Annotated in this window: 44 protein-coding genes (1 of these 44 running past the window's edge); 20 read left to right on the top strand and 24 right to left on the bottom strand. The window is 65.4% G+C overall.

The window, feature by feature from the left end; genetic code table 11:
* From Q0R16_RS06290 to Q0R16_RS06245, 10 genes are all read right to left on the bottom strand, one after another.
* Positions 1 to 514, bottom strand: the 5' end (the start) of a protein-coding gene (locus Q0R16_RS06290) for a TIGR03087 family PEP-CTERM/XrtA system glycosyltransferase (protein ID WP_295633691.1). 761 nt of this gene lie to the left of the window's left edge; the window shows 514 of its 1275 coding nt (coding positions 1-514); the start codon lies at positions 512 to 514; its stop codon lies off the left edge, out of view.
* Positions 511 to 1575, bottom strand: coding sequence for a FemAB family XrtA/PEP-CTERM system-associated protein (locus Q0R16_RS06285; protein WP_295633688.1), 1065 nt, complete (start codon positions 1573 to 1575; stop codon positions 511 to 513). Before Q0R16_RS06285 ends, Q0R16_RS06290 begins: the two co-directional genes overlap by 4 nt.
* Entirely contained in the window at positions 1572 to 2456 is an 885-nt protein-coding gene (locus Q0R16_RS06280; protein ID WP_295633804.1) for an XrtA system polysaccharide deacetylase, read from the bottom strand. The genes Q0R16_RS06285 and Q0R16_RS06280 overlap by 4 nt, the downstream gene beginning before the upstream one ends.
* A gap of 55 nt (positions 2457 to 2511) precedes the next feature.
* The gene (locus Q0R16_RS06275; protein ID WP_295633685.1) at positions 2512 to 3714 is read right to left on the bottom strand and encodes an AAA family ATPase; all 1203 of its coding nucleotides are present in this window, start codon (positions 3712 to 3714) and stop codon (positions 2512 to 2514) included.
* A gap of 32 nt (positions 3715 to 3746) precedes the next feature.
* Positions 3747 to 5522, bottom strand: a complete 1776-nt coding sequence (locus Q0R16_RS06270; RefSeq protein WP_295633682.1) for a preprotein translocase subunit YajC — start codon at positions 5520 to 5522, stop codon at positions 3747 to 3749.
* Complete coding sequence (locus Q0R16_RS06265) at positions 5519 to 6553, bottom strand: AAA family ATPase (RefSeq protein WP_295633679.1); 1035 nt, start codon at positions 6551 to 6553, stop codon at positions 5519 to 5521. Before Q0R16_RS06265 ends, Q0R16_RS06270 begins: the two co-directional genes overlap by 4 nt.
* Positions 6550 to 8085, bottom strand: a complete 1536-nt coding sequence (locus Q0R16_RS06260) for an XrtA system polysaccharide chain length determinant (protein ID WP_295633676.1) — start codon at positions 8083 to 8085, stop codon at positions 6550 to 6552. Before Q0R16_RS06260 ends, Q0R16_RS06265 begins: the two co-directional genes overlap by 4 nt.
* A gap of 10 nt (positions 8086 to 8095) precedes the next feature.
* Complete coding sequence (locus Q0R16_RS06255; protein WP_295633673.1) at positions 8096 to 8773, bottom strand: XrtA/PEP-CTERM system exopolysaccharide export protein; 678 nt, start codon at positions 8771 to 8773, stop codon at positions 8096 to 8098.
* Between the two features lie 184 nt (positions 8774 to 8957).
* Positions 8958 to 10196, bottom strand: coding sequence for a pyridoxal-dependent decarboxylase, exosortase A system-associated (locus Q0R16_RS06250; protein WP_295633669.1), 1239 nt, complete (start codon positions 10194 to 10196; stop codon positions 8958 to 8960).
* The gene (locus tag Q0R16_RS06245; RefSeq protein ID WP_295633667.1) at positions 10193 to 11722 is read right to left on the bottom strand and encodes an acyl-CoA ligase (AMP-forming), exosortase A system-associated; all 1530 of its coding nucleotides are present in this window, start codon (positions 11720 to 11722) and stop codon (positions 10193 to 10195) included. The genes Q0R16_RS06250 and Q0R16_RS06245 overlap by 4 nt, the downstream gene beginning before the upstream one ends.
* Positions 11723 to 11750: 28 nt before the next feature.
* Between Q0R16_RS06245 and Q0R16_RS06240 the strand changes: the two genes are divergently transcribed.
* From Q0R16_RS06240 to Q0R16_RS06225, 4 genes are read left to right on the top strand one after another with little or no spacing between them, the layout of a single operon-like run.
* A complete protein-coding gene (locus Q0R16_RS06240; RefSeq protein ID WP_295633665.1) occupies positions 11751 to 12770 on the top strand; it encodes a GNAT family N-acetyltransferase in 1020 nt (339 codons plus the stop codon).
* Between the two features lie 38 nt (positions 12771 to 12808).
* Entirely contained in the window at positions 12809 to 13087 is a 279-nt protein-coding gene (locus Q0R16_RS06235; RefSeq protein WP_295633662.1) for an acyl carrier protein, read from the top strand.
* A 19-nt stretch (positions 13088 to 13106) separates the two neighbouring features.
* Positions 13107 to 13775, top strand: a complete 669-nt coding sequence (locus Q0R16_RS06230) for a hypothetical protein (RefSeq protein WP_295633659.1) — start codon at positions 13107 to 13109, stop codon at positions 13773 to 13775.
* Positions 13772 to 14551 (top strand): hydrolase 1, exosortase A system-associated, encoded by a 780-nt coding sequence (locus tag Q0R16_RS06225; RefSeq protein ID WP_295633656.1) that lies wholly within the window; start codon positions 13772 to 13774, stop codon positions 14549 to 14551. Before Q0R16_RS06230 ends, Q0R16_RS06225 begins: the two co-directional genes overlap by 4 nt.
* Here the strand turns inward: Q0R16_RS06225 and trxB are convergent.
* On the bottom strand, positions 14543 to 15511 hold the full coding sequence (trxB, locus tag Q0R16_RS06220; RefSeq protein ID WP_295633653.1) for a thioredoxin-disulfide reductase: 969 nt from the start codon (positions 15509 to 15511) through the stop codon (positions 14543 to 14545). The two genes, Q0R16_RS06225 and trxB, sit on opposite strands and share 9 nt — an antisense overlap.
* 218 nt (positions 15512 to 15729) lie before the next feature.
* On the opposite strand from trxB, the gene Q0R16_RS06215 reads away from it, so the two are divergent.
* Entirely contained in the window at positions 15730 to 16470 is a 741-nt protein-coding gene (locus tag Q0R16_RS06215; RefSeq protein ID WP_295633650.1) for a hypothetical protein, read from the top strand.
* A gap of 10 nt (positions 16471 to 16480) precedes the next feature.
* On the opposite strand, the gene Q0R16_RS06210 is transcribed toward Q0R16_RS06215, so the two are convergent.
* A complete protein-coding gene (locus Q0R16_RS06210) occupies positions 16481 to 17272 on the bottom strand; it encodes a tyrosine-protein phosphatase (protein ID WP_295633647.1) in 792 nt (263 codons plus the stop codon).
* Positions 17269 to 18471, bottom strand: coding sequence for a M20 family metallopeptidase (locus tag Q0R16_RS06205; RefSeq protein WP_295633643.1), 1203 nt, complete (start codon positions 18469 to 18471; stop codon positions 17269 to 17271). The genes Q0R16_RS06210 and Q0R16_RS06205 overlap by 4 nt, the downstream gene beginning before the upstream one ends.
* A 126-nt stretch (positions 18472 to 18597) precedes the next feature.
* Here Q0R16_RS06205 and Q0R16_RS06200 point away from each other — a divergent pair, with 126 nt between their 5' ends.
* Positions 18598 to 19845 carry an acetyl-CoA C-acetyltransferase gene (locus tag Q0R16_RS06200; protein WP_295633639.1) on the top strand — a complete coding sequence of 416 codons (1248 nt, stop codon included), beginning with the start codon at positions 18598 to 18600 and terminating at the stop codon, positions 19843 to 19845.
* Positions 19846 to 20278: 433 nt separating this feature from the next.
* A complete protein-coding gene (locus tag Q0R16_RS06195; RefSeq protein ID WP_295633636.1) occupies positions 20279 to 20623 on the top strand; it encodes a cupredoxin domain-containing protein in 345 nt (114 codons plus the stop codon).
* 18 nt (positions 20624 to 20641) lie between these two features.
* Here Q0R16_RS06195 and Q0R16_RS06190 read toward each other — a convergent pair whose 3' ends face one another.
* Together Q0R16_RS06190 and mtnP are read right to left on the bottom strand one after the other, a co-directional pair.
* Positions 20642 to 22753, bottom strand: a complete 2112-nt coding sequence (locus tag Q0R16_RS06190; RefSeq protein WP_295633633.1) for a TonB-dependent receptor — start codon at positions 22751 to 22753, stop codon at positions 20642 to 20644.
* A 118-nt stretch (positions 22754 to 22871) separates the two neighbouring features.
* Positions 22872 to 23756, bottom strand: coding sequence for an S-methyl-5'-thioadenosine phosphorylase (gene mtnP / locus Q0R16_RS06185; RefSeq protein ID WP_295633630.1), 885 nt, complete (start codon positions 23754 to 23756; stop codon positions 22872 to 22874).
* Positions 23757 to 23797: 41 nt separating this feature from the next.
* On the opposite strand from mtnP, the gene Q0R16_RS06180 reads away from it, so the two are divergent.
* Positions 23798 to 24205, top strand: a complete 408-nt coding sequence (locus Q0R16_RS06180; protein WP_295633628.1) for a DUF2147 domain-containing protein — start codon at positions 23798 to 23800, stop codon at positions 24203 to 24205.
* Here Q0R16_RS06180 and glgX read toward each other — a convergent pair.
* The 5 genes from glgX to Q0R16_RS06155 form a co-directional block, all read right to left on the bottom strand.
* Complete coding sequence (gene glgX, locus Q0R16_RS06175) at positions 24162 to 25979, bottom strand: glycogen debranching protein GlgX (protein WP_295633625.1); 1818 nt, start codon at positions 25977 to 25979, stop codon at positions 24162 to 24164. The genes Q0R16_RS06180 and glgX overlap by 44 nt on opposite strands.
* Complete coding sequence (gene glgA, locus Q0R16_RS06170) at positions 25976 to 27445, bottom strand: glycogen synthase GlgA (protein ID WP_295633622.1); 1470 nt, start codon at positions 27443 to 27445, stop codon at positions 25976 to 25978. Before glgA ends, glgX begins: the two co-directional genes overlap by 4 nt.
* 136 nt (positions 27446 to 27581) lie before the next feature.
* On the bottom strand, positions 27582 to 28838 hold the full coding sequence (gene glgC / locus Q0R16_RS06165) for a glucose-1-phosphate adenylyltransferase (RefSeq protein ID WP_295633619.1): 1257 nt from the start codon (positions 28836 to 28838) through the stop codon (positions 27582 to 27584).
* A 21-nt stretch (positions 28839 to 28859) separates the two neighbouring features.
* Entirely contained in the window at positions 28860 to 31031 is a 2172-nt protein-coding gene (gene glgB / locus Q0R16_RS06160; RefSeq protein WP_295633616.1) for a 1,4-alpha-glucan branching protein GlgB, read from the bottom strand.
* Between the two features lie 10 nt (positions 31032 to 31041).
* Positions 31042 to 33555, bottom strand: coding sequence for a glycogen/starch/alpha-glucan phosphorylase (locus Q0R16_RS06155; RefSeq protein ID WP_295633613.1), 2514 nt, complete (start codon positions 33553 to 33555; stop codon positions 31042 to 31044).
* Positions 33556 to 33850: 295 nt separating this feature from the next.
* Here Q0R16_RS06155 and Q0R16_RS06150 point away from each other — a divergent pair, with 295 nt between their 5' ends.
* From Q0R16_RS06150 to Q0R16_RS06135, 4 genes are all read left to right on the top strand, one after another.
* On the top strand, positions 33851 to 37219 hold the full coding sequence (locus Q0R16_RS06150; protein WP_295633610.1) for a DUF2126 domain-containing protein: 3369 nt from the start codon (positions 33851 to 33853) through the stop codon (positions 37217 to 37219).
* An 89-nt stretch (positions 37220 to 37308) separates the two neighbouring features.
* Positions 37309 to 39801, top strand: a complete 2493-nt coding sequence (locus Q0R16_RS06145) for a circularly permuted type 2 ATP-grasp protein (protein WP_366857222.1) — start codon at positions 37309 to 37311, stop codon at positions 39799 to 39801.
* Positions 39798 to 40724 carry a transglutaminase family protein gene (locus Q0R16_RS06140; RefSeq protein WP_295633606.1) on the top strand — a complete coding sequence of 309 codons (927 nt, stop codon included), beginning with the start codon at positions 39798 to 39800 and terminating at the stop codon, positions 40722 to 40724. Before Q0R16_RS06145 ends, Q0R16_RS06140 begins: the two co-directional genes overlap by 4 nt.
* 36 nt (positions 40725 to 40760) lie before the next feature.
* Entirely contained in the window at positions 40761 to 41885 is a 1125-nt protein-coding gene (locus tag Q0R16_RS06135; RefSeq protein WP_295633604.1) for an acyltransferase, read from the top strand.
* 104 nt (positions 41886 to 41989) lie between these two features.
* Here the strand turns inward: Q0R16_RS06135 and Q0R16_RS06130 are convergent, their stop codons facing one another.
* The gene (locus Q0R16_RS06130) at positions 41990 to 43066 is read right to left on the bottom strand and encodes a DUF5694 domain-containing protein (RefSeq protein ID WP_295633600.1); all 1077 of its coding nucleotides are present in this window, start codon (positions 43064 to 43066) and stop codon (positions 41990 to 41992) included.
* 144 nt (positions 43067 to 43210) lie between these two features.
* Between Q0R16_RS06130 and Q0R16_RS06125 the strand changes: the two genes are divergently transcribed.
* Entirely contained in the window at positions 43211 to 44122 is a 912-nt protein-coding gene (locus Q0R16_RS06125; RefSeq protein ID WP_295633598.1) for an SPFH domain-containing protein, read from the top strand.
* Between the two features lie 109 nt (positions 44123 to 44231).
* Here Q0R16_RS06125 and Q0R16_RS06120 read toward each other — a convergent pair whose 3' ends face one another.
* From Q0R16_RS06120 to Q0R16_RS06110, 3 genes are read right to left on the bottom strand one after another with little or no spacing between them, the layout of a single operon-like run.
* Positions 44232 to 45665 carry an efflux transporter outer membrane subunit gene (locus tag Q0R16_RS06120; RefSeq protein WP_295633595.1) on the bottom strand — a complete coding sequence of 478 codons (1434 nt, stop codon included), beginning with the start codon at positions 45663 to 45665 and terminating at the stop codon, positions 44232 to 44234.
* Positions 45655 to 46854, bottom strand: coding sequence for an efflux RND transporter periplasmic adaptor subunit (locus tag Q0R16_RS06115; RefSeq protein ID WP_295633592.1), 1200 nt, complete (start codon positions 46852 to 46854; stop codon positions 45655 to 45657). The genes Q0R16_RS06120 and Q0R16_RS06115 overlap by 11 nt, the downstream gene beginning before the upstream one ends.
* Positions 46847 to 50023, bottom strand: a complete 3177-nt coding sequence (locus tag Q0R16_RS06110; protein ID WP_295633589.1) for an efflux RND transporter permease subunit — start codon at positions 50021 to 50023, stop codon at positions 46847 to 46849. The genes Q0R16_RS06115 and Q0R16_RS06110 overlap by 8 nt, the downstream gene beginning before the upstream one ends.
* 340 nt (positions 50024 to 50363) lie before the next feature.
* Here Q0R16_RS06110 and Q0R16_RS06105 point away from each other — a divergent pair, with 340 nt between their 5' ends.
* The 7 genes from Q0R16_RS06105 to Q0R16_RS06075 all read left to right on the top strand — a co-directional run bounded on the left by Q0R16_RS06105 (position 50364) and on the right by Q0R16_RS06075 (position 57628).
* Positions 50364 to 51920, top strand: a complete 1557-nt coding sequence (locus Q0R16_RS06105) for a glycerol-3-phosphate dehydrogenase (protein ID WP_295633586.1) — start codon at positions 50364 to 50366, stop codon at positions 51918 to 51920.
* On the top strand, positions 51917 to 53398 hold the full coding sequence (locus tag Q0R16_RS06100; RefSeq protein ID WP_295633583.1) for a glycerol kinase: 1482 nt from the start codon (positions 51917 to 51919) through the stop codon (positions 53396 to 53398). Before Q0R16_RS06105 ends, Q0R16_RS06100 begins: the two co-directional genes overlap by 4 nt.
* A 95-nt stretch (positions 53399 to 53493) precedes the next feature.
* Positions 53494 to 53667, top strand: a complete 174-nt coding sequence (locus Q0R16_RS06095; RefSeq protein WP_295633580.1) for a CsbD family protein — start codon at positions 53494 to 53496, stop codon at positions 53665 to 53667.
* 255 nt (positions 53668 to 53922) lie between these two features.
* Positions 53923 to 55170, top strand: coding sequence for a putative DNA modification/repair radical SAM protein (locus Q0R16_RS06090; RefSeq protein ID WP_295633576.1), 1248 nt, complete (start codon positions 53923 to 53925; stop codon positions 55168 to 55170).
* On the top strand, positions 55167 to 56615 hold the full coding sequence (locus tag Q0R16_RS06085; protein ID WP_295633572.1) for a UdgX family uracil-DNA binding protein: 1449 nt from the start codon (positions 55167 to 55169) through the stop codon (positions 56613 to 56615). Before Q0R16_RS06090 ends, Q0R16_RS06085 begins: the two co-directional genes overlap by 4 nt.
* Positions 56616 to 56678: 63 nt before the next feature.
* Complete coding sequence (locus Q0R16_RS06080; protein WP_295633569.1) at positions 56679 to 57326, top strand: PadR family transcriptional regulator; 648 nt, start codon at positions 56679 to 56681, stop codon at positions 57324 to 57326.
* 14 nt (positions 57327 to 57340) lie between these two features.
* Positions 57341 to 57628: a DUF2218 domain-containing protein gene (locus Q0R16_RS06075; protein ID WP_295633567.1), complete on the top strand. Its 288-nt coding sequence runs from the start codon at positions 57341 to 57343 to the stop codon at positions 57626 to 57628.
* Positions 57629 to 57671 lie beyond the last annotated feature (43 nt).

The raw sequence follows: 57671 nt of genomic DNA, 5'->3' as shown, positions 1-57671 counted from the left end.
GGTACAGCGTCGACAGCGGCGGCGGCTTGACGGCGGCATAAGCCTCGAACTTCGCCGAATCGACATCAACGAAATCCATGACGATGCGGCCCGTAAAGCGGCTGCCCCTGCGCAGCGGCAGGTATTGCGCCATCTGGCCCGAGAACACGACGATCGCAGTAATCGGCCGCGTGGCCAGCACGTGATCGACATAGCGGCGTATGCGCGGGCTGGCGAAAGCCGTGAGACTCACCGGCTTGCCGCTGGCCACCGCTTGCAGAGCTGCCAGCGCAACCGGAGTCCGCCGCTGGACCAGGCAATGGCTGGCCGAAACCGAAGCCAAAGCGCCATCTTGCGCCATATCGTCCGCGGTTTCGCCGAAGCAGGCAACGTGCACCGGCGCAAGTGTGGCGAGATGGAGCAGCAAGTGGTGCGAACGGATCTTGTCACCGCGATCGGGCGGGAACGGCACGCGATGCGCCAGGAACAGAATCTCGCCCGGGCCGGAAGCTGTGCCAGAAGCAGGCACGCTCATGCCAGCCCCCGCGCGATCAGCGGGCCGATCCGGTTGGCGATCGCCAATGGCAACTTCTGCCAGGCCGCGATTTTCGCCTTGTAGCGCGGGCTGAGCGGATTGACGTCGCGCGGCGGAGCGCCCTCGGCAGTCCAGTGCGCATAGTGCAGCGGTTCGGGGGTGAAGCCCCAGTTGCGCTTGAAATGGAACGGCCCGGTCCCGGTTTTGGAGCGGCCGAAGTCGAAGCGCGTGCAGCCCCGCACGCGGGCGTGGCACATCAGCGCGTAATACATTACGTCGTTGGCACGCCAGGTGCGCGCGGCGAAGACCCCGCCGCCCCAGTACGGCAGCACCGTTCCGCGATGGTAAAGCGACAGCACACTCGCCAGCGGCTGGCCATTGCGGCTGACGGTGAGGATATCGGCATGCTCGCCGAGCCGGTCGAGCACCGCATCGAACAGCGCGCGCGGAAACACCGGGGTGCCCAGATTGCGCACCGATTCAGCGTAAACAGCGTAATGCGCCGCACGGTCTGTTTCGCTGCGTCCGGTGGTTACCGCCAGATCGTTGCCCAACCCGCGTCGCACTTCGGCGCGCTGCTTGCGCGGGACGGCGAGCAATTCGGCCTCGTCATTTCCGGCCAGATCGCGGACGAAAGCTGCGTGGCTGTCATGCTTGTGATGCCAACCTTGTCCGTCGGGCAGAGCTCCGCCGCGCAACTCGATCGTGGGGCAGGCAAGGCGCACCGCCAGTTCCTCGGCCGCCTCGAACAGCGCAGCGCCCTCGCCCGGCGTGGCTTCGAGCAGCCCCCCACCAACCGCAAACCCGGTCGAAACCAGCGCGCGGCCGAACAGCGGCGAATGCGCTTCGGTCAGCGGCAATGCCGCGCGGATAACACCGTCGCGTTCGCGCAAGAGCCAGTGCGTGCGGTGGCCGGTAGCCTGTTCGATTGCCTCAAGCCACTCCGCCCCGTGAAAGACCGTGGCGTGAGGGTGCGCTTTCAGAAACCGTTTTATTACAGGCCTATCGCCTGGATCACTCAGACGCGTTGTCAACTTCGTGGATCGGAACGGAGCATTCACGGCGCCCACCGCTGCGCACCGGCGCCAAGTCGTTCAGCCAGCATATCCATGCGCCCCCAAGCGAAATCATCGATCACGCGGGTCAGCTTAGCCTTCATCCCTGAAAGATTGGTGTAGTGCCGGACCCGCGATCGCAACGGAGCCTGGTTTTGCCGGGGCTGGTCGGGATCGATTTCCCAGGGGTGGAAGTAGAATACCGCGGGCTGATGATCGCGCGCATTGACCCGCGCAATCGCCCAGCGCGACAGGCCATAGGGCAGCATCCGGAAAAAGCCGCCACCGCCCGCCGCCATTCGTCGGCCTCTGATTTCTGCCGTGGTTACGGGGATTTCCAGCAGGTCCGCGCCGGCCACGGGCAGGAACGCAAAGCGCGGCGCCTCGCGCCAGCCATAGTGATCGTGAACGATCGGCGCGACGCTGGAGGAATAGGCATAGCCCTGCTCGGCCAGCACCGCATGCGCCCAGGGTGTGCGCGCATCGATCGAGAAACTGGGCGCGCGATAGCCGGTCACGCGCTGGCCCGTTGCGTCCTCCAGAACCTTGCGTGTCCGCGCAAGATCCTCGGCAAAAGCCTTGGCATCCATGCTGAAAACGCGCGCATGGTCCCAACCGTGGCTGGCGATTTCGTGGCCCGCATCGGCAATCCGCCGCATCATCGGGCCATGCCGCCCTGCCACCCAGCCAAGCGTGAAGAACGTCGCGCGGATTTGTGTTTGCGCAAACAAGTCGAGGATCGCGTCGCAATTGGCCTCGACGCGGCTACCCAACCCATCCCATTGCCCGCGATCGATCGTGTTTTCGAACGCGCCTACCTGAAACCATTCCTCAACATCAACAGACATTCCGTTGAGAATATGCGCTAACTCTGCCGCAGCGACCATGCCGCCTCGCGCCATATCCATGGCCGTGATCCCGTTCCTGTAATTCGTGCCGCGATCAGGCGGCGCGGCGGTGGTCGGACGTTTCGAACCATTCGATCAGCATCGTCAGCACATGCCGCAGCGTTTGTTCCTGTTCGGAAATCTGGTCTTCAAGCGTTGCGACGCGGGCATTGGCATCGGCGAGAACCGCCACGTGCTCTGGATCGGTCGTTTTTCCGTTCGCGGCGCGCATGTCGGCCAATTCGATCACCGCTTGCTGCAATTCGGCGATCTGCTCGTCGCGCTGTTTCAGCGCCTGCATCAGGTCCGGCCCCACGGCCTGGGCTGCCGACTCGGAGAACAACTGCGTGACAGATGTGCGACCAGTTGCCGGATCGGCGGAAGCAGGCTCCGCTGCAACCGCTTCCGCCGCCGCAGGCTTGACTGGATGCGCCGCGAGCGGCCGGTCGAGCGCCAGTTCGGCCAGCACCGTCTTCAGCATCGTCGCGTCGATGCGCGAGCGCTGTTCGACCGATCCGAGCAGCAACAGGCGGTTGGCTACCTGGTTGATCCGGCGCGGCACGCCTCCGGTTGCACGGGCGATATCGGAATAGACGCGCTGGTCGAACGCCGGATTGTTGCCGGTCCAACCGACCCGGGCCAGTCGGTGTTCGATGTAAGGCCCGGTTTCCCCCGGCTCCATCGCCGACAAGTGGTGCGTGGCGATCACGCGCTGGCGCAACTGTTCAAGCTCGGCCGAACCATCGAGCAGGTCGCGGAATTCGGGCTGGCCAAGCAGCAGGATCTGCAGCAGCGGGTGTGCGCCGAGTTGCAGGTTCGACAGCATCCGCAGTTCCTCGATCGCGGAAATCGACAGGTTCTGTGCCTCGTCCACCACCAGCAGTACGCGCCGACCGGCGCGGGCTTCGTCCTGGAGATGCAATTCGATCGCGGCTAGCGCCGAGGCCTTGTCCTTGCCCGGCACCGTGAGCCCGAAGGCGTTGGCGGCGACGTGGATCAATTCGCCGGCGTCGAGCTTGCTCGTGACGATCTGGGCCACAGTCAGCCGTTCGGGATCGACGCTGGCGGTCAGGTGCGCGGCCAGAGTGGACTTGCCCGCGCCGATCTCGCCGGTGATCACGATGAAGCCTTCGCCCTGTGCCAGGCCGTAACTGAGGTAGGACAGCGCCTTGCGGTGCGTCACGCTCTCGAAATAAAATGCGGGATCGGGGGCCAGTTGGAAGGGCCGTCCGCTCAGTCCATAGAATTCGTCGTACATAGAATGCCTCCCGGCCGTAAGTTCAAGTGCCGTCAGAAGTTGTAGCGAAGCCCCACCAGCGCCTGGCCGACCCATTCGTCGTCGAGCACCTTGCGGTCGACCCCGTCGACGCCGACTGCAAAGTTGCCGGTCAACCGGTCGGTAATCTGCTTGTTGAGTGCAGCATTGGCGCCGATCACGCGGGTATCGCCGAGCCTGTTCTGGCCACTGGTGAACCAGTCCGCATAGACCTGTGTCGAAAAGCGGGTGCTGCGGTCGATCGGGCCCGAGAACGTGGCGTCGACGAAGTAGTTCTCGTCGGCCGTGCCGTTGGCTGCGCCCAGCACCGTGCCCGGCGCGGCGATGAACTTGCGGCGGCTGTAGCCGGCGCCGACGCCCAACTGATAGCGACCGACGCGGTGGCCATACGTCGCGTTGACCCCGCGCGAGCGGAACGCTGCCGAATTGACCGACGACAGCGCGTTGTTGAGGCAACCGCCAGTCGCAGAACCGATTGCACAGCCGCTGAGCGAGCCGTTGAACGGATTGCGCGTGACCGAAATGTCGGTCGGCAATTGCGACAGCGCATTGGTCAGTTGCCCGCCGAAACCGGTGAGGCCTTCGTAGACCGAAACGTTGAAGGTTTGCCGGGCATCGGGCGCGAAGTTGAAGCTGCCCTGGTAGACCATGCCACCATAGCGGCGGCCGACCGAGGCCGACAGCGAGGTGCGGCGGCTGGGCTTCCAGATCACGCCCACATCCCAGATCAGCCCGCTCGTGTCGTAGGCCAGTTGGCGCGGGGCGCTCTTGTCGGTCTGATAGCGGCCATCGGCGCCGATAACGGGGTTGCCGTTGACATCGCGCACCGCATCGCGCGAGGAAACCTTGACCTTTTCGTAACCCAGCCCGCCCTGGACCTGCAGGTCATAGGACAACGGCACTGCAACCACGGCTTCGGCATGGTAATCCTCGACGCGCTGGTCGAGGTTGGAAATGTCTTCGCGGTTGGCGCCCACGTTGGCACCCAGCCCGACCGGGAGGCCCTCGCCCGCCTTGGTGGCGATCGACAGGTTGGCGGCGTGGCTGATCGAATGGTCGAACACATCGGCGCGGGTCTGGCCGGGGGCGAGCACCGTCGCGCCGGGCGAACCGACCTTGGTGTAGCCGACAAGGTACGACCCGTTGACCGCGGCGCGGCCCACGTGCGTCGACAACGCCGGGCCGGCGTAAAGCGAATAGATCTGGCTGACCGCATCGCCCGAGACTTGCGGATTGAGCGTGGCGTTGCCGCCCGCCTCGACCCGGGTGCGCGCAGCCAGCCCGCCGGCTTCGATCGACAGCGTGTGCGGCACAAGATCATGCCGGACGCGCGCGATGCCCGAAACGGTATCGCTGTCGCCCAGCCGGCTGCGGCTTTCGCTGATGCGGCGTTCATAGCGGACCGAAACCGAGCCTTCGGTGTTGCGTCCGGTGATCGAAGCATCCACGCCGGCGGCGATCGTGGTGTAAGTCAGCACGTCGTGCGGAGACTTGAAGTTGCCGAACACGCTCTGGTCGATTTCGAGATAGGGCTGGATTTTCGTCCGCGCTCCGTTGCTGGCGTGGCTTTCGTGTCCCTTGCGTCCGCGTGATTTGCCATCCGCCTCATCAGGGGAATCGCCGCCGCCAAGGCCCGCGTCGCCGCTGGATGTATGCGGGCCGTCGGCCGAAACATCCTCGTACGCCAGTTGCTGCGCATGGGCGGCCGTGGGCGCGAGCGCCCAGCACAGCGCCAGCGCGGTGGTGCCGGCCAGCACGGAGTGCCTGACCCGGATCAGCAGAACGCTCATTCCTTGTACCCGTAATAGGAGCCGAAGGCCCGGCCGGTGGGGGAAAACTTGGTGCAATTGAGCAGCAGGCGAATGTCGTCGCAGCCCGACAGGATGTTGAGCGCATCGCGCAGCGCCGCCTCGCCGGTGCGATCGGCGCGCACGACCATGACTGCTTGCCCGACATGCATGGCCAGTTCGGACGCCGGAGACGCGGCCAGTGCGGGCGGCGAATCGAAGATCACGATGCGGTTGCGCCCCGGACGCCCTGCGTCCCAATCACTCAAAATCGCCCGATCGAGCCGGTCCAGCACGTCTTCGGTCCGGGCCGAAGCGAGGTATTCGGTGTCCGATCCTGTCTGGTTGCCCGCAGGCAGCACGTAGAAGCCCGGAATATCGGTCGCCATGATGCAGTCCTCGACCGCGATGTTCGGATCGGCGAGCGCGTCCATCAGCCCCGGCCCGCCCGGCAAACCCAGCGTCGAAAGCACGCTCGGCTTGGCGATATCGGCGTCGACCAGCAGGACTTCGTTGTTCTTTTCAGCCGCGATCGACAGCGCCAGGTTGACCGCGCAGAAAGTCTTGCCCTCGCCAGGATGCGCCGAGCAGATCAGGATGCGGCGCCCCACCGAGGCGTCCTCGGTGCCGCGCGCTTCGGATACCGTCAGCAGCAATTGCCGCTTGATGATGCGGAATTCCTCAAGCAGCCCGGTAACCGGGCCGTCGGGTTCGATCAGGCACTGTTCGCGCAAATGTGCGCGATCGATCCGCATACGCGGGCCGGTGTGCCTGCGCGGCGCGGCTGTTGCTGTGGGCGTAGCTGGAGCAGGCTCGCTTTGTGGCACCGAAGGCGAAACTTCGGGCGCCTCGGCACGGGCGATCGCCGCGGCCACGACCGGACGACGCGGCTGGCCCAGGGGCAGCACGGGTGGCGGCGCCGCCGCCAGCGTTGCACGACCCGCGGCGCGCTCGATCAGGGATCCACCGCGCGGTTGCGTGCCGGTTGGCAGCACATCGGCGTCGGGCACCGGGATTCTGGTCTGTTCGGTCATGCCACCATCCCGCGCTTCATGAATTCGATGCCCATCAGCAGCACGAAAACAGCCACCAGGCCGAAGCAGGCGCCCGCAAAATACTGGAGATAGCGCATCCGCTGGCCGCGCGCGGCGCGGGTCAATGTCTGCGAGATCGAGCCGAGCACGGGCATTCCGGTGGCGCGTTCAAGCTGGCCGACAGTGGCAAAGTTCGACCGCAACTGCCCCAGCGCGAAGGCCGCACCGCCGCCAGCGCCCACGCCGATCACCAGCACCAGCAGCAGCAGCAGCGGGCGGTTGGGTGCGATCGGACTGCGCGGCGTGCTCGGCGGATCGACCACTTCGAACTTGATCGAATTGCGCTCGTTGTCGACCTGGCCGCGCAGCCGCAGCGCTTCGCGGTCCTTGAGCAGCTTGTCGTAGCCCGACTTGAGCACGTCGTAATCGCGGTTGATGCGCGATGCTTCGGCGGCGACCGCCGGCTCGGCATATTGCTTGGCGCCAAGCTGCGTCAGTTCGCTTTGCAACGCCGCCTTGCGCGCGGACAAGCTGGCAATCGAGGCCTGCCGGTCTGTGCGGATCGAGATCAGCGAACTATACGCCGGATTGGGCGTGCCGCTGACCGTGCCATGCGCCGCTTCGGCTGCGGCGGATCGGGTCAGGCTGGCGATCTGGTTCTTCATCGTGATCACGTCGGGGTGATCGTCGGTCATCCCGCGGGCGCGCATCGAGGCGAGATCGCCCTGCGCCTGCGCCAAAGCCCCGCGTGCGCCGCCAGCCGCGCCGCTGACGGCGATGGTCTGCGGGGTGCCGGCGAGCTGACCGTTGATGGCCGCCAGTGCGCTCTGCGCCGCGCTGAGATCGGCATCGATGCCGCGCAGTTCATCACGCGTCGCGGTGATCCGGCCCGACACGCCCAGGCCCCCGACGCTCGGTATCACGTCGGCGTTCTTGGCCTCGAATGCCTGGCGCTTTTGTTCGGCGGCTTCGAGATCCTTCTGCTTGTCGGCCAGTTGGTTGTCCATGAACGCCAGCGTGTTCGACATTTCACCGCGCCCGCCCGAAAGGTTCTCCTCGCGGAACAGGTCGATCATCTTCTGGACGATGCCTTGCGCCAGCTTGGCGTTCTGCAAATCATTCAGCCCGCCATCGCCCGACGTGGCGGAAATCTCGAACACGTTGTCCTGGCTGTTGACGACCTTGATCTGCCGCCCCAGCGACAGCACTGCGGATTCCATTTCCTTGTCGGAATGGATGCGATCGCCCAGCCGCGTGCTGCGGATGACCTTTTCCAGGTTGAGCGCGCTGGTCAGCGTCTGGCGCACGCGGTCCATGTCACGCTTGCGGTCGCCCTGCCCGATGCCGATCTGGTCGGCCAGCACGTCGTCCATCTGGACGTAAAGCCGCGATTTCGATTCATAGCTGTTGGGCACCATCGCGACCACCAGCCAGCCGAGCAGGCACACCATCCACGCGATCACGATCGCCAGCCAGCGCCGGTGCCAGACCCCGTGGAGCGCAATGCGCACTTCTTCGTAGATCGATCCCATCAGCGAGTTCTCAGAACGTGCTCTCGGGGATGATGATCACATCCCCGGGCACGAGCAGGACATTGGCCTTGGCATCGCCGCGGCGCAGCAGATCGGCCAGCCGCAGCCGGAATTCCTTCTGCGTGCCCGATTGCTTGTCGAACCGCACCAGCCGCGCGCGGTTGCCCGCGGCGTATTCGGACAGGCCACCCACCGCGATCATCGCATCGAGCACGGTCATGTTGGCGCGATAGGGGATCGAGGCGGGCTTGGTCGTGGCGCCCACGATCCGCACCTGCTGGCTGAACGTGCCCGCAAACTTGTCGACGATCACCGAAACGATCGGCTCCTGGATATATTGGCTGAGTTGAAGCTTGATGTCCTCGGCCAGCATCGACGGGGTCTTGCCCACCGCCGGCATGTCGGTGATCAGCGGCGTAGTGATGCGCCCGTCGGGCCGCACCTGGACCTTTGCGCCAAGTTCGGGATTGCGCCACACGAACACGGTCAATTCATCGAGCGGGCCGATCTGGTAATCCTCGCCCGGGCCTTCCTGCATCGCCACGAACGAAGCCGGCGGAAGCTGCGCAGTGCTGCCGCCGCCGCTGCCCGCGCAGCCCGACAACGCCAGGCTGGCAACAGCCGTACCGGCGAGCAACTTGCCCAGATGCCAGGAACTGCGCGACTTTGACGGCGAAATCAGGAACATAGCCGGTCCTTGTAATGCGCGGCGATCGTTCTGCGCTGCTGGTGCTGCGCCTGAAAATCACTGCATTTCAACACCGGCTATCGCCAAAAAGGGTGAACATACCGTTAGCCTTTTCCCAGCCCGGCACGGATTGTGGTTAGCGATATGTGAAAGCCGTCCCATCGCGGGACAGCGGAACGGGTTTTCAGACTAGGACTTCCGTCGCCGGCCCCTGCCCCAGGAACTGCGCCGGGCTGGCGCTGGCACCATAAGCCCCCGCGCAGAACACCGCGACCAGATCACCGACTTCCGCGCGGGGGAAATGGCCCTTGTCGGCCAGCCGGTCGAGCGGGGTGCACAGGCAGCCGACGATCGAGGCTTCTTCGCCGGGTTCAGCGCCGAAGCGCGTCGCGATGGCGCTGGGGTAATTGCGCCGCACCACGGTCCCGAAGTTGCCACTTGCCGCCAACTGGTGATGCAATCCCCCGTCGGTGACAAGGAACACCTCGCCGTGGCTTTCCTTGCGGTCGACGATCCGTGTCAGGTAAACGCCTGATTCGCCAGCCAGATAGCGGCCGAGTTCGATGCAGAACCTCGTCTCACGCAGCACCTCGGGCAGATCCGCGAACCGATCACCCAGCGCAGCCCCGATCGCTGCAATGTCTACCGGCGTATCGCCCGGAAAATAGGGAATACCGAACCCGCCACCCAGGTTGCAATGCAGCAGCGCCGCGCCGCTTTCCTCCGCCAGCCGCGCAGCCAGCGCGATCGTCTGCGCCTGCGTATCGATGATCGCTTCGGCACTCAGCGCCTGCGATCCGGCGAAGATGTGAAACCCGCGCCACTCTACCCCGGCCGCGATCAGGCGCCGCGCCAGCGCGGGCACGCGATCTTCATCCACGCCGAATTGCTTGGCGCCGCCGCCCATCTTCATGCCCGAACCCTTGAGGTCGAAATCGGGGTTCACCCGAATCGCCATGCGCGGTGCCTTGCCCAGCCGGGCGGAAATGGCGAGCGTGCGATCCGCTTCGCCTTCCGACTCGCAATTGAGCGTGACGCCCGCCGCAATCGCCGCCTCAAGCTCGGCATCGCGCTTGCCCGGCCCGGCGAAGCTGACTCGCGCAGGATCGATCCCTGCCGCCTGCACGATCGCCAGTTCACCGCCCGAAGCGATGTCGAAGCCATCGACCAGCGGCGCCAGATGCCGCAGCACGGGCTCGAACGGATTGGCTTTCACCGCATAATGGATCGCCAGCCGCGTCGGCATCGCCGCGCGCAAGGCGGCAACACGCTCGGTCAACCGATCACGCGCATAGACGAACAGTGGCGTGCCCATTTCAGCCGCCAGATCGCTCGCCTTGCACCCACCGATCGCAAGTTCGCCATCGATCGCGGCAAAACCGGGCGGAATAGGGCCCAGTGGTTTAGGATTGGGCGGCTTCACGCAGCAAGCTCCGCCGCCAGCGCCACGCGGTCGATCTTGCCATTCGGCCCGATCGGCATCGCCTCGCGCCAATGCACCGCGCGCGGCACCATGAAGTTGGGCAAGGTCCGCGCCAGAGCCGGAACGAGCGCATCACGATCGGCCCCTTCCGCCGCCCGCACCACCAGATGGATCGCCGCGCCCAGCTTCTCGTCGGCCACGCCCAGCGCCACCGCTTCGGCCACCAGCCCGGTCACGATCGCCGCGTCCTCGACTTCCTGTGGGCTGACCCGGTTGCCAGACGTCTTGATCATCGCATCGCGCCGCCCGACGAAATGCAGCAACCCTGCCGCATCGCGCCGCACGCGATCGCCCGACCACACCGCCATGCCACCCAGCTTCGAGAACGCCGGCGCTGGCCGGAATCGCTCGGCCGTGCGTGCCTCGTCCTGCCAATAGCCTTGCGCCACCAGCGGCCCGGCGTGGACCAGTTCGCCTTCCTGATCGGACAGAGCCTCGGTGCCGTCGTCGGCCACGACCATTATTTCGGCGAAGGGAATCGCGCTACCGATCGAGGTCGGGTTGGCATCGACCAGCGCGGGATCGAGATACGTCGATCTGAACGCCTCGGTCAGCCCGTACATCGCGTAAAGATCGGCCTGCGGAAACTGCCCGCGCAGCCGCCGCACCAGAGATTCGGTCAACGCGCCGCCGGTATTCGTCAGCCGGCGCAGCTTCGCGGCGGTTTCGGCCGGCCAGTCCTGCTCGACCAGCGAGAGCCACAGCGGCGGCACCGCGCCCAGCGTGGTGACGCCATGCCGCTCCACCGCCTTCACCACATCGCGCGGAACCAGGTAATCGAGCGGCACCACGCTCGCACCCGCGTACCAGGACGACAGCAACTGGTTCTGGCCGTAATCGAACGACAGCGGCATGACCGCCAGCACCCGGTCATCGGGCGCGATCTTAAGGTAATATGCAACGCTGACCGCTCCCAGCCACAAGTTCGCGTGACTGAGCATCACACCCTTGGGCTTGCCGGTCGATCCGCTGGTATAGAGGATCGCGGCCAGATCGTCGGTTGGCGCATAACTTGGTCCGAGCGTCTTGCCGAGTGTCGCAGCCGCGTTCCAGACCGCCTGTTCCTCGATGCAAGTCGCATTGCCTGCGTCTCCCAACGCCAGCGAATCCAGCCGCGCACCATTTGAAATCAGCAGCTTGGCGCCGCTATCGGCCAGGATGTGTGCAACTTGCGCGCGCTTGAGCAGCGGGTTGACCGGCACGTGCACCAGCCCGGCGCGCACTGCTGCCAAAGGCATCAGGCAGGCCAGTTCGCTCTTGGGCAGCCACGTCGCGACGCGCGAACCGGGTTCCGGAATGGTCTCCGCGAGCCAGGCCGCAAGCAAACCTACACGTGCATTTAACGCCTGGTAGCTAAGCGGTCCCGAACGGAGCACCAGCGCCACCGCTTCATCCTTGCCGCATAACGGCAGGTGATCGATCGGGCGGGGTTGGCCATCGGGCTGGGAGTTCGGGTCGGCGCGCAAGGCGAAGGCTCCGCAAAGGACAGGGACAATGAATTTGGTGAACGTCGCTTATCACGACGATCTTAAGGAAGTCCAAGGCGATGCCGCGTTGATGGCGCTGCTGTCGCCCGGCCCCGATTCCACGCCATTCGATCGGCTCGAATGGTGGCGGCTGCTGGTCGAGGAAGCCGATATCCTGCCGCTGATCGCGGTTGCCCAGGCTGGCAAAGCGCGCGCGGTCCTGCCGCTGACGCGCAAGGCGCGCCGGGTCGAAGGACTGGTCAACTGGTACAGCTTCCGGCTCGCCCCGCTGGTCACCCCCGGGGCCGATGCCGCGACGCTGATCGGCGCGCTTGCCACCGATCTTGCGGGGCAATCGCCGCATATCATGCTGTTCCCGCTACCCGACGAGAACGGCGAAGCCACGCTTTTGCAAACCGCGTTCCGCCAGGCCGGCTGGGCCGTGTTCCGCGAACCGTGCGACGAAAACCATGTGTTGCCGGTGAACGGACGCAGCTTTGCCGATTACCTCGCCGCGCGCCCCGGCCCATTGCGCACCACGCTCAAGCGCAAGGCCAGCAAGGTTGCGGTTTCAATCGAAACCCGCTTCAATCCCGATAGCTGGGCCGCCTACGAAGCCATCTATGCGCAAAGCTGGAAGCCCGAGGAAGGCAGCCCCGCGTTCCTGCGCCGCTTTGCCGAAGCCGAAGGTGCGGCCGGGCGGTTGCGGCTGGGTCTTGCGCGCGCCGATGGCGTGCCCGTGGCGGCGCAGTTCTGGACGGTGGAGGGCGGCACGGCCTTCATCCACAAGCTGGCGCATACCGAAGCCTCGAAGCCGCTCTCGCCGGGCACCACATTGTCCGCCGCGCTGTTCGAGCATGTGATCGACGTCGACCGGGTGAACCTGGTCGATTTCGGCACGGGCACCGATGGCTACAAGCGCGACTGGATGGAAGCGATGCGCCCGCGCTATCGGCTCGAAATGCTGCGTCCAGGCTGGCCGGGCAACTGGCCTCGGTTGGCCAGGTTGCTGGCCAAGCGCCTTGTTTCGCGACAAACGCCCGCTTAGGGCCAGCGGGATTTAATGGCAGGATTTGGGATCTACGCATGACGGTTACCGGAAACGACGATGCGATCGACGGCACCTTGCGCCGCGTATTGGGCGATGTGCTGGGCCTTTCGCCCGCCCACACCGCCACGATCACGCCCGATACCGGGCTGTTCGGCACGCTGCCCGAACTCGATTCGATGGCGGTGGCGGGCTTGCTGACCGAGATCGAGGATCGGCTCAACATTGTCATCGACGATGATGAAGTCGATGGCGAACTTCTTGAAAATTATGGCAATCTGCTGGCGTTCGTGACCGCCAAGCGCGTGGCTGGCTGAGTAGACGGACCGGGCCGACGTGACCCTCGAATGGCCCTGCCCCTCGCCCGATCGTTGCGGGGCGACCGAATACGCATTCGGGTATCGCACCGGGCGCGCCGCCTGCGTGCTGATCGTGCCGGCGTTGTTCGAGGAAATGAACCGCACGCGGCGCATGCTGGTCGAAACGATCCGCGCGCTCGACACGCACGGGATCGACGCGATGTTGCCCGACCTGCCCGGCTGCAACGAAAGCCTGGCGGATTTTTCGGCGCAATCACTGGATAGCTGGCGTGTCGCCATGGCGCGGGCAGCCGCGCACTTCGGCACAACTCATGTGCTGGCCTTGCGTGGTGGTGCGCTGGTGGCACCCGACCTGCCCGGCTGGGCGCTCGAACCCGCGAAGGGCGCCGGGCTGTTGCGACAGTTGTTGCGGGCGCGAACGATCGCCGCGCGCGAGGCGGGGCGCGAAGAGCGGCTCGAGGACCTGCTGGCGCTGGGGCGGAGCGAAGGGCTGGAACTGGCCGGCTATCGCTGTGGCGCGGCGCTGATCGCGGGGCTGGAAGCGGGCTTGCCCGCCCCGCACCTTGCCCCGATGACGCTGTCCGAAATCGGCGGCGCGGCCCTGTGGCTGCGCAGTGAACCGGGTGAGGATGCGGCGCAATCGGCGGCGCTGGCGGCACGGTTAGCGGCGGAGATCGGCGCGTGAAGCGGCGGCATCTGGCGTTCACTTGCGAGCGCGCCGAACTTCTCGGCACACTCGACGATGTGGCGTGCACGACCGGATTGCTGATCGTTTCGGGCGGCAACGAATTGCGCAGCGGCGCCTGGGGCGGACAAGCGCAACTTGCCGCGCGGATTGCCGACGCGGGCTTCCCGGTGTTCCGCTTCGACCGGCGCGGTGTGGGTGACAGTGCGGGCAAGAACGCGGGCTTTCGCGGATCGGAACTGGATATCAGCGCGGCGCTTGCGGCATTCCGCCTGGCAGCGCCGCAAGTGACTCGCATTATCGCATTCGGCAACTGCGATGCGGCTACCGCGCTGCTGTTGGGCGCTCCAAACTTCGATCTGGCCGGACTGGTGCTGGCCAACCCCTGGACGATCGACGGCGATGAAGCCCCCGAAGCCATGCCCGCCGCCGTCGTGCGGAGCCGCTACCTCTCCAAACTGACCAACCCGCGCGAAGTGTGGCGGTTGCTGAGCGGCGGGGTCGACTTGCGCAAGCTGGCCGGTGGATTGCGCTCGGCGGCGACGGTTGCAGTGCCGAAGTCCCCGCTCGTGGAGACGATGCTGGCGCGTTGCAATGCCGTTGTAGTGCCGTTGCAAATTCTGCTCGCCAACCGTGATCGCACCGCGCAAATGTTCGTCGAGGCCTGGCCCAAAGGCGACGATCGCGTGTTCACGATCGACAGCGGATCGCACAGTTTCTCGGACGACGCGGCGCGCGAATGGCTGTTCGAGCGGCTTTTGGCGGCGCTAGGCTGACGCCTTCTGCAACGCGGCGAATTCGCGTGTCGCCAGAAAGCGCTCGGCATCCAGCGCTGCCATGCAGCCCGTTCCGGCGGCGGTCACGGCCTGGCGATAAATGTGATCCATCACGTCACCGCACGCGAAAACCCCCGGAATCGCGGTTTTCGGCGTGCCCGGTTCAACTGCGAGATAGCCCGATGAATCGACTGCCAGCTTGTCCTTGAACAGCTCGGTGGCCGGAGCATGGCCGATCGCCACGAAGGCTCCATCGGTTGGCACCAGCGATTCCGCGCCCGAAACCGTATCGCGAACTTCCACCCCGGTCAGGCCGCCACCGCCAAGGTCGCCGACAAATCGCACGACCGCCTTGTTCCACAGCACTTTGACCGCGGGATGCGCAAACAACCGATCCTGAAGGATTTTTTCTGCGCGAAACGAATCGCGGCGGTGAATTACCGTGACGTCGGGTGAATGATTGGTGAGGTACAGCGCTTCCTCGACCGCAGTGTTGCCGCCGCCGATCACGACCACCTTGCGCCCACGATAGAAGAACCCGTCGCACGTCGCGCAAGCCGAAACGCCCTTGCCGCCGAATTCGACTTCGCCCGGCACGCCCAGCCACTTGGCCTGCGCGCCGGTGGCGATCACCAGCGTTTCGCCTTCGTAGATATCGCCGCCATCGCCGATCGCGCGGAATGGAGGGCCGGACAGATCGACCGAGACGATCGTATCCCACAGCATCCGCGTGCCGACATGGACGGCCTGGGCCTCCATTTCCTGCATAAGCCACGGACCCTGGACAACATCCCGAAATCCCGGGTAATTTTCTACGTCGGTGGTGATGGTAAGCTGACCGCCGGGTTGCAGGCCCTGCACCACGATCGGCTCAAGCCCGGCCCGCGCGCCGTAGATCGCAGCAGAAAGCCCGGCCGGTCCCGAACCGATGATCAACATCCGCGTCTTGTGCGTGGCCATTCGCCCTCCCGATCCGCAGCCAAGAAAGGCAGCGCGCGCGAAATAGGCGTGCTTTGCGCGTAATGCCAGCCCGCGCGCCGGGTTGTTCGCAATCCAGCGTCCGATAACGTACTCGCGTCGGCGCCCAACGCCTTGTTGCGATCGAGTCGCAGAAATCGAATTGACCCGGCGGTATCTTGCGACTAGTTCGCATTAGCGGAGATCAAAAGGGGGGTTGAATGCGTTCGAAATGGCCGGTTAGGATGGCGGCATTGCTGGCTGTCCTCGGGACAATTACCGTGCCCAATCAGGCGCTTGCCGCGCCCGGCCAGGCGCAGGAAGTTTACAGCGCCAATGTCTACAAGGGCGAATATGAAGCCGAAGCCCGCTTCGGCCAGATCATCGGCGGCCCCGATGCGGGCGAGCAGGCGCTCACGCTGGAATTCGGGTTCACGCCGACCGACCGGCTGCGCATCGAGGCGCTCGCCGAATTCGGTCGCGACGTTGGCGGGCCGCGCAAGGTCCGCGATGTCGGCATCGAAGCGATCTATCACATCGGCCGCTTCGCCGGGATCGACGTGGCGGCTTATGGCGAATTCGATTTCGGCATCCGGCAGCCCGATGCCCTGGAAACAAAGCTGCTGCTCGAACGCAAGACCAGCGCTTTCGACGCACGGTTGAACCTGGTCGCCGAAAAACCGCTCGCCGCCGGAGTGCCGGTCGAATTGTCCTATGCCGCCTCGGTCGACGTACCGGTCACGCGGCACCTGCGGTTCGGAGCGGCGGCGTTCGGCGAGCTCGGCACCTTTCGGGATTTCGCGCCTGACGCCGAGCACTATGCCGGACCGGTGATCAAGGGCACGATCGAGCATATCGGCGGGCACACGCTCAAGCTGGAGGGCGGCTACCTGTTCGCGCTGGGCGAAGCGCGCCAGAACGCCAGTGGGCAGGCCCGCTTCCTGGCCGAACTGGAGTTCTGACCGGGCCTGCTCAGCCGATCAGATTTTGCTTCATTTGCGCGATCATGTCGGGCGTCACGCCCAGCATGTCTGCGGCATAGGCCTCGATGTTGCCATGCCGCGCTTCGATCGCAGCAAAGGCGGTGTCGAGAAATTCCGGGTGGACCGACATCAGCGTTCGCACCGCGTCCATGTCCATATCGCGCCCGAAGCCCGAGCGGACGTGGCGCGCGCCGGCATCGATCCGCGCCTCGATGTTGCCCGCGCTGTTGGTCAGCAGGTAATCGGCCATCGCGTCGTCGGCATGAACGCCAAGCAGGTGATGCGTCAGCGCCGCCGCCAACCCGGTACGATCCTTGCCCGCCAGGCAATGAAGCAGGCTCGGTCCGGCATCGCCGGCGAGCGCGCCGAAATAAAGTCGGTACGTGCCCACCAGTACCGGGCGCCACGGCATCGAGGCGTAAAGTCGCACCATCGCCTGATGCGCATCGGCCGCCGTGCGGACTTCACCGGCGGATTCTTCGTGAACCGCCTTGCCTTGCGCGCTGGCGGTTTCGCCCGGGTGGAACAGCACCTTGGCCTCGAACCGCGAATGGCGCAGGCAGGGGCTTCCGGCCCGCTCGCTATCGCCGCGCAAGTCGATCACCGATGACAGGCCGAGTGCGTGGACTTTGTCCAGATCGTCGGCGGTTGCCTCGGCGTGATGACCCGATCGCCACAGCACCTTGCGTTTCAATTGGCCGTCGCGCGCCGCATAACCACCGTAATCGCGGAAGTTGTGGATGCCGGTGAAGGCCACGACGCGGTCTTGCAAATCGATCACGCCACGAACCCTTCGGCCAGGAAGCGTTCGGCGCAGCCCGCCAGCAACGCGGTGCCGAGCGGGAGGACCGACTCGTCGACAACCATCCGCGTTGAATGGATCGAACAGCAGGTCTTCCAGTCCGCGCCTTCGTGCGCAACGCCCAGGAAGAACATCGCGCCGGGCACTTTTTCGAGCACGTACGAGAAGTCCTCGGCACCCATGATCGGCGCGGCGAGCTTGTGGAATCCGCCGTCTCCCGCCAGTTTGCGCGCAACCGCCTCGCCCAGCGCGACCGCGCGCGGGTCACACAGCGTGACCGGAAACCCTGGCGTGAGCTTGACCGTGGCGGACATGTCGTGCGCTGCCGCGACCAGCGCGGCGATGCGCTCGATCTCGCTGCCGATCCGCGCCCGAGAGGCCGGTGACAGCGTGCGGACGGTGCCACGCATCGTCACGCGATCGGCGATGACATTGTGCGCGGTGCCGGCGTTGATCTGCGTGACCGAGAGCACCACCGGATCGGCAACGTTGAACTTGCGCGTCACCATCGCCTGGAACGCGGTGACGATCTCGCACGCCACCGGCACCGGATCGAGCGCGTCGTGCGGCATTGCGCCATGCCCGCCGCGGCCTTCGACCACGATGTCGAACTGGTCGGCCGAAGCAAGCAGCGCGCCATTGCGCCCCGCGATCATTCCGTGCGGGCTGTTGGGCATGATGTGCAGCGCGAATGCCGCGTCGGGAAGCGGATCAAGCAACCCGTCGTCGAGCATGAAGCGCGCGCCGTGGAAGCCCTCCTCGCCCGGCTGGAACATGAACTGCACTTCACCGGCAAGCTGGTCCGCCCGCGCGCACAGCAGTTCGGCCGCACCCGCCAGCATCGCGGTGTGGGTATCGTGGCCACAGGCGTGCATCGCGCCGCGCACCTTGCTGGCGAAGGGCAACCCGGTTTCTTCCTCCATCGGCAGCGCGTCCATGTCACCGCGCAGCAGCACGCGGCGGCCGGGCCCTGCCCCGCCCTTGAGCGTGGCCACCGCGCCGGTGGTCGACGGCCCTTCGCGCCAGGTCAGCGGCAAGTGCGCCAGCGCAGCGCGGACCTTGTCGCGGGTTTTCGGGGTCTGCAAGCCAAGCTCGGGCTCGGCGTGGATCGCGCGGCGCAGCGCCACGATCTGTTCGCTGAATCCGCGTGCCTGGTCGAGCAATTGGGCATGAAGCATCAAGCTGACTCCGGTGATTTCGCGGCAACGATAAGCTGCGCATCGCATCAGCGCAAATAGCGCTTGCTCCGCCGCGACCAGCGGTTTAATCGATCGGTTAAACAGACAACCGCGAGGAGCCAAGTCATGGCCGAAGCTTATATCATCGACGCCGTTCGCACGCCGCGCGGGGTGGGCAAGCCGGGCAAGGGCGCTCTTTCGCACCTTCACCCGCAGCACCTGGCCGCCACCGTGTTGAAGGCGATCAAGGACCGCAACCACCTCGACACCGCCACGGTGGATGATATCGTGTGGTCGACCAGCACGCAAAAGGGCAAGCAGGGCGGCGATCTTGGCCGAATGGCCGCGCTTTCGGCGGGCTATGACGTCAAGGCCAGCGGCACCACGCTCGACCGGTTCTGCGGCGGCGGGATCAGCTCGGTCAACTTCGCGGCGGCCTCGGTCATGTCGGGCATGGAAGACTGCGTGATCGCCGGGGGCACCGAGATGATGAGCTACACCTCGGCGATGGGCGCCGAAGAAGCCAATGCCGGGATCAAGCCGATGGGCATGGGTTCGGGCCACGCCGCGCTCAACGAATTGCACCCGCAAAGCCACCAGGGCGTGTGCGGCGATGCCATTGCCACGATCGAGGGGATCGACCGCGAGGCGCTCGACGCTCTGGCGCTGGTCAGCCAGCAGCGCGCCGACGTGGCGATCAAGGAAGGCCGCTTCGCCCGCTCGGTCATCCCCGTGCTCAACGAGGATGGCACCGTGGCGCTCGACCGCGAGGAATTTCCCCGCCCCGAAACCACCGCCGAAGGGCTCGCCAGCCTCAAGCCCGCGTTTGCCGGGCTCATGGATTTCGACCTGGGCGGCACCACTTTCCGCAAGCAGATCAACCGCCGCTATCCCGATGTCGAGATCAAGCCCGTGCACCACGCGGGCAATTCGTCGGGCGTGGTCGATGGCGCTGCCGCGCTGCTGATCACCAGCAAGGAATACGCCGATGCGCACGGGTTGAAGCCCCGCGCCCGCGTGGTTGCTTATGCCAACCAGGGCGATGACCCCACGCTGATGCTCAACGCTCCGGTCCCGGCGGCGAAGAAGGTGCTGGCCAAGGCAGGCCTGACCAAGGACGATATCGACGTCTGGGAAATCAACGAAGCCTTTGCCGTCGTTGCCGAAAAGTTCATCCGTGATCTCGAACTCGATCGCGCCAAGGTCAATCCCAACGGCGGCGCGATGGCGCTGGGCCACCCGATCGGCGCGACCGGATCGATCCTGATCGGCACCGCGCTCGACGAACTCGAACGCACCGGCGGCCGCTATGGCCTGGTCACGATGTGCGCCGCGGGCGGCATGGCCCCGGCGATCATCATCGAGCGGATATAATCTCACGATCGCCCCCTCCGCGCCCATAGGTGCGGAGGGACGTCGGTGCGCAATGTTGACGCTGAACGCAGTTTTTGCGCGGCGTTGGCGCGCTCCTGCAGGGCGGCCGACGATCACTCCAAGCTTTCGGAAAATAGCAGAAAAAGCCGTGTAAATCTTTGATTTATGGCAAATTCCTGAGGCGCCTTCACAGCGCTTTGCCACGCTGCGCCTGGCGATTGCGCGCCGCCACCAGCGTGATCTTCCATTTTGGGGACAACGGTGGCGATCTTCGCCCGCTGGCTGGAATGCGGTGCGGTTGGAACTTGTGAGCGTGTTGGCCGGCATCGCGCAGGATAAGCCACATCCACGCCAAGTAGGAAAGCGCAGCGAACAGGCTGGCGTCGCGGCAACCGGTTGGGTAGGTGCTGCCGCACGCCATGCAAGGAATGCCATGCTCCGCCAGATCGCCATTGCCAGCCTGCTGCTGTCCGCCACGCCCGTGCTCGCCACCGCCAAGCCGCCGGTGCAAACCGTGGTGCTGACGTTGCAGGACCACGTATTTTCGCCGGCGGTGATCACCGTCCCCGCCGGGCAGCGTATCAAGATCGATCTCACCAACCGCGACGCGACCGGCGATGATTTCGAGAGCGAGGACATGCACGTCGACAAGGACGTGGCGCCGCATGGCCGGGTCGGGTTCTTCATCGGCCCGCTCAAGCCGGGGACTTATCCGTTCAAGGCCGAACTTCACGCAGCAACCGCGCATGGCCAGGTCGTGGTGATCGCGGGCCAATAACGCCGCAACGCTCGGGTTTCAGAACGCCTGTTCGAAGCCCGCGTAAATGCCGCGACGCGGGCCGAAACACGGCTGGCTGGCGCCGATCGCGCTGCCGTCGCTTAACCCGTAGCGCCGGTCGAACGCGTTGACGAGATCGAACCGCAAGTCGAGCGGGCGCGCATGGATCGTGGCCAGCCGCCACACCGCGCTGGCGTTGACCTGGACGTAGCCAGGCAGATGCGCGGCATTTGCCCCGCCTCCCGCCTCGGTCCGGCGCAAGCCGCTGCCATAGAGCACGTCGGCCGATAGCCGCAGCCGATCGAAGCGGTACGATCCGCCCCCCGACAACGTCACCGCCTGCGTATCGGCGGGAACGATCCACGCCGCGCTGGCCCCGGCCAATTGTGCGGGCGTGAAGCTGTCCTGGTTCGAAGCGATCCCGCGCGCGCGGGCACCCGCCACCGCAAGGTTCAACCAGCCCGAAACGCGGCCCTGATTGTAGGTAAGCCCCAGTTCCGCCCCCCGGATGCGGCCCTGGTCAAAGTTGAACGGCACGCCTTCTCCCGCCGCACCGAAGACGCCTTCGTCGATCAGGTTGCGCGCCTGGCGCCAGTAAAGATCGGCGGTAACGGTCAGCGGCCCAGCATCGTGCTGGAGCCCGATGTCATAATAATCGTCGCTTTCGGGCAGCGGATCGTTGCCGCCGGGGCCGGGCTTGAGGCCGCTGGTGAGGGCCAGGGCGCGCGCGGAAACGCCGGCACCTTCGACCGGCGCGGCCACGACATAGCGCGCGTAGCCCAGGTGCACGCGGGTTTCGACTTGCGGCTGCCACACCACGTTGGCGCGCGGGCTGAACCGCGTGAAATTGCGCGTCGTGGCGACATGATCGATCCGGCCCCCGAGGTTCAATGTCACCCCGCTGCCGGCCCGCCATTCGTCCTGCACGAACAGGCCGTCCTTGCGCACGGCAACGCGCGAGGTGGCCACAAGCCGCAGCAACGCGCCCGCAACCTGCCGGCCGTCCACGTCGACAGGCAGGACCGAAACCGTGGCAGCCCCGCGATGGATGTCCGACGCGATCGTGCCGCCGACGCGTAAGGTATGTGCATCGGCGAGTTCGTATGCGCCTTCGAGCTGCAACCCGGCGGAAGTGACGGCATCGCGCGTGGTGCGGCCGGCGCCGGTGAACAGCACCTCACCCGCGCTATCGGCGTCGAGCCGCGCGACCGAATGGCGCACGAAGCCGGCGATCTGCACCGTAGCGCGTTCGGTGCTGTGCTGGAGGCTGAGCACGCCGAAGCGGTTGATTTCGTGCCGCCGTGCGTCGCGCGCTTCGCTGGCGAAGTGGCTGGTGCCGTCGAGTACGAGCGGCCGCAGGAACGATACCGGCCCGATCGTCGCGGTGGCCGCGTCGAGCCCGTACAAATTCGGCAATTCGAAGCGCTCGTCGGAAAAGCCCGCGATCAGCGCGACGCGCGTTTGCGGATCCAGCAGGTGATCGAGATAGGCGAGCCCATCGAACTGGCGCGTGCGATCATGGAGCGGGGTGGCACTGCCGTCGGGCGACGCCAATCCATAGTCACTGCGCACCATGCTGCCCGAAACGAAGAAATTGGTGCGGCCGGTCGAGTTGCCGTACTCGAACGCGGGTTGGATCTCGCCGCGGCTGCCGCCGTAAAGTTCGGCCTGCCCGCCCGCGAGATAGACGCCGTCCTTGGTGGTGATGCGCACCACCCCGCCCGCGTTCAGCCCGTATTGCGCGGGCAAGGCCCCTGCGACGAGCTCGATTTTCGCGGCGATGCGCGGGCTCAGCGATTCGCCCAGATCGGTCAGCCCATCGGGCAGCGCGACGTTGTTGATCCGGTACTCGAGCGCGCCTTGCGACTGACGCAGGCGCAGCTTGCCCGATCCATCCTGCGCCACCCCCGGCGCCTGGAGCAGGACCTGGCTGATCGTGGTGGTCTCGCCGCCGGGCCGACTTTCGATCGTGTCGTTGCTCAGCGCGTACGTCGCGGCGCCAAGGCTGGCATCGACGCTGGCGCGCGCGGCATCGAGCCGGCGCGCGTTGATGATGATCTCGGTGACTGGCTTGCCCGGGCCGTCATCGCCATCCGCATCCTGCGCCCAGGCGGGCACCGCGATCAGCAACAGCGGAAGACTGCACCACGACGAAAGTCTTGGCAGGATAGGGGTTCTCCGGCAGGGGGTCGGCCGCCGTTGGCGCATATTACAAGGCGAGCGCAAGCCCCGTGCCGCAAGACGCGTTTTATGCGGGTGGCTTGTCCAGCACCCGCCCGGCCACCGCATCGAGCCTGGCCAGCATCGCCGGATCGCGCGCTTCGGGGGCGGTGATCAGCGCGTGATCGAGCACGGTGTCGAGCGGAGAGGCCTCGCGTGTGGCCGGCAGCAGCGCCACGAACCGTTCCACCGCCGCCCGCGCCACCGTGCCGTTGCGACCCATCTGCGCGATCACTTCGCTGACCTCCACGAAGGCATGTTCCTCGCGCCAGCAGTCGTAATCGGTGACCATGCCGATCAGCGCGTAAGGCAGTTCTGCTTCGCGCGCGAGGCGGGCTTCGGGCATCGCGGTCATGCCGATCACGTGGGCGCCCCACTGGCGGAACAGCAGGCTTTCGGCGCGGCTGGAGAATTGTGGCCCTTCCATCGCGAGGTACGTGCCGCCTTGCGTCACCGCACCGCCGGCCGCGCGCACTGCCTCTGCCGCGAAGCCCGACAAGCGCGGGCACACCGGTTCGGCCATCGACACATGCGCGACCATGCCGGTGCCGAAGAAGCTGGATGGGCGGCTTACAGTGCGGTCGATGAACTGATCGACCACCACGAAATGGCCCGGCGGCAGTTCTTCGCGCAGCGATCCGATCGAGGAAATGGCCAGCACATCGGTGCAGCCGCAGCGCTTGAGCGCATCGATATTGGCGCGGGAGTTGACTTCGTGCGGGGGGATGCGATGCCCTCGCCCGTGGCGCGGCAGGAAACGCAGCGCCACATCGCCGATGCGGCCATGGAGCACCTGATCAGACGGCGCGCCCCACGGCGTATCGACGGTGCGCCATTCAGCTTCCTGTAGGCTGTCGATCGCGTAAAGACCCGATCCACCGATGATTCCCAGCGTCCATTGTGCTTTGGTCATGAAGTTGATTCGGCTTTCGTTTGCGTCTTCGAGGATGTGCCATGCGTCGAGTGTTGCTGCCACTGCTGTTGCTGAGTTTTGCCACGCCGGCGTTGGCGGCCGAGCCGATCGAGGGGCGCTGGCTGACCGAGGGCGGGCGCTCGATCATCTCGATCGAACGTTGCGGCAAAGTGGTGTGCGGGCGGGTCGCGCGAATCCTCGCGCCCACCCCCGATGGCCCGCCGCACGACAAGTTCAACCCCGATCCGAAGCTGCGCAACCGGCCGGTGCAAGGGCTGGAAATCCTGACCGGCTTCAACGATGCCGGCGGAGACTGGCGCGGGACGATCTACGATCCCGAGCATGGCAAGACCTACAAGTCGATCCTCAAGCGTGAACCGGGCGGGCTCAATGTGAAGGGCTGCATCATGTTTTTCTGCCAGGCGCAGCACTGGAAGCCGGCGAAATGACGTTGCGGGCGGCGCGGCCGATCGTGAACGCATAGGGCCGCAAAGGGTCGGTCGAAACGTAGCGCAGGCCGGGGGTGGCGGGGTTTTCCCAATCGGCCACGGTCATCGGTTGTCCATCGAGCCGCTGCCATTCGCCCGAGGCGGGGAATTGCGCGAACCATCCGGCACGAGTGGCGCGCCATTGGGCCAGCGTGGCGAAGTGGTTCTCCAGCGCCAGGTCGCGCGCTGTCCAGTCGATCCAGCTTAGCGCGTTGTCTTGTGCGTAGGCGTTGTTGTTGCCGCGCTGGGTGCGGCCGAATTCGTCGCCGGCGGTGATCATCACGGTGCCGGTGGAGCCGAGCAGCGTGGCCTGAAGCGCGCGGAGATCAGCGGCACGGGCGGCGAGTACGGCAGGATCGTCGCTCTCGCCTTCGATGCCGTTGTTCCACGACAGGTTCTCGCCATGGCCGTCGCGGTTGTCCTCGCCGTTGGCGTGGTTGTGCTTGTGCTCGTACGCGACGGTGTCGGCCAGCGTGAAGCCATCGTGCGCGGCGAGGAAGTTGACGCTGCGGCAGTCGCTGCCGAACACGTCCGAGGATCCCGCCAGCCGCGTGGCGAGTTCGCCTACGCCCGCATCTCCACGCCAGAACCGGCGCACGTCGTCGCGGTAGCGGTCGTTCCATTCGAACCAGTTTTCGGGGAACCGGCCGAGTTGGTAGCCGCCGGGGCCGATATCCCATGGTTCGGCGATCATGATCCGGTCAGCAAGCCACGGGTCGGCGGCGATTTCGGCGAAGATCGGGGCGTCGGACGCGAAGCCCGGGCCGCGTGCCATGATCGGGGCGAGATCGAAGCGAAAGCCGTCGACGCCGCAGTGGCGCACGAAATGGCGCAAGCTGTCGAGTGTCAGGCGGCGGACGGCCGGTTGCGCGAAGTCGAGCGTGTTGCCGCAGCCGGTGTCGTTGATCAGGCTGCTGTCTGGTGCGTGCGAGTAAGCCGCGTTGTCGAGCCCGCGCAAGGACAGCGTGCCGCCGTGGATGTCGCTCTCGCCGGTGTGGTTGAACACCAGATCGAGGATGACGCCGATCCCTTCGCGGTGCAGAGCCGCCACCGTCTCGCGCAATTCGGTCACACCGCCGGGCGCAAGTCGCGGATCGAGCGCCATGAATGCCACGGGGTTGTACCCCCAGGCGTTGGCCAGCCCGAGCGGGGGCAAGTGCCGTTCATCGATCCACGCCACCACGGGCATCAGTTCGACCGCGCTCACCCCGATCTTGCGCAGATGCGCGATCACCGCCGGGTGGGCAAGCGCGGCGATCGTGCCGCGCTGCTCGGGCGGAATGTCGGGGTGCAGCATGGTGAAGCCGCGTACGTTCAGTTCGTAGACCAGCCCGCCACGCATGAAGCGGGGCGGTTCGCGGGGCACGTCTGGCAGCACGCCGGGGACGATCGCGCGCGGGACGATCGCCGCGGTGTCGTGGCCCTGAACCGTGAGCCACGGCGACTGGACGAACGGCCGATCGAGTTCGAGCGCATAGGGATCGACCAGCAGCTTGGCCGGATCGAACCATGCGCCACGCTCGGGCGCCCATTCGCCATCTGCGCGGTAGCCGTAGCGTTGGCCGGACAATTCGCCGGGCAGTTCGATTAACCAGTCTTCTTCCGCAAGCGTCATGGAAAGGCGGCGTTCCTCGTCCCCATCGAACAGGCACAGCCACACTGCCTCGGCATTGGGCGAGCGCACGGCGAAGCGGGTGCACCCGTCCGCAACCGACGCGCCCAGCGGCGTGGTCAAGCCGCCTCCGCCACCAACTGGCGGTAGATCGCGGCGTATTCACCGCCGCTGCGGCTCCACGAAACGTCGCTGGCCATGCCGTTGCGCTGGATGCGGCGCCACTGTTCGGGCTGGCGGTAAAGCGCCACCGTGCGCCCGATTGCGGCGGCGAGGCCGTGGTAGTTGACGCCCGAAAACTGTACGCCCGTTGCCACCCCGGCGGCAAGCGCGGCGGGGTTGGCGTCGATCACGGTGTCCGCCAGCCCGCCAGTGCGGCTGACCACGGGCACGCAGCCGTAGCGCAGCCCGTAAAGCTGGGTCAGCCCGCACGGTTCGAAGCGGCTGGGCACCAGGATGGCATCGCCGCCTGCCTGCATGCGGTGCGACAGCGCCTCGTCATAGCCCACGCGGATGCCGATCCGGCCTGGATGCCGCGCCGCGCCGCTGCGCAGCGCCGCTTCGAGCGAGGCATCGCCCGACCCCAGTAGCGCCAGCCGCGCACCGTTGCCGACGAGGTGGTCGAGCACTTCGGGCAGCACGTCCATGCCCTTCTGCCAGGTCAGCCGGGTAATGACGATGAACAAGGGGCCCCCAGAATCATTGGCGTCCGGGTCCAGCCCGAACTCGGCTTCGAGCGCGCGCTTGTTGGCCGCGCGCTTGCCCAGCGTGCGCGCAGTGAAGCGCGCGGCCAGCGCCGGATCTGTCGCGGGGTTCCATTCGGCAATGTCGATGCCGTTGACCACGCCGCGCGACCTGTCGCCGCGGCTGACGATCAGCCCGTCGAGCCCCATGCCGCCTTCGGGGGTGCGGATTTCGGCGGCGTAGCTGGGGCTGACGGTGGTCACCATCTGCGCCAGTTGCAGCCCGGCCTTGAGGAAGCCGACCCCGCCGTAGCTCTCCACGCCCTCGATCGACCAGGCCCCGCGCGGCAGTTCGAGCCGGTCGAACAGCGCCGCTTCGAACCAGCCCTGGAACGCCATGTTGTGGATCGTCATCACGCCCGGCACGCGCGCGGCCGGATCAAACGGGGCATAGCGCAAGTAGGCAAGCGCCATCGCCGCCTGCCAGTCGTGCGCGTGGACCAGATCGAAGCGCTGGCCCTTCACTGCGCCGCTTGCCACATCCGCCGCTGCGCGTCCGAATGCGGCGAAGCGGCGGCCGTTGTCGGGCCAGTCCTTGCCCGCCGGATCGCCATAAGGCCCGCCATCACGCGTGAAATATGCGGGCGCATCGAGCACCAGCAGCTTGTTTGCGCCGATCGCTCCCGCCAGCAACCGCGCCGGTTCGCCCAGCAGCGAATCCCAGCGATGCACCACGCGCAACTTGCCCGCCCTGGCGATTACCGCCGGATAGCCGGGGAGCATCGTGGTCATCGCCACGCCGTGCGGCGCGAGCGCGGCCGGCAGCGCGCCAGCCACGTCGGCCAGCCCGCCGGTCTTGATCAGCGGCACCGCCTCGGAGGCGACCGAAAGGACGTTGAGTGTCATGCCGACCTGCCGTCTATTCCGTCACCCTGAACTTGTTTCAGGGTCCATCTCTCGTCCTCGAACGACATCGCCGTGCGGCATGATGGATGCTGAAACAAGTTCAGCATGACAGGAGTTTGCGGGGCGACGACCAATCTCACAGCTTGTCGATCATGTCCCTGGTGATCAGGCACACGCCCTTGTCGGTGCGGCGGAAGCGGCGTGCGTCGAGTTTGGGGTCTTCGCCCACCACCAGACCTTCGGGAATGCGCACGCCCGAATCGATGATCACCTTCGACAACCGCGCGTTGCGGCCGATGTTGCAGTAAGGCAGGATCACGCCTTCATCGACGCTGGAGAAGCTGCCCATCTTGACCCCGGTGAACAGCAGGCTGCGCCGCGCCAGCGATCCCGAGACGATGCAATCTTGGCTGATCAGCGAACTGATCGCCTGGCCGCGCCGGCCTTCCTCGTCGTGGACGAACTTGGCCGGCGCCGCGACGATCTGGTCGGTCCAGATCGGCCAGTCGCGATCATACAGGTTGAGCTTGGGCACCACGTCGGTCAGGTCGAGATTGGCTTCGAAATAGGCGTCGAGCGTACCGACGTCGCGCCAGTATTCCTCGATTTCCTCGGCCGCGCGGATGCAGCTTTGGGTAAAGCGATGCGCCACCGCCTTGCCGTGCTTGACGATGTGCGGGATGATATCGCCACCGAAATCGCGGCTGGAATTGGGATCGGCCGCGTCGCGCCGCAGTTCCTCGAACAGAAATGCGGTTTCAAACACGTAGATACCCATCGATGCGAGCGAATGATCGGGATCGCCGGGAATTCCGGGTGGGTCCTTGGGCTTTTCCACGAACTGCGTGATCGTGCCCGCCGCGTCCACCGCCATCACGCCGAAGCCTTTGGCCTCCTCGCGCGGCACCACCAGACAGCCGATCGTGACGTCTGCCCCCGAATCGACGTGCTGCTGCAGCATCAATTCGTAGTCCATCTTGTAGATGTGATCCCCCGCGAGGATGACCATGTACTTGGGCGCATGGCTTTCGATGATGTCGATGTTCTGGAACACCGCATCGGCCGTGCCTTCATACCAGTGCAATTCATCGATGCGCTGGCTGGCGGGCAGGATATCGAAGCTTTCGTTGCGTTCCGGCCGCATGAAGTTCCACGCGCGCTGCATGTGACGGATCAGCGAATGCGCCTTGTACTGCGTGGCTACGCCGATCCGGCGGATGCCCGAATTGATTGCGTTCGACAGCGCGAAATCCACGATCCGGCTCATGCCGCCGAAATAGACCGCGGGCTTGGCGCGGCGGTCGGTCAGTTCCATCAGGCGGCTGCCGCGCCCGCCCGCCAGCACATAAGCCATCGCATCGCGCGCCAGTGGGGATGCTCGTCTTGTCTCCATTTGCCCGTCCCTCGCCCCTTGTTATCGTTGATATTCGAACATCATCGTGGACAGCCCCGGCAGCACCATCTCGGCCTCGCCGCCGCTGGCGGTGACTTGCCCGAGATTGCCCGTGCCGCTGCCGCCGTAGATTGCGGCATCGCTGTTCAGAACTTCGCGCCACACCCCGTCATGCGGCAGCGGCACGCGGTAGAAATCGCGCTGGACCGGGGTCATGTTGCTCACGATCATCACCGGGTTGGCGTCGGGCGCCTTGCGCAACCAGGCGAACACCGAGTTGGCGGCGTCATCCACGATCAGCCATGCGAACCCCTCGGCCTCGCAATCGCGCGCGTGAAGCGCAGGAGTGGCGCGGTAGAGCCGGTTGAGATCGCGCACGAAGCTGCGAACCCCGGCGTGGCGGTTGGATACTTGGGGCGCATCGAGCAGGTCCCAATCGAGCGCGCGCTCCTCGCTCCATTCACGCTGCTGCGCAAACTCCTGCCCCATGAACAGCAGCTTCTTGCCCGGATAGCCCCACATCATGGCGTAATAGGCGCGCAAAGTGGCGAATTTCTGCCATTGATCGCCGCTCATCTTGTTCAGCAGCGAGCCCTTGCCGTGGACCACCTCGTCATGGCTCAGCGGCAGCACGAAGTTCTCGGCAAAGGCATAGACGAGGCCGAAGGTGATCTCGTCGTGATGGAACCGCCGGTGCGCGGGTTCGCGCGCCATGTACTTCAGCGTGTCGTGCATGAAGCCCATGTTCCACTTGAACCCGAAGCCGAGACTGGTCTTGGCCGTGTCGGTGGGCAGCGTGACGCCGGGCCACGAAGTCGATTCCTCGGCGATCGTCATCACGCCTGGGTGGCTGGCATAGACCGCTGCGTTCATCGCGCGCAGGAAGTTCACCGCCTCCCAGTTTTCGCGCCCGCCCTGCTCGTTGGGGATCCATTCGCCGGCCTTGCGGCTGTAATCGCGGTAGAGCATCGAGGCGACTGCATCGACGCGCAAGCCATCGACATGGTAGCGTTCGGCCCAGAACAGCGCGTTGTTGACGAGGAAGCTTTCGACCTCGCGCCGGCCGAAATTGTAGATCGCGGTGTTCCAGTCGGGGTGGAAGCCAAGGCGCGGATCGGCGTGTTCATACAGCGCGGTGCCGTCGAAATGCGCGAGCCCGAAGGCGTCGGTCGGGAAGTGCGCGGGCACCCAGTCGATCAGCACGCCGATCCCGGCGCGGTGCGCGCCATCGACGAAGCGCGCGAAGCCCAGCGCATCGCCGAACCGCGCCGAAGGAGCGTAAAGCCCGGTCGCCTGATATCCCCAGCTTGGATCGTACGGATGTTCGGAAACGGGCAGGAATTCGATGTGGGTGAAGCCCATATCCACCACGTAGGGGATAAGCCGTTCCGCCATCGCGTCCCAGGTCAGGAACCAGCCGTTGTCGTCGCGCTGCCACGATCCGGGGTGGACTTCGTAGATAGAAATCGGCTGTCGGCGTGGATCGACCGAGGCCCAATAGGCGCGGTGGGCCTCGTCGCCCCAATCGGCCTTGCGAGGATCGGCGACAATAGAGGCGGTGGCGGGGCGTAGCTCAGCAGCGAAGGCGTAAGGATCGGCCTTGAGTGGTTGCACCGTGCCGTCGTCGGCAACGATGCGGTACTTGTAGCCGCGGCCAAGGCCGATCTCGGGGATAAACACTTCCCACACGCCGATATCTGCGCGGCGTCGCATCGGGTGGCGGCGATGGTCCCAGTCGTTGAAATCGCCCAGCAGGCTGACCAGCCGCGCATTGGGCGCCCAGACTGCGAAGTGCACGCCGGATACGCCTTGATGTTCAATCAGATGCGCGCCCATCTTGTCGAACAGTCTTAGGTGGGTGCCTTGCGCGATCAGGAAATCATCGATCGGGCCGAGCACCGGCGCGAAGCTGTAAGGGTCGGTCACTAGCCATTCGTGTGTGCCCGCGCGGCAGTGGTAGCGCACTGGTTGCGGTCCGCTGCTGACTTTGCCCTCGAACAACCCACCGTCGTGCACGCAAGCCAGAATGCTGAGCGACTTGCCGGCCAGGTCGAACGCTTCCACTCGCTCCGCCCCCGGCAGCACCGCGCGCGCAAAGCCGCCTTGTGGGCCTTCATGGATGCCCAAAAGCGAAAACGGATCGGCATGAGTCCCGTCCAGCAAGGCGGATATGGCGGACGGGCCGGGTTTCATTAAAACGGCTTCATGGAGCGGGGGAAACTCCCCAGATGTCACGCGCATATTCGCCGATTGTGCGATCGGACGAGAACCAGCCGACGTTGGCGATGTTGCGGATGGCCGAGGCGCGCCAGGCGGCCTGATTTTCCCAGCGCCGATCGACCCCGCGCTGCGCGGCGTGGTATGTGTCGAAATCGGCGGCGACCATGAACCAGTCGTGGTCGTAGATGCCGTTCATCAGGTCGGTGTAGCGGTGCGGATCGTCGGGTGAGAACACCCCGGAAGCGATCGCCGACATCGCCTGCTGCAATTCGCGCGACTGCTCGATCACTTCGCGCGGGTTGTAGCCATCGGCGCGCTTGGCCGCCACTTCGTCGGCGGTCAGCCCGAAGATCACGATATTGGGATCGCCAACGTGGTCCTTGATCTCGATGTTGGCCCCATCGAGCGTGCCGATCGTCAGCGCGCCATTCAACGCGAACTTCATGTTGCCGGTGCCCGAAGCTTCCATGCCCGCGGTGCTGATCTGTTCGGACAAGTCGGCCGCGGGAATGATCCGTTCGGCCAGCGTCACGTTGTAATTGGGCACATAGACCACCTTGAGCAGCCCACCGACCGAAGGATCGCTGTTAACTCTGCGCGCTATGTCATTGGCAAGTTTGATGATCAGCTTAGCGTTGTGATAGCTTGGCGCGGCCTTGCCGCCGAAGATTTTCACGCGCGGCACCCAGTCCTTTTCGGGGTGGCTGCGGATCTGATCGTACAGTGCGACGGTCTCGATCAGGTTGAGCAACTGGCGCTTGTATTCGTGGATGCGCTTGATCTGCACATCGAACAGCGCATCGGGGTTGAGCCGGATGCCGACCAGGTCTTTGATATGCGTGGCGAGCGCGATCTTGTTGGCGCGCTTGACCTCGGAAATCCTCTCACCCAGTTGAGCATCGTCGGCCAAGCGATTGAGATCGCTCAATCTGTCGGTATCGTCAAGGAACGCATCGCCGATCGCGTCCTTGAGCAGCGATGTCAGCCCCGGATTGCACTGCTGCAACCAGCGACGCGGGGTGACGCCGTTGGTCTTGTTGTTGATCCGTGTCGGGTACAGCTTGTGAAGGTCTGAAAAGACGGTGCTTTTCATCAGTTCGGTGTGCAGCGCGGCCACGCCGTTGACGCTGTGCGCGCCGACGAATGCCAGGTTGGCCATGCGCACGCGGCGGTCCCCGCCCTCGTCGATCAGCGAGATCGCCGCGATGGAATCGCTGCCCAGCCCGTTCTTGTGCGCTTCGCGCAACACGCGGCTGTTGATCGCGTAAACGATCTGCATGTGGCGCGGCAGCAGCCGTTCGAACAGCGGCAAGGGCCACGATTCGAGCGCTTCGGGCAACAGCGTGTGGTTGGTATAGCCGAAGGTGCGCCTGGCGACGTCCCACCCCTCGTCGAATTCCAGCCCGTGGACATCGACCAACAGCCGGATCAGTTCGGCCACGCCCACTGCGGGGTGCGTGTCGTTAAGCTGGATCGCGGCCTTGTCGGGCAGCGTGCGCACATCGCCGTGGTACTGGACGTGGCGCCGCAGGATGTCCTGGATCGATGCCGAGGTGAAGAAATATTCCTGCCGCAGCCGCAGTTCCTGTCCCGCCGCGGTTGAATCCGCAGGATAAAGCACGCGCACCAGGCTTTCGGCGCGGACCTTGTCGGCCAGCGCGCCCATGTGATCGCCGGCGTTGAACGCATCGAGCCGGATCGGATCGACCGCATTGGCCTTCCACAACCGCAGCGTGTTGATCCGCTTGCCGCGCCAGCCGATGACGGGGGTGTCGACAGCCGTGGCCTCGACCTCCTCGGCCGGCTTCCACGCGACACCTTCGCCGCCCTGATCGCCGCCGCCGGTCACTTCACCGCCGAAGCCGATGCGATACGCGCTTTCGCGCCGCGGGAATTCCCAAGGGTTGCCGTGCGACAGCCAGGTTTCGGGCAATTCGACTTGCCAGCCATCGTCGATCCGCTGGCGGAACATGCCGTTCACATAGCGGATGCCGTAACCGTAAGCCGGGATGCCCAGGCTCGCCAGGCTTTCCATGAAGCACGCCGCCAGCCGGCCAAGACCGCCATTGCCCAGTGCGGCATCGGGTTCGAGTTCCTCCAGCGCAGCCAGGTCCAGCCCGTGCGCGCGCAGTGCCGCTTCCATCTCGCGGGTCAGCCCCATGTTCGATAGCGCATCGCGCAGCAGCCGCCCGATCAGGAATTCCAGGCTGAGATAATAGACGCGTTTGGCGCCGCTGTCGTAAGTGGCGCGGGTGGATTCGATCCAGCGGTCGACCACGTCGTCGCGCAGCGCCAGCACGGTGGCGGTGAACCAGTCGTGCGGGCGCGCGGCGCGTTCGTCCTTGCCGATGCGATGGCGCAACACGTCGATGATGCGATCGTCGATCTCGGTCACGCGCGGGTTGATGGCGCTTGCCCGAAATCTGGGTACGGCGGCGAGTTCGGGTGCGGTGGAAGCCTGGGGTGTCGGCTGTGGCTGGCTGCGGTCTGTCGGCATCGAGGCGGCTCCAAACTGCGGTGGCTCGATCGACGGCGTGCATAAGGCAAGCCGCCGCGGCGGGTCCTGTTCGGCGATCCTGCTCCGTCCCAACGGGTATGGCACACCGGCGGTGACGGCAAGCGCCGAGTGCGGGCAAATGCACCCATCACGCACGGAATACGCATGCAGAGCACCCTCCGGGCCACGGTTTCGCGTGCCATGCGGCCCGATCGCGTCACAATCTTGCAAATCGTGACCGGGCCCGACGAATCGTTGTTGCGGCGCAACATGGTTAGGCGCAAGAATGGCGGCAATGATTACAGCCGCTTTGCACCACCTCACCCGCTATCGTTACAGCCGCCCGATCCGGCTTGGCCCGCAAGTGGTGCGGCTGCGCCCGGCGCCGCACAGCCGCACGGCGGTGCCCAACTACTCCTTGAAGATCTCGCCGGCCAACCACTTCCTCAATTGGCAGCAGGACCCGCACGGCAACTGGCTGGCGCGAATCGTGTTTCCCGATCCGGTCGATCACTTCTCGATCGAGGTCGATCTGCTCGCCGACCTGGCGGTGCTCAACCCGTTCGATTTCTTCGTCGAGCCCGATGCCGAGGAGATGCCCTGCCTCTACGACGCGGCGCTGAAGGACGAACTCGAACCCTATTACGAGCTGGAACATCACGGCCCGCTGTTCGATGCGATGGTGCAGGAATTCACCGGGCGCACCGGCCGCACGATCGATTTCCTGGTCGCGCTCAACCACGCGCTCGAACAGCGCATTTCCTATGTGATCCGCATGGAACCGGGCGTGCAGCCGCCCGAGGACACGCTGAGCCTGGGTTCCGGATCGTGCCGCGACAGCGCCTGGCTGCAAGTGCAATTGCTGCGCGCGCTGGGTTTCGCCTCGCGCTTCGTCTCGGGCTACCTGATCCAGATGAAGTCCGACGTGACCCCGCGCGAAGGGCCCAAGGGGCCGGAAGCGGACTTCACCGATCTTCATGCGTGGACCGAAGTGTACCTGCCCGGCGCGGGCTGGGTCGGGCTCGATCCCACCTCCGGCCTGTTCGCCGACGAGGGTCATATCCCGCTCGCCGCGACGCCGCATTACCGCTCGGCCGCGCCGATCTCGGGCAATGCCGAACCCGCCGAGGTCGATTTCCACTTCGAGATGAGCGTCGCGCGGATCGCCGAAGCCGTCCGCATCACCGCGCCGTTCACCGAAGGCCGCTGGGCCGGGCTGATGGCCTTGGGCGACAAGGTCGATGCCGATCTCGTGGCGCAGGATGTGCGGCTGACGATGGGCGGCGAGCCGACCTTCATCGCCGATGGCGATTTCGATGCCGATGAATGGAACGGCGGCGCGGTCGGCCCGACCAAGGCCAGTTATGCCGACAAGCTGATCCGCCGCTTGCGCGACAAGTTCGCGCCCGGATCGCTGCTCCACCACGGCCAGGGCAAATGGTATCCGGGCGAAAGCCTGCCGCGCTGGGGTTATGCGCTGTACTGGCGCAACGACGGGGTGCCGGTCTGGCGCGATGCCAGCCTGATCGCGGCCGATCCGGTGCCGGGCAAAGTGGCGGAAGCCACGCTCGACGCCAGCGTTGCGGCTGAATTCCTCGACAAGACCGCGCACCTGCTCGGCATCGACGGCGAGTTCGTCCAGCCGGTGTACGAAGATGCGGTGACGTGGATCGTCAAGGAGGCCGACCTTCCCGAGAATACCTCGCCGTTCGATCCCGCTCTCGATGATCCCGAAACGCGCGCGCGTTTCATGCGCACGTTCCAGCGCGGGCTGTCGAAGCCGGTCGGCTATGTGCTGCCGGTGCAGCGGTGGAATTCGGCGCCGAGCAAGGCCTCGCGCTGGAAAAGCGAAAAATGGCAAGTGCGGCGCGGCGCGCTGTTCGCGGTGCCGGGCGATTCGGCGCTGGGCTACCGGCTGCCGCTGGGCTCGCTGCCATTCGTGCCGCCCTCGGATTATCCATACATCCACCCGCGCGACAGCACCGAACCGCGCGAGCCGTTGAGCGATTATCGCACTCAGGCGGTCGAAGCCGGGCACCAGGTGCGTGAGGCAGAAGTCGAGAAGGCTGGGGTCGAAAAAGAACAGCGTTCGGTTTCGGTCGAAGGCCCCGATGGCGCGGCGCAGGATCGGGTCGAGCAGCGCATCATCGAGGGCGCGGTGCGGACCGCGATCGCGGTCGAGCCGCACGACGGCTACCTGTCGGTGTTCATCCCGCCGGTCGAGGCGTTCGAGGACTGGCTCGAACTGATCGCCGCCGTGGAACGCATGGCCGAGGAAGCGCGGATTCCGGTGCGGATCGAGGGCTACCCTCCCCCGCCCGATCCGCGCATGGTGCTGCTCAAGATCACCCCCGATCCGGGCGTGATCGAGGTCAACATCCAGCCCGCGCATTCGTGGCGCGAAGCGGTGAATATCACCGAGACGCTTTACGCCGAAGCCTTCGAACTGAGGCTGACCGCCGACAAGTTCATGGTCGACGGGCGCTCGATCGGCACCGGTGGGGGCAACCACATCGTGCTGGGCGGGGGCAAGCTGCTCGATTCGCCGTTCATACGCCGCGCGGACCTGCTCAAGAGCTTCGTGATCTACTGGCAGCGGCATCCGTCGCTGAGCTACTTGTTCTCGGGGCTGTTCATCGGCCCGACGAGCCAGGCGCCGCGGATCGACGAAGCGCGGCACGACAGCCTCTACGAGCTGGAAATCGCGCTCAGCCAGGTGCCGACCAATGGCGAGCACGTCGCGCCGTGGGTGGTCGATCGGCTGTTCCGCAACCTGCTGGTGGACGTGACCGGCAACACCCACCGCACCGAAATCTGCATCGACAAGCTGTTCAGCCCCGACGGGCCGACCGGGCGGCTCGGCCTCGTCGAATTCCGCGGGTTCGAGATGCCACCGGACGCGCGGATGTCGCTCGCCCAGCAACTGCTGTTGCGCGCGATGACCGCGATGTTCTGGGCCAAGCCGCTTTCGGGTGGACTGGTCCGCTGGGGCACCGCGCTCCACGACCGCTTCATGCTGCCGCAGTTCGTGTGGGCCGATTTCCTCGGCGTGCTCGATGACTTGCGCGCGGCGGGCTATGATTTCGACCCGGTGTGGTTCGAGGCGCAGCGGCAGTTCCGTTTCCCGATCCACGGCAATGTCGAGGGCGGCGGGGTCACGCTGGAAATCAGCCACGCGCTCGAACCGTGGAACGTGCTGGGTGAAACCGGCGCGATCGGCGGGACGGTTCGCTATGTCGACAGCTCGACCGAACGCTTGCAGGTGCGTGCGACGGGGCTCGTCCCCGGCCGTCATGTAATCGCGTGCAACGGCCGGCGGGTTCCGCTCACCTCAACCGGCGTGCCCGGTGAAGGCGTCGGCGGGGTGCGATATAAAGCGTGGGGCGCGGCCAATTGCCTGCACCCGATGATGAAAGCCCACGCGCCGCTCACGTTCGACATTCTCGACACCTGGAACGATCGATCGCTGGGCGGATGCGTCTATCATGTGGCGCATCCGGGCGGACGATCCTATGACGTGGTCCCGGTCAATGCTTTCGAGGCCGAATCGCGGCGCAAGGCGCGGTTCGTCGCCTTTGGCCATTCCCCGGGGTCGCAGGTGATCCCGCCAGACGAGATCGCCAGGGAGTTTCCGATGACGCTCGATCTGAGGCGCACGGTTTGAAGTGGGGGCTTCGTGAGGGGGTTTGCAAGCATCGACGGCGCGTTGAGCGCTGAAGCGGCAGGGGTTGACCTCTGACCGCCGCAGCATCCTTGCTTGAACGCTTCGCGGGCGGCTTCGACCAGTACCAGGCCGAAGCCGGAACCGGCGACCTGTTCCGTTCGGCCAGTCCGTCTGTCACCGACAAGTGGCAGGCGATGGCGAGCGGGCTGGCCGCGCTGTCGGGAGGCAAGGCGGGATCGATCCAGGACCAGCTCGGGCGGCAGATCCAGGATCTGGGCATGACCTTCCGCATGGCCAAGGACGAGGAGGAGCGCGCATGGCCGCTCAGCCCGCTGCCGCTGATCATCGGCGCCGAGGAATGGGCTGGGATCGAACGCGGCCTGATCCAGCGCGCCGAACTGCTCGAACACGTTGCCGCCGATATCTACGGCGCACAAACGCTGATCAGCGGCGGCCACCTGCCCGCTGCGGTGGTAGCCGGCAGCCGCTATTTTGCACGCAAGATGGTGGGCGTTCCCCCGCGTGAGGACCATTACATCCACGTCTATGCGGTCGATCTGGCGCGGGGCCCGCGCGGGCAATGGCGCGTGCTGGCCGACCGGCTGCGGCTGGCGACGGGCATCGGCCACGCGTTGGAAAACCGGCTGGCGCTGTCGCGCGCGACGGGATCGTTGCTGTCGGACATCAACGTGCGGCGGCTGGCCGAATTCTTCGCACAGATGCGGGCCGGTATTGCGCGCGATTGCCTGCGCGACACCCCGCGAATCGCGCTGCTGACCGCGGGGCACTACAACCAGTCGTACCCCGAACAGGCGCATCTGGCGCGGTATCTGGGGTTTCCGCTGGTCGAAGGACGCGACCTTACCGTCAGCGACGGACGGCTTTACGTGCGCACGATCGCCGGACCCAAGCGCATCGATGCGCTGTGGCGCTGGATCGCGACCGACGCGCTCGATCCGCTGAACTTCGATTCGCGCTCTGCCATCGGCGTGCCCGACGTGTTCGACGCGTTTTCGCAAGGCGCGCTGGAAGTGGCCAACTGGCCGGGCGTGGAAGTGCTCGAATCGACCGCGTTTGCGGCGTTCATGCCAAGGCTGTGCCGGGTCGCACTGGGCCAGGAACCGCTCCTGCCCAACATCGCCACCTGGTGGTGCGGCCAGCGCGGCGAGGCCGAGGAGGTGCGCCGCCGCTTCGATGAACTGGTGATCACCCCCGCACACGGCGCGCCGGTCGAAGGCATCGACGGCACCAACCCGATGACCGCCGCCGTGGTCGGCGCCGAACTGTCCGGTGCGGCGCGCGAACGCCTGTTCGAAGCAATGGCGCGGCGGCCGATGGACTATTGCGGGCAGGAAATCGTCCACCTTTCGACCACGCCGGCGATGATCGGCGAGCAGATCGTGCCGCGTCCCTTCACCCTGCGCGCATTTGTGGCGCGCGGGGCGGACGGGATGTGGCAAGTGATGCCCGGCGGGTTCGGGCGGCTTTCGTCCACCGGCGAATTGCGCACCTCGCTGATGGGCGAAGGCGATCTTTCGGCCGATGTCTGCGTGGTCGACGATCGCGAACTGGCGCATCACCGCACCACCACGCTGGGCGACAGCCCGCCGATCCGGCGTGGCGGCGGCATCCTTTCCAGCCAGGCGGCGGACAACCTCTACTGGTTCGGCCGTTACAACGAACGCGCCGAAGTGACCGTGCGTGTGCTGCGCGCGCTGCTGGGCCAGTCGCTCGATGTCGACAACGGTTCGGGCAACGATCCCGCGGTCAAGAAACGGCTGGTGCAACTGCTGGTGACGTGGGGCGCGATTTCGGCGCGAACCGCGCGGGCGAAAGTGCCCGAAATCTGCGCGAGCGCGATGTCCGATCTCAAGCTGCCCGGCGGCGTGGCAGCACTGGTCCGCAACAGCCAGCGCGTGGGCCTCTCGCTGCGCGATCGGTTCGCGCGCGATTTCTGGCGGATCGTGAGCCGGCCGATGGCCGATACCCGGCCCGAGGATGCGCGCGCCACGCTCAAGCTGGCCAAGGACCTGCTCGAACATTTCAACGCGCTGGCCGGGCTGGTTTCGGAGAACATGGTGCGCAGCCCGGCGTGGTGCTTCCTCGATACCGGGCGGCGGATCGAACGCGCGCTGTCGATCTGCCGGATCGCGCGGCAACTGCTGGGCAGTGCGAGTGCCGGAAACGCCGGTCCCGATGCGCTCAACGTGCTGCTGGATCTGTGCGACAGCCAGATCGTCTATCGCTCGCGCTACCTGACCGGGCCGTGGCGCGATCCGGTGCTCGATCTGGTGTTGCTCGATCCCGACAATCCGCGCAGCCTGGTGTTCCAGGTGCAATGCATCGAAGCGCACATCGCCGCGCTGCCCGCGCTGATCGAGGACAACGTGCCCGAACGCCCGCTGCGCGAAGCCCGCGCCGTGCTCGCGCCGCTGCGGAGCATGACCGCCGACACCTTCGACGAAGCGCAATTGCGCGAAGTCGAAACCCGGCTTCTGTCGCTGTCCGATGCGATTTCGGCGCGATACTTTCTGCAATTCGAGAAGGCCGAAACCGACGCGACGCCGAGCTTTTTGGCATGATCTATGATGTCAGCCATCGCACTACGGTGACTTACGCGACGGTTGTTCGGCTTGCGCGGTTCAACTTGCGGCTCAAACCCGCGGTGTGGCCGGGGCAGGTCTTGCGTGACTACACAATGGAAGTGATCCCCCGCCCCGCCTCGGTGCGCGAGGAAGCGGGGCCATATGTGGTCAACCGCAGCCGGCTGACGCTGAAGGAACCGATTTCTACGCTTACCATCGAAAGCCGCTTTCGTGTCGAAGTGCAGGAGGCGCCGATCGTTCAGGGCGGCTTGTTCGAGGGTCGGCTCTACGCAGGCGGGGCAGGCGGCGGGCCGACCGTGCGCCAGATTCGCAACGAAGCGCTGACCGGCCGCGACCTTTCGGCCACCTGCCCGGCAAGCTACTTATACCCCTCGCGGATCGCGGCGATGTCGCCCGAAATCGGCGTGTGGGCGCGGCCGTTCCTGGCCGACGATGCACCGATCGTGGACGCCGGCACCGCCTTGATGCGCGCGATCTTCGAGCAGTTCAAATACGATAAGGACGCCACCAAGACCGACACCCCGCCCGCACAGGCTTTCGCCAAGAAGCGCGGGGTGTGCCAGGATTTTGCGCATATCATGGTCATCGCCGCGCGCGCGCACGGTATTCCGGCGGCTTACGTCAGCGGCTATCTGCGCACGCTCCCTCCCCCCGGAAAGCCGCGGCTGATCGGTGCCGACGCGATGCACGCGTGGACCGCGCTGTGGTGCGGGCCGACGCTGGGCTGGATCGGCTTCGACCCCACCAACAACAAACTGGCCAACACCGACTACATCTTCATCGGCATGGGCCGCGATTACGGCGACGTTTCGCCGCTCGACGGCGTGTTCCACGGCGGCGCCGGGCAGACGATGCGCGTGGCGGTCGATGTGATGCCGCTGGAGGTTACGCCGAGTTAGCGCGGACTGGGTAGCACCGTTCAACCGAGACCTTAGATGATCACGAATGTCCAACACTCTGCAATATCTTCAAATGGGGGTAACGGTGAATTGAGTGTCTCCGACGATATTCAGCGATTTGACCATCATAAAAACGCGTTTGGCTTTTTACGGTTTTTGTTTGCCTCCTTGGTCATTTGCTCCCATGTGCCAGAAATTGTCGACGGTAATTCGAGTAGAGAGATTCTCAGCTCTATTTTCGGCACCATATCCTTTGGCGAACTTGCTGTTGACGGCTTTTTTATTATCAGCGGCTTTTTGATATCCGCGAGTTTTGTCAATAATTCTAATGCTAAACGCTTCTTGTTGAAGCGAGTGGCCCGGATTTATCCTGGGTTCCTTGTTTCAAGCTTGATATGCTTGACAGCCGTGGCGGCGATGGGCGGCGCAATTTTCAAGAATGTGCCTGCTCTGGCTTATCATGCGGCAATCAATGGAATTCTGCTGCGTTCGCCAGAAAATTTCGGCGCGTTTGCTGGCTCAAACTATCCAGAACTCAATGGCGCGATGTGGACAATTGCATACGAGTTCAGATGCTATGTTCTGGCATGCATACTCGGTCTTGCCGGGATGATTGACCGGAAAAATTTCCTCGCATTTCTGGCGACTATCTGTCTTGTCGGGATGCATTTCGTGACGTCTGATTTGAACGTCAGGCTAAATTCTTGGCATCTGTATAGTGGGGTATGGCTAGGCGATGCCCCAAAGGCATTGAGGTTGACCGGCATGTTTCTCGCGGGAGCGACTTTTCGCGCCAAGCAAGATGACCTGAGTTTTCGACCGAGCCGGACGGTCATTTGCGGGTTGATGCTTTTTGGCCTGCTTTTTTCGCGATATACGGCGAACTTTGGTGTCGCGATTTTTGGCGCATATCTCATTTTTGGTATCGCCAAAAATGGTCGTGGCTCATTTATTGAACGTATAAATAATAAAAACGACATTTCTTACGGTGTCTATTTGTACGCTTGGCCAATAGAAAAGCTCTTGATCGCCAATGGATGGGGTCATTCGTTGCTTGCCCTGGGTTTAATGACGTGGCTGACGTCTATTTTCGCAGGTGCGGCTAGCTGGTTCCTGGTAGAGCGCCCGGTTATGACGTTGCTCAGATCGAGAAATGGTTGATACGGATGTAGCCCCGCTCGACGGCGTGTTCCACGGCGGCGCCGGGCAGACGATGCGCGTGGCGGTCGATGTGATGCCGCTGGAGGTTACGCCAAGTTAGGCCCCTATTTCAGCACCGTTTCGGCATCGACCAGCTTCACGTCGGACATCATGTCGAGGTAGGCATCGTAATAGGGCTTGTGCGACGATCCGACCACGTTGAGCACGCGCGTGCCGGGGTGGTTGCCGAAGGCGGCGCGGATGTTCGAGACCATGCGCAAGTTGCGCACCTCCCACCAGGCGAAATAGGCGCGGCCGTATTGTTCGGGCGAAGGCGTGGTCATTGCGCGGCGGTGGTCGATCGTGATGTATTCGCGCTGCGCGGCGGGCTGGTTGATGAAACGATAGTACGCCAGCAAGTCGACGCCCGACTTCATCGCCGCGCTCATCCGGCGGTCTTCGTCGAGCAGTGGCGATTTCGCGCCGGTCCAGAACTTCTGCATATAGGGATCGAAGCCCGGCCCGGCTTCGGCCTGCACGTGATCGGCGGTGTGATCGTCCACGGCGTACACTCGCTGGTGCCCCAGCCGGGCCGCCAGCACCACCGCAACGTCGTAAGTTTCATTCAGCTTCTTGGGCGAGCGGGTCAGGATCTTGAGCAGCGCCGCGTCGATCCCGTCGCCGATCTTGCGATCGGCCAGCGGCAGTTGCAGCCATTGGACATAGGCCGATGGACGATCGCCGCCCGCGATGAACACCGCGGCCAGGTGCCGGCGCTGCGCCGAACTGGGCCTGGCGGGCCAGGTCAGGAACGTCTTGTCGATTTCGGCCAGCGCCGCCGGGATGGTCAGCCCCGTGGCCTTTTCGGCATCGTCGGTCGGCCAGCAATACGTATCGAACATGTCGGGATACCGGGCGGGATAGCGTTTCAGCGTATCACATTGCTCACCCGAGATGCCCTCGTGCGTGATCACGTCGGGTTTGAACGCGGCCAACTTGTCGAGCAGCGGCGCCAGCATTTCCGGCGTGACGGCGTTGTCCAACTGGCTGAGATGCGTACTGCCCAGGGTCAGCACTTGCGTCGGCAGGCCGGCCTGCGCACCTTTCCATTCGCGCGGATCGAAAGCGGGGGTTTTTGCAGAGGCCGCGGAGGGAGACAGCAGGACTAGGGCGGCAGAAGCGGCAGAAACGAATAAGCGCATGTGGTCTCCTTCAATCGCCCGTGTATTGCGCAGCTAACACACTTAGGCAAGCGCGCATTTCGTCAATTGACTCGGGGTGAAAAGCGGCGCGAGGTGATGGGGCCTGCGGGATCGGGCATCGGGCAATATCGAGGGAATCCTGGAATGGAATACATGGTGCTGTTCGTATTCGTGGTCGTCGCCTTCGTGGCGTTGGGGGCGTTCTTCGGGTTCTTCTTCACCGTACAGACCGCCGAAGTCGCGATCGTGACGCGCTTCGGCAAGTTCGAGCGCACGTGCGGGCCGGGGCTCAACTTCAAGATCCCGTTCATCGAGGCGGTGGCGGGCAAAGTCAGCCTGCGGGTCAACCAGATCGCGCTGACGATGGAAACGAAAACGCGCGACAACGTGTTCGTGACCATCCCGATTTCGGTGCAGACGCGCGTGAAGCCGGAGAAGGTGTTCGAGGCTTATTACAGCCTCAGCGATCCGGTCGCGCAGATCCAGTCTTACGTCGAACAGGTCGTGCTCGGCCACGTGCCGGGGATGACGCTCGACGAAGTTTTCGCCAGCCAGTCGAGCATTGCGGCGGCGGTGAAGAAGGAACTCGACGTCGATATGTCCGATTTCGGCTACGAGATCGTCAACGTGCTCGTCACCGACATCGTGCCCGACGCCAAGGTGAAAAGCGCGATGAACGACATCAACGCCGCGCAGCGCGAACAAGTCGCCGCCAACGCGCGCGGCGAGGCGGAAAAGATCCTGGTGGTCAAAAAGGCCGAAGCCGAGGCCGAAAGCAAGGCGCTCCAGGGCCAGGGCATTGCCAACCAGCGCCGCGCGATCATCGAAGGGCTGTCGAGCTCGATCGAGGATTTCCAGAAGGCGCTGGGCAGCCCGTCAGCCACCGAAGTGATGCAGCTGGTGCTGGTGACGCAGTATTTCGACACGCTGAAATCGATCGGCGAGACCGACCGCACCAACACGCTGTTCCTGTCGCACACCCCCGGCGCGGTGCAGTCGATCTCCGACGATATTTTGCAAGCGCTGACCGCAGTTCAGGGGAATGCCAAGCGGTGATCACCACGTCCGTTCGTCCTGAGCTTGTCGAAGGACTGTTCTTTCTCGAGCGCCGCAAACAAAAGCAGCCCTTCGACAAGCTCAGGGCGAACGGCGTTGGTGGTAGGGCCTAAACCACTCCGCCCCCCAGTGCCTTGACCAGCGCCACCGCCGCCTGCACCCGCCGGGTCTGCACCTGGATCAGCGCGCGCTCGGCGGTCAGCGCGTCGGTTTGCGCGGTGACGACCTCGAGGTAGTTCGAGGCGCCGTCGCGGTAGCGGATATAGGCCAGCGAACTGGTGCGCGCGGCGGCGTCTGCGGCGCTTTGTTGATCGGCAGCCTGCGTGGCCAGAAGGCGTTGCGCGGCGATCGCGTCTTCGGCCTGGCGGAAGGCGGTGAGCACGGTGTCGCGGTAAGTGGCCGCAAGCTGATCGTATTCGTCGCGCGAGATGCGAACTTGCGCGGCGCGGCGGCCGCCGTCGAACACGGTCAGCGCGGCGAGCGCCGGGCCAAACGCCCAGAACGCGCTCGGTGCGGCGATCAGCGCGGCGCCAGTGGTTTCGAACCCGCCCGATGCGCCCAGCGTGATCGTGGGGAAGAAGGCAGCGCGCGCCACCCCGATGCGCGCGTTGGCGGCTGCAATCCTGCGTTCGGCCGCCGCGACGTCGGGCCGGCGTTCAAGCACGGCCGAGGGCACGCCTGAGCCGATCAGCGGGATCGACAGCGGCTCGACCCGCGGCGGGACGGCGAAAGCGCTGGCCAGTTCGCCGGTCAGCGCGGCCAGTTCATGCTCGGTCGCGGCGCGGGTCTGCGCCACCGCGGATATCTGCGCGCGCGCATTGCCCAGCACGGTCTGCGCGCGGTTGACGTCGACACCCGAGGCGATCCCCCCATCGTGGCGCTTGCGGGTGAGGTCATAAGCCTTGGCGTAGGCCTCGACGGTCTGGTGCAGGAGCGCGGCTTCGGCGTCGAGCCCGCGCAAACGCGCATAAGCATCGGCCACGGCGGTTTGCAGGCTGAGGTGCGCCGAGCCGAGGTCGGCCTGGCTGGCTTGCGCTTCGGCGCGGGCCGAGGCCACGCGTGATCGAATGCGGCCCCACAAGTCGAGCTCGTAGCTCAGCCCGCCGCCGATGCGGACGTCATTGTATTGCGGCGCGCTGCCGATGCTTTGCGGGCGATCGGCGGACAGGTGGTTGTAGCTTTCGCTGGCGGATAGGCCGGCTTGCGGAAGCTGGTCTGCGCGCGTGGCGCGAGTGGCGGCGAGCGAGGCATCGTAGCGAGCCAAGGCAGCGGCAAGCGTGGGGCTGGCCTTTTCGGCGCGGGCTTCGAGATCGTCGAGCACGGGATCGTGGAACGCGGTCCACCATGGCCCGCGCGGGTCGACATCGCGCGGCTTCGCGCTGGTCCACCCGCTGACGTCAAGGCCGGCGGGGGTGGCGGACGCTTCCTTGAACACTGGCGGAGTGGCGGTTTCGGGCGCGTGATAAGCGGGCGCAAGCGTGCATCCGGCCAGCGCGCTGACCGCGCCCGCAACCGCCAACCGCTTCAAGCGATCAATGCGCATGCGCGGCGCTCTTGCCCTCAGCCGCCTGGACGCTCACACGCAGGCCCGTGTGCGCCGAATCCGGCGGGTTATCGATCACCCGGTCGCTCGGTCTGATCCCGCCGCCCACCACCACGCGCGCGCCCTCATCGCGGACAATGGTGATCGGCCGCACGGTGACCATGCCCTGCTGATCGACCAGCGCCACGCTCGGCCCCCCGCTGCCGTAGAGAAGCGCGCTGCCCGGCAGGCTGAGGCTGCTGCCCGCATCGGGCGGCAGCGTGAATGTCACTTGCGCGAAGGCGCCGGGCTTGAGCGCGCCGTCAAGATTGGCGGATTCGAGCATGACCAGCACCGCGCCCGATTGCGCATCGACCGCGCCGGCGCTGCGCGTCAGCGTCGCCGGGAAGGTCTTGCCCGGATATTCGGGCAGCGTCAGCGTGGCCGACAAGCCCGGGTGCAATTGCGCCGAATAGCTTTGCGGCACGCGCACATAGATCCGCATGCGCTGGGTCGATGACACGGTGAACAGCGGTTGCGCCGCGGCGTTGCCCGAAACCACCAGCGCGCCGGTCTGTGCCGAACGGCTGGTGACCACGCCCGCAAAGGGCGCGGTGATGCGGGTGAAGCCCTGAAGCGCCCGCAGCCGCCGCACGTTGGCCAGGCTGGCGTTGGCCAGCGCCGATTTGGCCGCCAGATCGCCCGCCTTCTCATCGGCTTCCTGCTGCGACACCGCATCCTGCTTGAGCATCGACGACCAGCGCTTCGCGGTCGTGCCCGAAAGCCGCTGGTTGGCCAGCGCGGTCTGGTAATCGGCTTGCGCTTGCGCCAGTTGCTGATCGACCTCGGGCGCATCGAGCACCGCGAGCACTTGCCCGGCGCGGACATGATCGCCGATATCGGCCAGCCGTTCGCGCACGTAACCGGTGGTGCGTGCGTAGATCGAGGCGCTGCTGAACGCCTGGACATTGCCCGGTAGGGACAGTGCGCCGCCGGCCCCGCCCGGCTTGGGCAAAATCACCGAGACGGTGGGAATCGATGCTTCGGCGGCAATATCGCGCAACCGGCTGGTGGCGCTGATCCGCTCGGCGGTGCCGACCACCACGATCAGCAGCGCCACCGCCGCCGCGCCCAGCCCCACGCGCTTGAGTGTGCGACTGCTTGGGCCAGACGGGATCATTTCGGTTTCGCTCGGGATGTGGTCAGGCATGGCTGGGAACGGGCTCTGGAAGGAGTTCGGTGGTGGTGACGCGGCGCGGATGGCGGTGAAACAGGCTGAACACCGTCGGCACGAAAAACAGCGTGGCGATCGTGGCGAACACCAGCCCGCCGATCACCGCGCGGCCGAGCGGGGCGTTCTGTTCGCCGCCCTCGCCCAGCCCCAGCGCCATCGGTGCCATGCCGATGATCATCGCCAGCGCGGTCATCAGCACGGGGCGAAACCGCACTTGCCCCGCACGCAAGGCGGCGGCGCGGGCATCGCCCAGGTCGACCAGTTGCTCGCGCGCGAAGGCGATCACCAGGATGGCGTTGGCGGTGGCCACGCCCATGCACATGATCGCGCCGGTCAGCGCAGGAACCGACAGCGTGGTGCCCGTCACGAACAGCATCCACACGATCCCCGCCAGCGCGGCGGGCAGCGCGGTGACGATCACGAACGGATCGACCCACGACTGGAAATTGACCACGATCAGCAGGTAGATCAGCACCACCGCCGCCACGATGCCCAGGCCCAGCCCGGTGAAGGCGGTCCGCATCGTTTCGTACTGGCCGCGGATGGTGACGGTCACGCCCTTGGGCGGCTTGACCGCCTTGATCGCCGATTGCACATCGCCCGCTACGGCGCCGAGATCGCGGCCTTGCGTGCCTGCGTAGATGTCGATCACCGGCTGGATGTTGTAATGCGACGTGACCGGGATGGTGCTGGTGCGTGCGAGCCGCGCCAGTCCGCCCAACGTTTGCACCGGGGTGCCGCTGGCGCCCGAAATCGGCACGCCGGCAAGTCCGCCCAAGCTGTCGACGGTATATTCGGGGGCTTGCGCGACCACACCGTATTGCACGCCGTTTTCGGGGTTCACGTAGAACACCGGCGCGGTCTGCGACGTGCCGGCGAGCGAGGTGGCGAGGCTGGCGGTGACGTCGCGCTCGGTCAGACCATACTGGCCGATGCGCGCGCGATCGACCACCACGCTGAGCTCAGGCGCGCTCGCGGGCTGCTGGATGCGGGTGTCGGCGATGCCCGGAATACCGGCCATTCGCATGGCCAGCGCCTGCGCATAGCCGCGCGCGGCGGTGAGGTCCTTGCCGCTGACTTGTACGTCGATTGGCGCCGGCGCGCCGAAGTTGAGGATCTGGCTGGTGATGTCTGCGGGCAGGAACGCGAAGGTGGTGCCGGGAAAATTCCGGCCGAGTTGGAGGCGCAAGGCGCTCACCACTTGCTCGGTCGGGCGGTGGCCGGGCTTGAGCGTGATCAGCACGTCACCGTCCTGCGGCCCGATCGCGCCGCTGTTGGCATAGACCGCGTTGATCGAACTGACCGGCAAGCCGATGTTGTCGGTGATCGAGGCCAGTTCGGCCGGCGGCACGATCTGCCGCACCGCCGCACCGATGCGATCGAACTGCGCCGACGTTTCCTCGATGCGCGAACCCGATGGCGCGCGGACGTGCATCGCGATCTGGCCCGAATCGACCGCCGGGAAAAAGTTGCTGCCCAGCAACGGCACTAGCCCGAACGACAGCACGATGACGGCGGTGAATCCCAGCACGAACGGCCGCCGGGCGTGGAGCGCGCGGTGGAGCAGCCCGACATAGCCGTTGCGGACTGCCTCGAAACGCCGTTCGAACTCCCGCTGGAAGCGTTGGATCAAGTTGGGCCGGGTCTGCACCGCACGTGCATCGTGCGCGCGCAGCAGGTACATCGCCATCGTCGGCACCAGCGTGCGCGACAGCACGAACGAGGCGATCATCGCGAACACCACCGCCAGCGCCATCGGCACGAACAGAAACCCCGCCACGCCCGGCAGGAAGAACATCGGCACGAACACGATGCAGATGCACAGCAGCGACACGAATGCCGGGGTCACGATCTGCGCGGCGCCGTCCATGATCGCGGTGAGCACCGGCTTGCCCTGTTCGAGGTGCCATTCGATGCTTTCGATCGTGACCGTGGCATCATCGACCAGGATGCCCACCGCCAGCGCCAGCCCGCCCAGCGTCATCACGTTCAGCGTCTGCCCGAACGCGGCGAGCGCGGCGATCGCGGCCAGCACGGCCAGCGGGATCGAGACCGCGATGATCACGGTCGATCGCCACGATCCCAGGAACAGCAGGATCATCAGGCTGGTCAGCGCCGCGGCGATCGCACCTTCGCGCACCACGCCCGACACCGCCGCCTTCACGAAGATCGACTGATCGCCCACCGGCAGCACGCGCAAGTTGGGCGGCAGGTTTTCGAGCACTCTGGGCAGCGCCTGCTTGACCCCCTCGACGATCGACAGCGTAGAGGTCGCGCCGTTTTTCAGCACCGTCATCAGCACCGAACGACGCCCTTCCACGTGGACCACGTTGGTTTGCGGCGCGCTGCCATCGTGGACGAAGGCCACGTCGCGCATCAGGATCGTGGCGCCGTTGACGACCTTGATCGGCAAGTCGTTGAGCCCCGCGATCGAATCGGGCGCGTTGTTGAGCCGCACCGAGTACTGCGTCGGCCCGATCTTGACGAAGCCGGCCGGGTTGATCTGGTTCTGCGCAGCGATCGCATTGGCCACGTCCTGCGCCGAAAGCCCTTTCGATTGCAGCGCCAACGGGTTGAGATCGACCTGGACGTTCCGCTGCCGCCCGCCCGATGGGTAAGGGATCGCAATGCCCGGGATCGTCACCAGCGGCGAACGGACCTGGTTGACCGCAAGGTCGAACAACTGCTGTTCGGACAAGCCCTTGCCCGACAGCGCCAGTTGCAGGATCGGCACGGTCGAGGCGTTGTAATTGAGGATCAGCGGCGGGGTCACGCCCGGCGGCATCTGGCGCAGCACGGTCTGCGAGGCCGAGGTAACTTGCGACGTGGCGATGCGGATATCGGTGCCGGGCTGGAAGAAGATCTTGATGATGCCGATGCCCTGCAAGGACTGGCTCTCGATATGTTCGATATCGTTGACGGTGGTGGTGAGCATCCGTTCGTGATTGGTCACGATGCGCGACGACATGTCGGCCGGCGAAAGCCCCGAATACTGCCAGGCCACCGCGATCACCGGGATGCGGATATCGGGAAAGATATCGACCGGCGTGCGCAATGCGGCGATCGTGCCGGCAATCGCGATCACGATTGACATGACGATGAACGTCAAGGGCCGGGTCAGCGCGACGCGCACGATCTGGATCATTGCACTGGCTGGATCATTGCGCGACCTGGATCATCAAGCGAATGGACTCCTGCGGGCGGCGAACGCCTGATAGGGGCGGGCGCATCTCGCGACCGGGATGGTCTGTTGCCTCTCCAGTGGTTTGTCGCAAGTTGGACAGTCTGGCGGCATGGCGCCGCGAGCCGACCCACGTACCGTCTTGAATCAAGCCATGAACGTGGGGAATGGTTTCATCAATACCAATCTGGCGCCGTGACATTTTGATACGGTTTCGGATTGCGCCGCCGTTGCATCGGCCACCGGGCCGCCTGCACCCTGCAAGCAGTTGCGTTGCGCCGCCGCCCCGGCCAAAAGGCCAGGCATGGGCGGACAGAACGAAATGGCGGGGCCGGTTTTCGATCTCGCGGTGATTGGCGGCGGGGTCAACGGTTGCGGCATTGCGCGCGACAGTGCCGGGCGTGGGGCGAAAGTGCTGTTGCTGGAGGCGGGCGATCTGGCGCGAGGCACGTCCTCGGCTTCGACCAAGCTGATCCACGGCGGATTGCGCTATCTGGAGCATTACGAATTTGCGCTGGTGCGCGAATCGCTGACCGAGCGCGAGACGCTGTGGGCCATCGCGCCGCACCTGATCTGGCCGCTGCGCTTCGTGCTGCCTTATGCGCAAGGCCTGCGCCCGCGCTGGCTGTTGCGGCTGGGGCTGTTCCTTTACGACCACATCGGCGGCCGCAAGAAACTGCCGGCGACGCAGACGGTACAACTGGCCAATCATCCGGCGGGAGTGCCACTCAAGCCCGATTTCAGCACCGGCTTCGTCTATTCGGACTGCTGGGTAGACGATGCGCGGCTGGTCGCGCTCAACGCGCGCGATGCGGCGGACCGGGGCGCCGAAGTGCGCACGCGTTGCCCGGTGACGGCACTGGCGCGAGACGGTGACGGCTGGAGGATAACTACGCCGCAAGGCGTGTTCCGGGCCTGGGCGGTGGTCAATGCTGCCGGGCCGGCGGTGCTCGACCTACTCGGCCGCGCGGGCGAAAAAACCGCCTACGGCATGCGGCTGGTGCGCGGATCACACATCGTGGTGCGCAAGTTGTACGACCATTCTTTCGCCTATTTCTTCCAGCTTGCCGACGGGCGGATCTTCTTTGCAATCCCTTACGAGCAGGATTTCACGCTGATCGGCACGACCGATCGCGACCACCAGCCGGGTGATAGAATCGAAGCCAGCGCGGAGGAAATTGCCTATTTGTGCGAAGGCGCGAGCGGTTATTTCAAACAGCCGATCACTCCTGCCGACGTGGTGTGGACCTATTCGGGGGTGCGGCCCCTCCTTGCTGACGGATCGGGCAAGCCCGAGGCGGCGACGCGCGGGTACAAGCTCGACCTTTCACCATCGGCCGAAGGCGCCCCGCTGCTGTCGGTGTTCGGGGGCAAGATCACCACCTACCGCCACCTGGCGCAGGAAGCGGTCGAGCTGATGGCGACCCGCCTGCCCGCATTGTCCGGCCCGGCCTGGACCGCGGGCAAGGCGCTGCCGGGCGGCGATTTTGCAACTGACGGCGCGGCCGGGCTGACCGCTGCCTTGACCAAGCACTATCCGTTCCTCGAACCCGCCTGGACAGTGCGCTTGGTGCGGGCTTACGGCACCGATGCCCCAACGATCCTGGGCGACGCAAAAACGCTGGCCGAATGCGGCGAACACTTCGGCCACGGCCTTACCGAGCGCGAGGTGCGGCATATGGTTGCGCGCGAATGGGCGCAGACCGCCGAAGACGTGCTGTGGCGCCGCTCTAAGCTGGGGCTGCGCTTCTCGGCGGACGAGGCGGCAGGGCTCGAACAATGGCTGATCCGGCAGCACAACAGTGCGCTGGCCAGTGGAAGTTTGGGGGCGACTGGAGCGGTGGGGGCAAACGCAGCGTGACCGACAAGTATCTGCTGGTGCTCGACGAGGGCACCACTTCGACCCGTGCAATGCTTTATGCGCCCGACGGTACGCTGGGGGCATCGGCGCAGCAGGCGCTCGAACAATTCTATCCGCGGCCGGGCTGGGTCGAGCACGATCCGCACGAAATTCTCGACAAGACTTTGGCCTGTGCGCGCGAAGTGATCGCCAAGGCGGGCGGGCCTGAACGGATTGCCGGGATCGGTGTGACCAACCAGCGCGAAACCGTGGTGGCGTGGGACAAGACAACCGGCCGCGCTCTGGGCGCTGACAGTCCTCGGGCAATCGTATGGCAGGACCGCCGCACCGCCACCTTCTGCGACGCCTTGCGCGATGCCGGCCACGAACCCGCGTTGCAGGCGAAGACCGGGTTGCTGCTCGATCCGTACTTTTCAGGGTCCAAGATGCGCTGGATGCTCGATCACGTACCGGGCGCGCGCGAACTGGGTGATAACCTCGCGTTCGGCACGATCGAGACCTGGCTGGTGTGGCACATGACCGGCGGGCTCCACGTCAGCGATGTCAGCAACGCCAGCCGCACCTGCCTGTTCGCGCTCGACGGCAAGGACTGGGACCCCGATCTGCTCGACCTGTTCGGCGTGCCCCGCGCTGCGTTGGGCAAGATCGTCGCCAGCGCTGGCGCCATCGGTGAGACTCGCGCCGACGTGTTCGGCGCCCCCATTCCCATCACCGGCCTGGCGGGTGACCAGCAGGCGGCCACCATCGGCCAGGGCTGCCTGTCGCCGGGCGAGACCAAGGCCACTTTCGGCACCGGCGCGTTTATCCTCACCAACATGGGCGGCACGCTGCCCCGCTCGACCAACCGCCTGCTCGGCACGGTGTTGTGCGAAGTGGCGGGGGTGCGGCAATATGCGCTTGAAGGATCGGTATTCGCAGCGGGCAGCCTGATCAAGTGGCTGCGCGACAACCTGGGCATGGTCATCACCGCAGGTGAAAGCGAAACGCTGGCGCGCGCGGTGCCCGACAGCGGCGGCGTCACGTTCATTCCCGCGCTTTCGGGTCTGGGTGCTCCGCATTGGCGGCCCAATGCCACGGGCAGCATCGCCGGGCTGACGTTCTCGGTGACCCGCGCGCACGTGGTCCGCGCCGCGCTCGAATCGATGGCGCACCAGTGCCACGACCTGAAGCAGGCCTTCGACGCCGATGGGGCCGACTGGCAATTGCTGCGGATCGACGGCGGGATGAGCGGCAACGACTGGCTGGCACAGGACCTGGCCGACATGCTCGAAGTGACGGTCGAGCGCCCGGTCGATGTGGAGACGACCGCTCGCGGGGCGGCGATGCTGGCGGCAGTCGGGGCGCGCCTGTACCCGTCGCTGGAGGCGGCCAAGGCAATGCTGCCGGAGGTCGAATGCTTCGATGCCGCGCTCGATGGCCATTTGCGCGAGGCGCGGCTGGCGGCCTGGCACGGCGCGTTGAAGGCCGCTCTGGCCTGAAAAATTTTGCTGCCGAAAGCGGCTGGTGGAACCCAAATTCAGCCTGCGCATTTCGTCTGCGTGAGCCAAACGGCTCGATACGCAGGAGAAAATCGATGAGCGGTATCGGAGACAAGATCAAGGGTGCGACCAATTCGGCCATCGGCAAGACCAAGGAAGCGATCGGCAAGGAAACCGGCGATGCCAGCCTGGCCGCGAAGGGCGCCGTACAGGACGCCAAGGGCAAGGCGCAGACCGCCGCAGGCAAGATCAAGGATGCGCTCGATTGATTTGAATTGAGGCGGCTGCCCACCCCGATCGCGCTTGCGAGGGGTGGGCAGAGCTTGGCGTTTTACACGACCTGCCGCCTGTCTCGATGAAATTCGTGGATGGCGGGCGCAAGTCGATGCCGCCGCGGTTCACCCCTCACAGGATCGCTCGGGCTGTACACCGGTTCGCCGGTGCACCTCCTGAAGCCCCAATGGGCATGTCACGCGATCGTTCAGCCGCTTGGCAAGGCGGAATACAGAACATATAGTGAATCGATGCAGCCAGCTTCGCTCTCGGACCGACTCGCCATTCTTGCCGATGCGGCGAAGTACGATGCCTCGTGCGCCTCGTCCGGCACCGACAAACGCACCAGCAAGCGCGGCGAAAAGGGGCTAGGCTCCACCACCGGCATGGGCATTTGCCATGCTTATGCGCCCGATGGCCGATGCATCTCGCTGCTCAAGATCCTGCTGACCAACCACTGCGTGTTCGATTGCCATTATTGCATCAACCGCAAGAGTTCGAACGTGCAACGCGCGAAGTTCACGCCGCAGGAAGTGGTCGATCTCACGCTCAATTTCTATCGGCGCAACTATATTGAGGGGCTGTTCCTGTCGTCGGGCATCGTGCGTTCGCCCGATCACACCATGGAGCAGATCGTCGAAGTGGCGCGAATTCTGCGCGAGGAACACCAGTTTCGCGGCTATATCCATCTCAAGACCATCCCCGAGGCCGATCCCGAAATCGTCGAGCGAGCGGGGCTCTATGCCGATCGGGTTTCGATCAACGTCGAATTGCCGACGCTGGCGGGGCTGACCCGCCTCGCGCCAGACAAGAACGAAGGCCGCATCGAAGGCGCGATGGAGGGCATCAAGGACGCAATCGTCGAGGCCAGGGATGCGCGCAAGCATTTCAAATCGGCGCCCCGGTTTGCGCCGGGCGGGCAATCGACGCAGATGATCGTGGGCGCCGATGCCGCCAGCGATTGCGACATCGTCGGCCGCGCGAGCCATCTTTACGATCGCTTCGGCTTGCGCCGCGTCTATTATTCGGCGTTCAGCCCGATTCCCGATGCCAGCGCGGTATTGCCGCTTAAGCGGCCGCCCTTGATGCGCGAACACCGGCTTTATCAGTCCGATTGGCTGATGCGCTTCTACGGATTCAGCACGCACGAAGTACAGCAGGCAGCGGGCGATGACGGCATGTTGCCGCTCGATATCGACCCCAAGCTCGCCTGGGCACTACGGTTCCGAGATCGGTTCCCGGTCGACGTCAACCGCGCCCCGCGCGAACTGCTGCTGCGCGTGCCGGGCCTGGGCGTGCGCGCGGTCAAGTCGCTGCTCGCGGCACGGCGTCAGCGCACGCTGCGGCTGGAGGACGTGGCGCGGCTGACCGTCAGCATTGCCAAGTTGCGCCCGTTCATCGTGACTGCCGATTGGCGGCCGACGTTGCTAACCGACCGCGCCGATCTCAAGGCGCTGGTGGCGCCGCCGCAGGTGCAGCTCGAACTGTTCGCGGCATGACCGCGATGCAGCATGTGAGACCGGGTGCGTGGTATCATGTCGCGCTGCCCGAGGCCGATGATTTCGGCACCTGGCGCGATCAGGCGCGGCGTCTGGTTCAGGCCGAAGTGCCACCCGATCGCGTGACATGGAGCACGCCCGACGGCGGCGACGGCTCGCTGTTCGGTGCGGGCCCGGGCGCCGAGAAGCGGCTGCCCTCACCCCGCCCCGAAGCGCCGCAAGTGCGCGCTAGCCGGGCGTTTCTCGCGCTTGCCGGCAAGGCCGTGCTGCACAGCGATCCCGAACGGTTCGCGCTGCTGTACCGCTTGCTTTGGCGCTTGCAGACGCGTCCGCAATTGCTCGACGATGCGGCCGATGCCGATGTGCTCAAGCTCGAAGGGCTGGCTCGCGTGGTGCGGCGCGACATCCACAAGATGCGCGCGTTCGTGCGGTTTCGCTCGGTGATAGAGCCGGATGGCAGCGAACGCTTCGTCGCCTGGTTCGAACCTTCGCACCATATCCTGCGCGCCAACGCGCGGTTCTTTGTCGACCGGTTCGCGTCGATGCGCTGGTCGATCCTGACCCCGCGCGGATCGCTGCACTGGGATGGCGAAGTGCTGTCCGAAGGCCCGCCCGCACAGCGCAGCGATGCGCCAGACGGCGATCCGGCCGAGGATCTGTGGCGGCGTTACTATGCCAGCACGTTCAATCCGGCGCGGCTCAAGATCGGCGCGATGCTCAAGGAAATGCCGCGCAAGTATTGGAAAAACATGCCCGAAGCCGCGCTGATCCCGGCGCTGGTCGCGGGTGCGCAGGCGCGGGAGGCGGCGATGGTCAGTGCGGGCGAAAATCGGTTCGAAGGATCGGGCCGGCCGGACAGCCTGGCCGAAGTAGCAATGCAGATCGGCACATGCACGCGCTGCGCGATCGGCTGCAACGGCACCCGCGCGGTGGCCGGCGAAGGGCCCGAGCGGCCTGCCCTGATGATCGTTGGCGAACAGCCCGGCGATACCGAAGAAACCGAGGGCCGCCCGTTCGTCGGCCCGGCGGGGCAGTTGCTCGACCGCTACCTCGGCCCGGCCGGGATCGATCGCGGCGCGGCTTATGTCACCAACGCAGTAAAGCATTTCAAGTTCGAACAAAGTGGCAAGAGGCGGCTGCACAAGACCCCCACCGCTGGCGAAATCGACATTTGCCGGTGGTGGCTCGAAGCCGAAACCGCACTGGTCAAACCGCGGCACGTGCTGGCGCTGGGCGCGAGTGCGGCGCGCGCATTGCTCGGTCGCTCCCCCTCGATCGCGCGCGAACGGGGCAAACCGATCGATCTGGGGCAAAGCCGGCAAGGCTGGATCACCGTCCATCCCAGCTATCTGCTGCGCCTGTCCGACGGCGCGCGCGAGCTTGAAGCCGAACGATTTGCGGCCGACCTGGCGCTGGTGGCGGATGCGATGCGCCAATCGCCCTGATGCATTACGCTCTGATACAAGATATATCTTGAATGATTTCCGAAACGATTTATCTGGCTCTCCATGCAAGATGCAAAGGAGAAACCAGCAGTGCATTTCCACAACACCAACAAGCGTGGGCGCTTCGCCCATGAGGCCATTCGCGGCCTTTTCGGCCACCGCCACGGGCACGGACCTTTCGGGGGCGGCGGCTTCGGGCCGGGCGGCGATCATGAAAGAGGCCCGGGCGGCTTTGGTCCCGGCGGCCGGCGCGGCAAGCGCTTTTCGGGCGACGAGCTTCGGCTCATGGTCCTGGCGCTGCTCGCCGAAGGGCCGCAACACGGCTACCAGCTGATCCGCGCCTTCACCGAGAAGAGCGGCGAGGCTTACGCGCCCAGCCCCGGCGTGCTTTACCCGCTGCTGTCGCTGCTTGCCGACATGGGCCTGGCCGAGGAAATTGAAGGCGGTGGCGCACGGCGCAGCTTCGCGCTGACCGACGCCGGCAAAGCCGAGATCGAGGCGAAAAAGACCGCGATCGAAGCCGCCTTCGCCCGGCTTGCGGCGATGGCCGAACATGCCAGCCGTACCGACGCCGCCCCCGTCCGCCGCGCAATGATGAACTTGCGTATCGCCACCGTGCAGCGCCTGACCCGCGAAGGCGGCGACAACGAACTCGCGCTCAAGATCGCCAAGCTGCTCGACGATGCAGCCCAAGCGATCGAGCGGCTTTGAAACGAAACACGAGAATGCCCACCAGCACCGCAACCGTGCCGACAGAGCGCGCCAGCCGCTACCTCCAGCAATTGTGCAAGCACTGGAGCCACAAATTCGCCGTCACCTTCGATGAATCGCATGGCGAAATCCCGCTGCCGCTCGGCACGGCGGTGCTCGATGCGGGGGCGGACGCGCTCACCGTCGCATGCACCGCGCCCGAGGGCGGCGACTTGGCGCGATTGCAGCAAGTCGTCGCCGATCACCTCGATCGCTTTGCTTTCCGCGAAGCGCCGCTGCCGTTCGATTGGAAGCTTGCCTGACGCGCCAAGCGGCTGGCAAATCCACGTAGCCCGGTGCAGGGTG

The sequence above is a fragment of the Novosphingobium sp. genome, assembly GCF_025351285.1.
GTDB lineage: Bacteria > Pseudomonadota > Alphaproteobacteria > Sphingomonadales > Sphingomonadaceae > Novosphingobium.
The sequence above is the reverse complement of the archived record's forward strand: the minus strand, read 5'-3'. Positions and strand labels throughout refer to the sequence as shown.

Excerpts from the sequence above, each read along its gene's own strand:
- mtnP (WP_295633630.1), bottom strand. The coding sequence starts at position 23,756 with ATGACCAAAGCACAATGGACGCTGGGAATCATCGGTGGATCGGGTCTT.
- Q0R16_RS06280 (WP_295633804.1), bottom strand. The coding sequence starts at position 2,456 with ATGGTCGCTGCGGCAGAGTTAGCGCATATTCTCAACGGAATGTCTGTT.
- Q0R16_RS06270 (WP_295633682.1), bottom strand. The coding sequence starts at position 5,522 with ATGAGCGTTCTGCTGATCCGGGTCAGGCACTCCGTGCTGGCCGGCACC.
- Q0R16_RS06080 (WP_295633569.1), top strand. The coding sequence starts at position 56,679 with ATGCAAGATGCAAAGGAGAAACCAGCAGTGCATTTCCACAACACCAAC.
- Q0R16_RS06240 (WP_295633665.1), top strand. The coding sequence starts at position 11,751 with ATGAATTTGGTGAACGTCGCTTATCACGACGATCTTAAGGAAGTCCAA.
- Q0R16_RS06085 (WP_295633572.1), top strand. The coding sequence starts at position 55,167 with ATGACCGCGATGCAGCATGTGAGACCGGGTGCGTGGTATCATGTCGCG.
- Q0R16_RS06105 (WP_295633586.1), top strand. The coding sequence starts at position 50,364 with ATGGGCGGACAGAACGAAATGGCGGGGCCGGTTTTCGATCTCGCGGTG.
- Q0R16_RS06215 (WP_295633650.1), top strand. The coding sequence starts at position 15,730 with ATGCGTTCGAAATGGCCGGTTAGGATGGCGGCATTGCTGGCTGTCCTC.
- trxB (WP_295633653.1), bottom strand. The coding sequence starts at position 15,511 with ATGGCCACGCACAAGACGCGGATGTTGATCATCGGTTCGGGACCGGCC.
- glgA (WP_295633622.1), bottom strand. The coding sequence starts at position 27,445 with ATGACACTCAACGTCCTTTCGGTCGCCTCCGAGGCGGTGCCGCTGATC.
- Q0R16_RS06130 (WP_295633600.1), bottom strand. The coding sequence starts at position 43,066 with ATGCGCTTATTCGTTTCTGCCGCTTCTGCCGCCCTAGTCCTGCTGTCT.
- Q0R16_RS06095 (WP_295633580.1), top strand. The coding sequence starts at position 53,494 with ATGAGCGGTATCGGAGACAAGATCAAGGGTGCGACCAATTCGGCCATC.
- Q0R16_RS06075 (WP_295633567.1), top strand. The coding sequence starts at position 57,341 with ATGCCCACCAGCACCGCAACCGTGCCGACAGAGCGCGCCAGCCGCTAC.
- Q0R16_RS06260 (WP_295633676.1), bottom strand. The coding sequence starts at position 8,085 with ATGGGATCGATCTACGAAGAAGTGCGCATTGCGCTCCACGGGGTCTGG.
- Q0R16_RS06140 (WP_295633606.1), top strand. The coding sequence starts at position 39,798 with ATGATCTATGATGTCAGCCATCGCACTACGGTGACTTACGCGACGGTT.
- Q0R16_RS06110 (WP_295633589.1), bottom strand. The coding sequence starts at position 50,023 with ATGATCCAGATCGTGCGCGTCGCGCTGACCCGGCCCTTGACGTTCATC.
- Q0R16_RS06150 (WP_295633610.1), top strand. The coding sequence starts at position 33,851 with ATGATTACAGCCGCTTTGCACCACCTCACCCGCTATCGTTACAGCCGC.
- Q0R16_RS06275 (WP_295633685.1), bottom strand. The coding sequence starts at position 3,714 with ATGTACGACGAATTCTATGGACTGAGCGGACGGCCCTTCCAACTGGCC.
- glgB (WP_295633616.1), bottom strand. The coding sequence starts at position 31,031 with ATGAAACCCGGCCCGTCCGCCATATCCGCCTTGCTGGACGGGACTCAT.
- Q0R16_RS06090 (WP_295633576.1), top strand. The coding sequence starts at position 53,923 with ATGCAGCCAGCTTCGCTCTCGGACCGACTCGCCATTCTTGCCGATGCG.
- Q0R16_RS06135 (WP_295633604.1), top strand. The coding sequence starts at position 40,761 with ATGATCACGAATGTCCAACACTCTGCAATATCTTCAAATGGGGGTAAC.
- glgC (WP_295633619.1), bottom strand. The coding sequence starts at position 28,838 with ATGGAGACAAGACGAGCATCCCCACTGGCGCGCGATGCGATGGCTTAT.
- Q0R16_RS06255 (WP_295633673.1), bottom strand. The coding sequence starts at position 8,773 with ATGTTCCTGATTTCGCCGTCAAAGTCGCGCAGTTCCTGGCATCTGGGC.
- Q0R16_RS06265 (WP_295633679.1), bottom strand. The coding sequence starts at position 6,553 with ATGACCGAACAGACCAGAATCCCGGTGCCCGACGCCGATGTGCTGCCA.
- Q0R16_RS06115 (WP_295633592.1), bottom strand. The coding sequence starts at position 46,854 with ATGCCTGACCACATCCCGAGCGAAACCGAAATGATCCCGTCTGGCCCA.
- Q0R16_RS06125 (WP_295633598.1), top strand. The coding sequence starts at position 43,211 with ATGGAATACATGGTGCTGTTCGTATTCGTGGTCGTCGCCTTCGTGGCG.
- Q0R16_RS06195 (WP_295633636.1), top strand. The coding sequence starts at position 20,279 with ATGCTCCGCCAGATCGCCATTGCCAGCCTGCTGCTGTCCGCCACGCCC.
- Q0R16_RS06205 (WP_295633643.1), bottom strand. The coding sequence starts at position 18,471 with ATGCTTCATGCCCAATTGCTCGACCAGGCACGCGGATTCAGCGAACAG.
- Q0R16_RS06180 (WP_295633628.1), top strand. The coding sequence starts at position 23,798 with ATGCGTCGAGTGTTGCTGCCACTGCTGTTGCTGAGTTTTGCCACGCCG.
- Q0R16_RS06200 (WP_295633639.1), top strand. The coding sequence starts at position 18,598 with ATGGCCGAAGCTTATATCATCGACGCCGTTCGCACGCCGCGCGGGGTG.
- Q0R16_RS06235 (WP_295633662.1), top strand. The coding sequence starts at position 12,809 with ATGACGGTTACCGGAAACGACGATGCGATCGACGGCACCTTGCGCCGC.
- Q0R16_RS06120 (WP_295633595.1), bottom strand. The coding sequence starts at position 45,665 with ATGCGCATTGATCGCTTGAAGCGGTTGGCGGTTGCGGGCGCGGTCAGC.
- Q0R16_RS06155 (WP_295633613.1), bottom strand. The coding sequence starts at position 33,555 with ATGCCGACAGACCGCAGCCAGCCACAGCCGACACCCCAGGCTTCCACC.